Genomic DNA, 56423 nt, shown 5'->3' with positions numbered 1-56423 from the left:
CGAGGCCGGCCTCGAAGCGGTCGCCGTCCTGGGCCTTGCCGCCGGTGTCGGTGTCGGTCATGCGGACTCCTCGTCGTGATGGGCGCGGGCGTAGTCACCTGCGGCGACCTCGTCGTGCCATTGGGTGGGGCCGATGGAGATGGCGGTGTGCGTCATCAGGGTGGTCTCGCTCGCGCCGTGCCAGTGGCGCTCGCCCGGCGGCACCCAGACGGTGTCGCCGGGCAGCAGGCGCTGGGCGGGCCCGCCCTCGGCGCAGACCCAGCCCTGGCCGGCCAGTACCTGGAGGATCTGGCCGCCGGTGTGGTGGTGCCAGTGGGTTCTTGCGCCGGGGGCGAAGGTGACGACGTTGATGGTGGTGCCGTCGGTGGCAGGCAGGACGGGGTCGGCCCAGACGGTGCCGGTGAAGGTGTCGGAGCGGAGTGAGGTGGCGGCGTCCGCGGCCCGGCCTCTGACGATCTTCATGTCAGTCCTCCTGGCTGTCGTGGACGCGGACGCCGCCGGCGACGTCGCCGATGGCGTCGACGACGCGGTTGCTGATCTGGTCGGCGTAGCCGAGGTTGGCGGCCAGGCCGAAGCTGGCCAGCGGCCCGGCCGCGTTGAGGGAGGGGACGCCGAGCGCGCGCAGGTGGTCGACGTACAGGACGATGTCCTTGGTCATGAGGGCGGAGGTCAGGCCGCCCTCCAGGTAGTCGCCCTCGACGATGCGCGGGAAGCGGTTGGCGGTGGCCCAGTTGGCGCCGCTGGAGGAGTTGAGCACGTCGAGCAGGGTGTGCGGGTCGAGGCCCGCCTTGCGCCCGGCGATCATGACCTCGCTGGTGGCGGCCAGGCTGACCGCGTTGAGGAAGTTGTTGAGCAGTTTGGCGGAGTGGCCGGTGCCGGGGCCGCCCATGTGGAAGATGCGCTGGGCGAACGTCTCCAGCACCGGCGTGATCCGTTCGACGTCCTCCCGCTCGCCGCCGGCCATGATCGTGAGGGTGCCGCGTTCGGCCGCGGCGGCGCCGCCGGAGACGCCGGCGTCGACGAGACGGGCCCCTTGGGCGGCCAGCAGGCCGGCCAGGCGGCGGGTGGAGTCGGGGGCGGCGGTGCTCAGGTCGACGATGAGCTGCCCTTGCCTGGCGTGGGCGAGCAGGCCGTCGTCGCCGAGCACCACCGATTCCACGACCTTGCTATCGGGCAGCGACAGCAGGATCAGCTCGGCGTCGCGGCCCACCTCGGCCACGCTCGCGGCGGGGGTGGCGCCGGCCTTCTCGGCGGCGCCGGGGGCCGGGTCGTGGCCGAGGACGGGGTGGCCGGCGGCGGTGAGGCGGCGGGCGATGCGGCCGCCCATGTTCCCCAGGCCGACGAAGCCGATCATGAGTCGTTCTCCTTCGCGGTGATGACGCGGGCGGCCTCGTCCACGGCGGACGGGTCCCACGCGCCGGCGCCGCCGCCGGGGCGGACGGTGTTGACCCAGGCCGAGCCGCCGTCCACGGACAGCACCTCGCCGTTGATGTAGGAGGCCTCGGGGCTGAGCAGGAAGGCCACCGCGGCGGCGACCTCCTGCGGTGTCCCGGTGCGCCGCTGCGGGACGGTGGTGCCGCGCCGCCTGATGTCGTCGCCGGCGCCCGGCTTGCCCACCGCGCCGGTGAACAGCCCGGTGGGGACGAGGCCGGGGGCCACGGCGTTGACCCGCACGCCCTGCGGGCCGCCGTACATGGCGGCTCCGCGCATCACGCCGAGCACGCCGTGCTTGGACGACTCGTACGGCAGCAGGTCGTGGCTGCCGCGCAGGCTGGCGATGGAGGCGGTCAGCACGATGGCCCCGCCGCTGCCCTGCTCGGCGTACTGGCGGAAGGCGGCGCGCACGCCGAGGAAGGCCCCGCGCAGGTTGACCGCGACGACCCGGTCGAAGTCGACGACGCGGATCTCCGGCAGCCGGTCGAAGGTGCCGACGATGCCGGCGTTGAGGTGGTGCAGGTCGACCCGGCCGAAGCGGGCGACGGCGGCGGAGAGGTAGGCGTCGGTGTCGCCGGGGTCGGACACGTCGGCCTTGACGGCGAGCGCCGGTCCTGGCAGGCCGTCGGCGACGCGCTCGGCCCCTTCCAGCTCGACGTCGACCACGACGACCGACGCGCCTTCGCGCGACAGCAGCTCGGCGGTGGCCGCGCCGATGCCGGAGGCGGCCCCGGTGACGACGGCGACGGCGCCGTCGAATCTGCTGGTCATGATGTCCTTCCGGGTGCCGTCCGCCGGCCCTGGTAGACCAGGCCGAATGTCGGCAGGGTGCGGCACAGCAGGTAGTAGACGAAGTGGGTGCGGGGCCACTGGGTGACGTTCGCGCCCGAGGGCGAGTGGTAGTAGTTGTTGCAGCCGGCGTCCATGGCCGAGGCGTGCCCGGCGAGCTGGCGGTCGACCCAGCGCACGTAGCGGTCGAGGGTGCGCTCGCGGGTGTCGACCCGGGCGGCGCCGTTGCGGCGGGCCCGGCGGATGGCGCTGGCGGCGATCTCGGCCTGGCGTTCGAGCTGGGCGATGATGGAGAAGCCGCCGTTGGTGTTGGGGCCGTACATGATGAAGAAGTTGGGGAAGCCGGGGACGGTCACGCCGAGGAAGGCGCGAGGGCGGTCGCCCCAGAACTCCTGGATCTCCACGCCGCGCCGGCCGGTGACGGTGAAGCCGGACAGGAAGCGGGTGGGCTGGAAGCCGGTGCCGAGGATGAGCACGTCCACCGGGTGCTCGACGCCCTGGTCGTCGACCACGCCCTTCTCGGTGACCTTGGTGACGGCGTGCGGCACCAGGTCGACGTTGGGCCGGTTGAGCGCCGGGTAGAAGCCGCTGGCGTAGATGGGGCGCTTGCAGCCCCAGGGGTAGGAGGGGGTGACGGCGGCGCGGGTGGCCGGGTCGTGGATGGCGGTCTCGATGTAGCGCAGGCACAGCTCGCGCATCCTGCGCTGTTCGCGGCCCTTGGCGTCGTAGGCCTTGAAGCGGCGCATCGAGGTGTGGAAGAGCTTGAGCCGGTAGAGGCGGCGCCAGGCGGGCAGGCGCCGGAAGCGGGCCCGCTCGGCCGGGGTGAAGGCGCGCTCGCCCTTGGGCTCGACCCAGCCGGGCTCGCGCTGGAAGACCTCCAGCCGCTCGACGTCAGGGGCGATGGCGGGCACGATCTGCACCGCGGTGGAGCCGGTGCCGACGATGGCGACGCGTTTGCCGGTCAGCTCGACTTCGGCGTCCCAGCGGGCGGTGTGGAAGGACACGCCGCCGAACTCGTCCAGGCCGGGCCAGGACGGGTAGCGGGGCACGTTCAGCAGCCCGACGGCGCTGATCACGAAGCGGAAGCGGTGCTGCTCGCCGTCGGCGGTGGTCACCACGTACAGGGCGGCGGCCTCGTCCCAGGCGACCGAGGCGATCTTGACGCCGAACCGGAAGCGGGAGCGCAGCCCGAAGCGGTCGACCACGGCCTCGGCGTACTCCTGCAGCTCCGGCTGGGTCGCATGGGTGCGCGGCCAGTCGTAGGGCATGAAGGAGAAGCTGTAGGCGTGTGAGGGGATGTCCACCTCGCAGCCGGGGTAGCGGTTGTCCCACCAGGTGCCGCCGGGGGCGGGCGACTGTTCGAAGATGGTGAAGTCGTTGATCCCGGCCCGCTGGAGCTTGACGGCCGCGGCGATGCCGCCGAAGCCGCCACCGATGATCGCGACCTCGCTGGGCGTTCCTCCGGGCACGCGTTGTTCCCTCGCTTCCGTTCAGGCGGTCTCGGCCGGCGGCCGGACGTCGAACACGGCCAGCTGTGTGGCCAGGTGGTTGTACCAGCCGACGATCACCGTGACCTCGAACAGGCCGGGGGCGCCGAGGGCTTTGACGGCCCGTGCGTAGGCGTCGTCGTCGAGGCCGCCGGTGCGCAGCAGGAGGCGGGTGGTGTCGAGCACGACGCGTTCGTGCTCGTCGGCGAGGCCGGGGTCGGCGCCGGTGGCCAGCGCCTCGACCTCGAGCTCCGACAGTCCCGCGGCGGCGCCGGCGAGCCGGTGGGCGTACATCTCGTACGGGCTGTCGCGGTGCTGGGCGACGCTGAGGATGATGATCTCGCGGTCGCGGGCGGTCAGCGAGATCTCGAACCGTACGGCCGCGCCGAGCTGCTCGAACGCGCTGCCGATGGCGGAGTTGAGCAGCCAGGCGTTGCACGGCCCGGTCAGGGCGCCCTGCTCGTCCACGATGGGGAACGGCCGGGGCTGGGCGGCGCGCCGGCCGTTGACCAGGGCGTCGTAGATGCGCCACTGCCGGGCGTCGAGCTCGTCGGGACCTATGGGGGCGATCCTGCTCATGCGGTGGCCTCGTCCTCGGGCATCGGGTAGTCGGCGGCGTTCAGCACCCAGCCGTCCATGCGGGAGAAGTCCGCGCGCGGCGGGGAGAAGATGTCGATCAGGTGGTTGACGCCCTCCGCGATGGCCTGGCTGGTGTGCTCGGCGGGGGGCGGGATGATGGTGAGGGACGGGCTGGCGCACTTCTCGTGCTCGTCGTCGAGCCACTGGCTCAGGTCGGTGGTCCAGGCGTAGCGCAGGTGGTGGGTGTATTCGCCGTCGATGATGAGCGAGCACTGCTCGAAGTCGTCGTGGGTGTGCGGCGACATGCGCTTGGTGTCGCGCGGCCCGGTGCGCGGGTGGGTGAAGTTCACCATGAACGAGGTGCACCTGAAGATGCGGAACGGCGGGTCGGCCAGGCCCGGCACGTCGAGGTCGTAGGTGCGCAGTTGGAATCCGCCGACCGGGTCCGGCCAGTTGACCAGGGGGGCGACGCCGGGGCGGGGCTCGGTGTAGGCGTCCTCGTTGGCGGCCGGGCCGGGGGCGACGCCGGAGCGGGCGGTGAAGATGGTGACGACCCGGCCGGTGCCGGTCAGGCGTACGTCGGCGGCGCCCGGCGGGATGAAGGTCAGGGTCTGCCCGCCGATCTCGGTGGCCTCACCGTTGATTGAGACGGTGGCGGAGGTGCCGGGGTCGGGCATGAGGACGGCGCATTCGTCGGCGTGCGTGGCCGGCACGGTGAAGCCGGTCGGGGTGACGAGGTCGGTGTAGCCGATGATCAGGTGCTGGCTGCGGCCGTACCAGGTGCGGGTGTCGCCGTCGGTGGTGGCGGGCGGCAGTTCGTACCACTTGACGTGGCTCGCGGGCGTGGGCGCGCCGGCCGGCTTCCGCGCGGTCGCCGTCGGCAGTGCCGAGCGGGCGTCGGTCGGGTCGTAGGGCATTGCTGGTCCTCTCGTGGGGGCAGTGCGTACGCCAGAGGGGTGCGCGTACGTCAAAGGGGCGCGTACGTCAGAGGGGTGCGCGCCGGGGAGGGGGCGCGGCCGTCAGACGCGGGGCAGGGAGCCGGCGGCGCGGCGGAGCTCGGCGGCGGCGGAGCCGAAGATGCCCGCGTCGTTGCCGATCATGACAAAAGAGAAGCCGCGCTCGGCGGCCTGGCGGGCGGCGGCGGCGTCGCGGCAGGCGGTGCCGAGCGGGATGTTCCTGGCGCGGGCGGCCTTGAGCAGGTTCTCGCTGTGCCGCTGCAGCAGCGGGTCGTTCGCGGTGAGCCCGGTGGACATGGTCAGGTCGCCCATGCCGAGGAAGGCGGCGTTCAGTCCTGGGGTGTCGAGGATCTCCTCGGCCTGCTCCAGCGCGCTGAGGTCTTCGAGCTGCGGGATGCGCAGGGTCTCCTCGTCGCCGCGCCGGACGTAGTCGGCGGTGGCGTCGAGCCCCCAGGTGCCGGCGCGGGAGGTGGTGCCGAGGCCGCGGCCGCCGCGCGGGGGAAAGAGCATGCCGGACATCGCGCGCTGGGCGTCGGCCGGGCCGGTCACGTGCGGGACGAGGATGCCGTCGGCTCCCGCGTCGAGGACGCGTTGCAGATGGCTGCCGCCCGCGTCGGGAACGCGGACGAGGGCGTGCATCCCGAGTCCCTGGGCGACGACGATCGCGCGGTAGGTCGACTCCAGGGTCATGGGGCTGTGCTCCATGTCGGCCACCACGAAGTCGAAGCCGGCCCGGGCCAAGAGCTCGACGGTCTCCAACGCGGGGATCTTGACCCAGGTGCCGACGAGGCACGTGTCGGTGTCGCGTAGCCGTTGGAGCATACGCATGGATCCTCCTGTCCCTCATTTCGGGATGTGAGTTCTGTTAAGCGGGATGAGGCGACGGTAGGCTTTCGGGTGCTGTGCGTCAAGAGTCCGGTTCTGAACACGGACCTTTCTTGTAGTCGAAATACCCATGAAACCTTGACGGCCCCGGTAGGGCGTGTTCTACAGTCCGGCGTACCGGATGCGTGAACGCAAGCTCCGCAATGCGGGACGCGCCAGATCCGGACTACAGGCGGGAGGACCGCACGTGACCACCAACACCCCCGAGATCCCCAGCGGCGACCTTCAGGTCGTCGCTCGCGTCGTCCAGTTGCTGCGGCTGCTGGGCGAGGCGGGGACCATCGACCTGGTGTCGGCAGCGCAGGAGCTCGGAGTGGGCAAATCCACCGCGCACCGTTACCTGGCCTCGATGGAGAACCACGGCCTGCTCCAGCGCCGTGACCGCAACCGCTACGAGTTCGGGCCGCTGCTGGCCGAGCTCGGCACGATGGCGCTGTCGCGGCTGGGGGTCGTCAACGTGGCCCGCCCGATCATGGAGCAGATCAGCCTGCGCGTCCGGCACACCGTCGTCCTGACGATCTGGAACGGCCGCCAGGCGGTCGTGGCCCAGGTCCACGAGGACAGCAGCCGCACGGCCCACGTCTCGATAAGGGCCGGCAGCACCTTGAGGCGGGGAACGGCGCAGGACTGCGTTTTCCGCGCCTTCCACGACCAGTCCTTCTACCACTTCCGCAAGGAGGCGGTGGACCTCGCGCTGGAGGCCGACGGGCTGGAGGAGGTCCGCAGGACCGGCGTCGCCATCCGCTCCAGCGCCTCCGAAGGCGTGCGCGCCGTGGCGGTCCCCGTCAGGGACGCGGCCGACCGCGTCGTGGCCGCCATCGCGGTGCTCGGCGTGACCCAGCTCGTTCCCGAGGAGGACGACAGCGACGTGGTGATGACCCTGCGCGAGGGCGCACAGGCCATCAACCAGGCATTACGCGCCTCGTTCGAGCGCGCGGGAGAGTGATCGACCGCTCTCCGCACCCCGACCGGCCTTGGCCCGGCGGCGGTGATGACGGGGGTGGAACCGGGAGCCGCGACATCCCCCAGCCGTCACGGCTCTCCCCTCAAGAAAGGCAAATCACATGAGGCACAGATATCTTCGCTCCCTGCTCGCCGTCGCCACGCTGCTGACCGCCACGGCGGCCTGCGGCTCCGGCGCCGACTCGACGGCCAGCGCGTCCAAGACCCTCACCTGGGCCAGTACGGGCGGCCAGTTCCAGGAGGACGAGAAGAAGGCCCTCCAGGAGCCGTTCACGGCCAAGACGGGCACCACGTTCGCCAACGTCAGCCCCGCCGACGCCGCCCAGGTCAAGGCCATGGTCGCGGCCGGGCGGACCACGTGGGACCTGGCCAACATGAGCTGGATCTACGCCGGCGCCTACTGCGGGCAGCAGTACGAGAAGCTGGACGACCCGGCGCTGGACCGCAGCAAGTTCCCGCCCGGAACGACCCACGACTGCTTCGTGCCGACCTACCGCTACGCCAACGTCTTCAGCTACAACGCCGACATCTACAAGGGCGACCAGCCCACCAAGATCGCCGACTTCTTCGACGTCAAGCGTTTCCCCGGCAAGCGCATCGTCCAGGACTACCCCAAGTCCGGCCTGCTGGAGGCCGCCCTCGTGGCCGACGGCGTGGCGCCCGACAAGGTCTACCCCCTCGACCTGGAGCGCGCGCTGCGCAAGCTCGACACCATCAAGTCGTCCCTGGTGTTCGCGCCCAGCTACGGCGCGGTCCAGCAGATGATGGTGGACCGCCAGGGCTCGATGGTCCTCACCGTCACGGCCCGCACGATCGTCACCTCCCAGAGCGGCGCCAACCTCAAGCCGGTCTGGGACTTCACCACCACCGACATCGGCGCCCTGGTCATCCCCAAGGGCTCGCCCAACAAGGCGCTGGCGCAGAAGGCGCTGGCCTTCATCACCGAGCCGGCCCAGGCCGAGGCGTACGCCAAGCTGACCGGCACGGCGCCCGCCCGCGCAGACGTCGACATCGACAAGATCGGCTACAGCGACGTGCAGAAGACGTTCAACGCCTTCCTGCCCGACCGCGGCACCCTGCTGGAGCAGGACAAGCCGTGGTGGATCAAGAACACCGACATGGTCACCAAGCGCTGGACGAGCTGGAAGGTCAGCTAGGAAACCGTCATGCCGGCTCCAACCGCACCCCCTCAGACCGCGCAGCCCGCGGTCGCGGCCGGGCGGGCTCCTGCCCGCTCGCGCCCGGCGGTCCGCCGCCGGGCGGCCGCCCTGTTCCTGCTCCTGCCCGCGCTGGTGGCGCTCGGCGTCTTCTTCGTGGTGCCGCTGCTCGACATCTTCATGCGCAGCTTCACCGACCCCGAGCCGGGGCTGGGCAACTACGTGTCGCTGTTCACCGACGGCTACACGCTGCGCGTGCTGGGCCGCACGCTGCTGGTCGGGCTGATCGTCACCGTGGCCGGCGTGCTGCTGGCCTACCCGTACGCGTACATGATGACGCTGGCCTCGCCCACCACGCGGGCCGTCATGGTGACGGTCGTGCTGGTGCCGTTCTGGACCAGCATGCTCGCGCGCAACTTCGCGTGGATGGTGCTGATGCAGGACGGCGGGGTGGTGCAGGGCATGCTGTCCCTGGTCGGGCTGGGCGGCGTCAGGCTGCTCGGCACCACGACCGGCGTGGCCGTCTCGATGATCCAGGTGCTGCTGCCGTTCATGGTGCTGCCCATGTACAGCGTCATGCAGCAGATCGACCGCCGCCTGCTGCTGGCCGGGCAGAGCCTGGGCGCGAGCCGGCTGTCGGCCTTCCGCAAGGTGTACCTGCCGCTGTCGCTGCCGGGCGTCGTCTCCGGCGCCTCGCTCGTCTTCGTGCTGGCGCTCGGCTTCTACGTCACCCCGGCGCTGCTCGGCTCGCCGCAGGACGCGCTCATCGCCCAGGTGATCGCGGTGCGCACCAGGGAGCTGCTGGACTTCGGCGGCGCCGGCGCGCTGGGCATCTTCATCCTGGTCGTGACGCTGATCTCGCTGGGAGTCAGCCGGCGGCTGGCCGGCTCCGGCGCGGCCAGCGGCGCGGCCCACGTCATGGCGGGAGGTGGCGGCCGATGAACGCGCGCCCCTGGCTCAAGATCGTCTCCGTGCTCATCGGGCTGTTCCTGACGGTGCCGACGCTGGTCGTCATCCCCATGAGCTTCTCGGCGTCCAAGACGTTCAGGTTCCCGCCCGAAGGCTTCTCGCTGGAGTGGTACGAGCGGCTGTTCACCGCGCCCGAGTGGAGCACCTCCATCGTCAACTCCCTCCAGGTCGGGCTGCTGACGATGCTGCTGGCCACCACGCTGGGCACCGCCGCCGCGCTGGGCCTGCAGCGGCTCGGCCCGCGGACCCGCGGCATGGCCAACGGGCTGCTGCTGTCGCCGATCATCATCCCGCACATCCTCATCGCGCTGGTGATCTTCTCGGCGTTCCTGCGGCTCGGCCTCAGCGGCACCCTGACCGGCATCGCGCTGGCCCACACCGCGATGGCGCTGCCGTTCGTGGTGATCGCGGTGACGGCGCGGCTGCAGGGCATGGACCCGGCGCTGCAGAAGGCCGGCGGCAGCCTCGGCGCCGGCCCGTTCTCCGTCTTCTTGAAGATCACTCTTCCGCTGGCGTTGCCCGGCGTGCTGTCCGGCGCGGTCCTGGCGTTCATCTCCTCCTTCGACGAGGTGGTGATCGCGCTGTTCCTGCAGTCGCCGTCCGCGCTCACTCTTCCCGTCCAGATGTTCAACAGCGTGACCGTGCAGATCGACCCCACCATCTCGGCGGCGTCGAGCCTGATGGTGGTGCTGGTCAGCGTTCCCATCCTGCTGGCGCAGGTGATCGGCGCGCGCCGAGGAAAGGCAGGTAGGCAACGATGAGCGCAACGGAGAGCGGCGGCGGCCGGATCGAGCTGACGGACCTGTGCAAGAGGTACGGCTCCGGCCCCCTCGTGGTGGATCACGTCAGCATCGACATCGCCCCCGGCGAGTTCATCACCCTGCTCGGGCCGAGCGGCTCGGGCAAGACCACCACGCTCAACATGATCGCCGGCTTCACCGACATCACCTCGGGCTCCATCAAGCTGGGCGGCCGCGACATCGCGCCGCTGCCCCCGCACCGGCGCGAGTTCGGCATGGTGTTCCAGAACTACGCGCTCTTCCCGCACATGACGGTCGCCCAGAACGTCGCCTTCCCCCTGCGCGAGCGCAAGGTGGCCAAGGACGAGACGGCCCGGCGGGTGGAGGAGACGCTGCGGCTGGTGGACCTGGAGGGCATGGGCGGCCGGCGCCCCGACGAGCTGTCGGGCGGCCAGCAGCAGCGCGTCGCCCTGGCCAGGGCCGTCGTCTTCTCCCCCAGCGTGCTGCTGCTCGACGAGCCGCTCAGCGCCCTGGACCGCAAGCTGCGCCAGAGCCTGCAGCAGGAGATCAAGCGCCTGCACCAGGAGCTGAAGCTGACGTTCGTGTTCGTCACGCACGACCAGGACGAGGCCATGTCGCTGTCGGACCGCATCGCGGTCTTCAACGCCGGCCGGGTGGAACGCATCGGCACCCCGGCCGACCTCTACCGCAACCCCGGCACCCGGTTCGTGGCCCGCTTCCTCGGCGAGTCCAACCTCTTCCCCGGCCGGCTGCGGCCCGGCGGCGTGTACGAGTGGGCGGGCCACAAGTGGGCCGTGGCCGACGCCGACGGCCTGCCCGCCGGGCGCGACCTCATCGTCCGCCCCGAACGCCTGAGCCTGGCCGCCACCTCCGCCGACGTGCCGGACGGCGCCAACAGCATCCCGGCGACCGTGACCACGCTGTCCTTCCAGGGCACGCACCAGCGCGCCGAACTCGACTACGGCGACGGCACCACGGGCAGCGCCGTGCTGCCGCCCGACGCCACCAACGGCATCAGGCCCGGCGGCCGCGTGACCGCCTACTGGGACCCCGCTCACCAGGTGCTGGTCACCCCGCCGGACGAGGCGGCCCCCGAGCCCGCCGCCGAGACCCCCGAACCCCGCACTGTCAAGGAGACCGCATGACCCACGCCCCCTCGGAACTGCTCGACCCCGAGCTCGACGGCGACCGCGCCACCCCCGACGCCGAGGCCGACGCGCTGCTCGTCGGCGCCGTCGACCTGCACCAGCACCCCGGGCCGAGCCCGTTCCCCCGGCGCATGAGCCTGCTGGACGCCGCCAGGGACGCGTCCGACGCCGGGTTCGAGGTCATCGTGGCCAAGTCCCACCACCACAGCATGGTCACCGACATCCTGGCGCTCGGCCCGGCCGGCCTGGACGACCTGCCGGTGGAGGTGCGCGGCGGTATCGCGCTCAACCAGAGCGTCGGCGGCCTGAACCCGTACGCGGTCGAGCTGGCCCTGCGCATGGGCGGGCGCATCGTCTGGTTCCCCACCCTGTCCTCGGCGGCGCACATCGACCACCACCGCGACCACGACACCGGCTTCCCCACCCCGGTCGTGGAGCTGCGCCAGAACGAGGTGCTCAGCATCCTCGGCGAGGACGGCGAGGTGCTGCCCGAGGTGCACGACATCCTGTCGATCATCGCGGCCGAGCAGGCCATCCTCACCTGCGGCCACCTGGGCGTGGAGGAGACCACCAAGCTGATCGCCGCCGCGCGCGGCGCCGGCATCGAGCGCATCCTGGTCAACCACCCCTGCTTCGTCGTCGGCGCCTCCGTCGAGCAGGCCGCCGAGTGGTCCAGGCAGGGCGCCCACATCGAGCACTGCCTGGTCATGTACTTCGGCCGGCCCGAGCGCCGCCGCGAGCTCGACGAGCTGCTCGCCTTCATCAAGGCCGTCGGTCCCGAGCGGACCGTGCTGTCGTCGGACTCCGGGCAGCGCAACAACCCGCTGCCCGTCACCCTGTTCCGCCGGGGCGCGCGCGGCCTGCTGGACGCCGGGCTGCCCGAGGCCGACATCCGCCGCATGCTCGGCGCCAACGCTTCCGGGCTGGTGAACCGATGAGCGGCCCCGCGACGTACGAGGTACTGGCGATCCGCTACGCCACCCGCTCGACCTCCCGCGCCCAGACGTTCCTCAACCACCACCTGTACGGCGAGCCCGACAGCCCCATCGACATGGACTTCTACCTGTGGGTGGCGCGCAACGAGCAGCGCACGGTGATCGTCGACACCGGCTACAGCGCCGCGTCCAAGGGCCACCGCGCGCCGCGCAAGGACCTGTCGGCCCCGGTCGAGGCCCTGGCCGCCCTGGGCGTGCTGCCGGAGGACTCCCCTCAGGTGATCGTGACCCACGCCCACTACGACCACATCGGCAACCTGCACGCCTTCCCCTCCTCCGAGGTCGTCCTGGCCAGGGCGGAGTTCGAGTTCTGGACCGGCCCGTACGCCGGGCGCCGCCAGTTCTCCTACACCACCGAGCCGGAGGAGCTGGAGCACCTGCGCCAGGTGCGCGACGAGGGCCGTGCCACCCTGATCGACGGCGCCACCCAGATCGCGCCCGGCATCGAGGTGATCCCCGTCGGCGGCCACACGCCGGGACAGGTCGTCGTCCAGGTCGCGACCGAGTCCGGCCAGGCCGTGCTCGCCTCCGACGCCGTGCACTTCTACGAGGAGGTGGAACTGGACCGCCCGTTCACCTACCTCACCGACCTCACCGGCACGTACCGCGCCTACGACCTGCTGCGCGAGATGACCCAGGCGCCCGGCAGCGCCCTGGTGGCCGGGCACGACGCCGGCGTGATGACCCGCTTCCCCCTGCTGCCGGGCGCCGGTGAACAGGTGGTGCGCGTTGGCTGAGAACACCCCTCCCCCCTCTGTGCCCGGCTCCGGCCCTCGGGTCGCGGTGGTGACCGGCGGCGGCAGCGGGATCGGCGCCGCCAGCGCCCGGCGGCTGTCGGGTGACGGAGCGCACGTCGTCGTCGTGGACGCCGACGGCGACTCCGCCGACGCTGTCGCCGCCTCCCTTCCTGGCCCGGCCCTCGCGGTGCACGCCGACGTGTCCACCGAGAAGGGCGTGGACGCCTACGTCGAGGCGGCGCTGACCCGCTTCGGCCGGATCGACCTGCACCACCTCAACGCCGGCGTGCTCGGCACCCTGGCGCCGCTGCCGGACGTGGCCGCGGCCGACTTCGACTACGTGATCGCGGTCAACCTGCGCGGGGTCTTCCTCGGGCTGCGGGCCGCCTTCCGCCGCTACCGCGAGCAGAGCAGCGCCGGCGCCGTGGTCGTGACCGCCTCGATCTCCTCGCTGCGCGGGGCCGACGACCAGGTGCCGTACCAGACCTCCAAGCACGGCGTGCTCGGGCTGGTGCGCGGCGCCGCCATGTACGGCGGGCCGCGCGGCGTGCGCGTGAACGCGGTCGCCCCCGGCCTCATCCCGACCGGCCTGTTCGCCTCCTCCGACGACGCCTCGCGCGCCAAGACGATGGAGCGGCGCGGCGGCACCGTCCCCATGCGGCGGGTCGGCACGCCCGAGGAGATCGCCGGGGTGGTCGCCTTCCTGCTCGGCGACGACGCCGCGTACGTCACGGGAGAGGTCGTCTCCGCCGACGGCGGGGCGTTCATGGTCAACACGGTGACCCGCGGCGGCGGCGCAGGCGCCTGGACGCCGGGCAACTGACGAACGGGCCACCTGACGCCGGACCACTGACGCCGGCCGGTCGGCCGACGATGCGAGGAGAACACACGACATGACGCTCACCACCCGCCAGCAGGAGATCAAGGACGAGTTCGTCCGGGTGCGCGGCACCTGGGGCGAGGCGTGGGAGAGCATGCTGCGGCTCGACCCCGGATTCCTGGAGTCCTATCTGCGCCTGTCGGCGGTGCCCTGGAACAGGGACCGCCTGCCGCCCAAGGTCAAGGAGTTCGTCTACATCGCGATGGACGCCGCGGCCACCCACCTCTACGCCCCCGGCATCCGCCAGCACGTCCGCGCCGCCCTCGGCTACGGCGCGAGCGCCGAGGAGATCATGGAGGTGCTGCAGCTGACCGCCACCCTCGGCATCCACGCCTGCAACATCGGCGTGCCGCTGCTGCTGGAGGTGCTGGAAGAGGAGGGGCTGCGCGACGGCCCCGAACCGCTCGACGAGCGCCGCGAGGAGCTGAAGGCCGACTTCACCCGCCGGCGCGGCTACTGGCACAGCTTCTGGGACGGGCTGCTGGAGCTGGACCCGGACCTGTTCGAGGCCTATCTCGACTTCTCCGGCGTGCCCTGGACTACCGGCGTGCTGGAGCCGAAGGTCAAGGAGCTCATCTACATCGCCTTCGACGCCTCCGCCACGCATCTGTACGAGCCGGGGCTGAAGCTGCACATGCGCAACGCCCTCGGCCTCGGCGCCACCGCGGAGGAGATCATGGAGGTGCTGGCCATCGTCAGCGTCATCGGCATCCACACGGTGACCGAGGGCGCGCCCATCCTGGACGAGGAGCTACGCCGCGCCGACGGCCCGAACGGGGACGTACTGAACGCGGACACACTCAACAAGGATGGCCTGAACGGCGACGGGCTGAACGGCGAGAGTGGCGGCCTGATGGGCGGCGGCGGCCGGTAGCCGGGGGCGCGGCCCGGTTAATCGGAGGCGGGCTCCGGCACCCCGCCAGTACCATGAAGTGGTGATCTTCGACCTGGCCGCCGGACCCGGCGGCGGCGACGACGACCGTGCGGCGGGGCGACCCGCCTCGGCCGGCGCCGCCCGCCGCGCCGGGAGAGCCGCGCCGGGAGGCGTACCCGAGGGCATGCCGGGGGGCGTGCCGTCATGGCCGTGAGCATGCACGACGTCGCCCGCGCGGCCGGCGTCTCCCAGCGCACGGTGTCCAACGTCGTCAACGACTACGCCTATGTCCGCCCTGAGACGCGCCGGCGGGTGCTGGAGGCCATGGAGGAGCTCGGTTACGTGCCCAACGCGGCCGCCCGCAGCCTGCGGCGCTCCCGTACGGGGCTCATCGCGCTCGTCGTCCCCGACTTTCGTGCGCGCATCTTCGCCGACCTCGCCGGCCCGGTCGTGCGCGAGGCCGAGGCGCTCGGCCACCGGGTGCTGATCGAGGTGACCGACTCCGACCGCGAGCGCGAGCTGCAGGTCCTGACGGGCGGCCGCAACCAGCTCACCGACGGCGCGATCATGATGGCGCTGTCCCTGCGGCCGGAGGACGGGCGGCACCGCCGCCCCGGCTTTCCGCTCGTGCTCATGGGCGACCACGTGCTGGAAGGCGACATCCACCATGTCGCCATCCCCAACCGGGAGGCGTCCCTGGCCGTGGTCCGCCATCTGGTGAGCACGGGCCGGCGGCGGCTGATGCTGCTCGGCCACGGCCCCCACGGCAGTGAGACGGCGAGCATGCGCCTGCGCGGCTTCCTCGACGGACTGGCCGAGGCGGGGCTGCCCGCCGACGAGGCCCTGATGGTCGCGGCCGACTGGTCCCGCGCGCGCGGCCGGCAGGCGATCGAGGAGCACATCGGCTCGGGGCGCCCGCTGCCCGACGCCATCTTCGCGATGAACGACTCCCTGGCGCTCGGCGCGCTGAGGGCGCTGCGCGAGCGCGGCGTCCTCGTGCCGCAGGAGGTCGCGCTGGTGGGGTTCGACGACGTGGAGGAGGCCCGCTACTCCACGCCGTCGCTGACGTCCGTCTCCCCCGACCTGGAGGCGATGGCCGCCCACGCGGTCGCCATGCTGCACGAGCAGATCACCGGCAAGCCGAGCGGGCGCGAGCCGCACATCACGGTCGACTTCCACCTGCGGGTGCGCGAGTCGAGCCAGTGAGGCCCGCCCGGCCGGGCGGGCCCCTGGTCCGGCGGCGCCGCTACTGGCCGCCGAGGCCGGTCGTGGCGATGCCCTTGATGATCTGGCGCTGGAAGAACAGGAACACCACGATCAGCGGCAGCGCGGCCAGCACCGACTTGGCCATGTTCTCGGCGAAGACGACGCCGAAGCCGGTGGAGACCGTCTCCAGCCCGACCGGCAGCGTCATCAGGTCGGGATCGTTGGTCACGATGAACGGCCACAGGAAGTTGTTCCACGCGCCCACGAACGTGAAGATCGCCACCGCCGCGATGATCGGCCGCGACAGCGGCAGCACGATCCGCAGGAAGATGCGCAGCGACCCCGCCCCGTCCACCCGCGCGGCCTCCTCCAGCTCGCGCGGGATGCTGTCGAAGAACCGCTTGAGGATGAACACCATCACCGGCGCGACCACCTGCGGCAGGATGATCCCCCAGTAGGTGTCGACCATGTTGAAGGCGAGCATCTCGTCGAACAGCGGCACGATGAAGATCGTCCCGGGGACCATGATCGAGGCGACGGTGAGGCCCAGGAGCACCTTGCGGCCGGTGAAGTCCAGCCGCGAGAACGCGTACCCCGCCAGCGTGGAGATCACCAGCGTGATGATCGTGACCGCGGCGGCCACGAGGACGCTGTTGACCATCCAGGTGGGGATGCTGCCCAGCCGGAACAGGTTCGCGTAGATGTCCCAGGTGTAGCCGGTCTTGGGCAGGATCGTCACAGGGCTCGCGCCGGCGTCCGCCTCGGTCTTGAACGAGGTGTTCACCGCCCACAGGAACGGCGCCAGCATCAGCAGGCTGAACAGGGCCAATACCGCGAGGGCCACGGCACGCCCGGCGAAGCTGGTTCTCATGACTGGTCGGACCTCCGGGCGAACCGCAGCTGCAGCAGCGACAGAATCAGGATGATGGCGAAGAAGACGTACGAGATCGCCGAGGCGTAGCCGAGCCGGTAACCGGTGAAGCCGGTGTCGTAGACGTACATCAGGATCGAGCGGGTGGAGTTGTCGGGGCCGCCGGCCGTCATCTGGTAGATCTGGTCGAACACCTTCAGCGAGGCCAGCACCTGCAGCACGAGGATGAGCATGGTGATGTTGCGCAGCAGCGGCAGCGTGACGGAGAACAGCTGCCGCCACTTGCCCGCCCCGTCGATCGAGGCGGCCTCGTAGACCGTGGCGGGGATGTTCTGCAGCGCGGCCAGATAGAGCAGGAAGTTGAAGCCGAGCGTCCACCAGGTGGTGGCCACCGCGATGGCCGCCATGGCGAAGTCGGGGTCCTGCAGCCAGGACTGCCCCTCGATGCCGAACACGCCGAGCACCGCGTTGATCAGGCCGAGCTCGGGGTTGTAGATCCACTCCCAGAAGAGGCTGACCACGGTCGAGGCCAGCAGGTACGGCAGGAAGAACGCCATCCGCCACACCCACTGCCCCGGCAGCCCCATGTTGACCAGCAGCGCCGCCGCCAGGGCCAGCACGACAAGCGGGATCGTGGTCATCACGGTGAACAGCACGGTGTTGCCGAACGTGGTCCACACCATCGGGTCGGTGAGGGCCTCGGCGTAGTTGGCGAACCCGACCACCCGCGGCGAGGCGCCGGCGGCGAGGTCGCGGTCGGTGAAGCTCATCCACAGGCCGTACACCAGGGGCCACAGCAGGAAGAGGGCGAAGGCGACGAAGAACGGCAGCACGTACAGCAGGCCGCCCCGGCTCCTGGTCGTCTTCGCGCGGGTCGCGGCGGTCTTGCCCACGGCGCCCGGTTTGCTGAGGGTGGCCGACGTCATCGCTGCACCGCCTTGGACATGAGGACGCTGACTCTCTCGGCGAAGGCGGCGACGGCGTCCTTGACCGACGTCTGGCCGATCAGCACGTTCTGCACGATGCTGCCGAACTGGGTCATGAAGCTGGAGGCCGCCCCGGTGAAGGAGGACGGCGGGTCGTAGTGCAGGTACGTCGCGGTGACCGCGTAGTCCCTGTTCGGCCGCAGCGCCTTGAACTCCGGGCTGTTGACGACGGGCTGGTAGGCGGGGGTGTGCCCGGCGCCGCCCCAGGGCAGCGAGTTCTTCAGGATGGCGGCCACCGCCTGGTAGGCCAGCTCGCGCCGGTGCTCGTCCGGGTTGTCCTGGTGCGGCAGCACGAAGGTGTGCGAGTCGCCCCAGTTGGCGTTGACGCCGGTGCCGAACATGTTCGGGATGGGCATGGCGCCCAGCGGCACCTTGGCGTCCTGGTACTGCGGCAGCTCCCAGACGCCGGAGAAGACCAGTCCGGAGTCCCCGTTGAGGAAGGTGGAGCTGGCGGTGGCGTAGTCGGCGCTCTTGGAGGCCACGTCGCCGTCGACCAGGCTGCGCATCGCCTCGACCGACGCGCCGAACGCCTCGGCGTCGTAGACGAACTTGTCGCCGGTCAGGTCGAAGGTGGCGCCGTGCTGGGTGTAGAAGGTCCAGAACAGCCGCCACACCTGGGCGCCGTCGCCGAGGAAGCCGTAGGACAGCCCGTACGGCTTGCCGGTGACCTTCTTGAACTCCCGGCCGAGGTTCTTCATGTCCTCCAGGGTCTTGATCTCCGGCAGCTTGTCGCCGGATTCGAGCACCCCGGCCTTGCCGGCCAGCTCGGTGTTGAAGAACGCCACGAACGTGTGCGAGTCCAGGGCCAGGGCGAAGGTCTTACCGTCGACCATGGAGCTCTTCCAGGCCGGGGCGGTGAACGACTGCTCCGTGATGCCGTAGCGGGCCAGCCGGTTCAGGTCCCAGGGGTCCAGCAGGCCGCCGGGCGCGTATCCGGCCAGGCGCGACATGTGCGCGATGCCCAGGTCGGGCGCCCGGCCGCCGGCGGCGGACATGGCGAGCTTGGTGTAGTAGGGGGCACCCCAGGACAGGACGATCTGCTTGATATGCGCGTCCGGCAGTTCCGCGTCGGCTTTGTTCACGATCGCGTTCATGCGCTCGCCGTCACCGCCGGTGAGCAGATGCCAGAACGTGATCTCCTGCGAACTTCGGCTCGCGGGCCCCGTGCCGCAACCGGCCAGCAGCGCCGAGAGGCCTGCGGCTTGCAGCACCCTACGGCGGGAGAGCCGGATATTGGGCGACTTGCTCATTAGTGGTTCCTTGCAGAGGATCCGGCGGCCCGCACAGCGGTGGGTAGCCGGATGTTGGCTCCGGTTGGAGGGAGTGTGGCACACTCTGCTACGTAGCAAAAGGACTTGACTTCTCCCGAAACTTGCGAATTGTTAGGTTGTCTGATGAGCACCGTTCCCCTTGACGTGCCACGCCCGGAATATCCCCGCCCGCAGATGGTCCGCCCCGACTGGCTCACCCTCAACGGCCCCTGGCAGTTCGAGATCGACGCCTCGGACTCCGGCCTGGAGCGCGGACTGCGCGAACGCGAGCTCGCCGGCACCATCACCGTGCCCTTCGCGCCGGAGTCCGACCTGTCCGGGCTCGGGCACACCGACTTCATGGAGGCGGTGTGGTACCGCCGTACCGTGACGATCCCGGCCGCGTGGACGGGCCGCAGGACGCTGCTGCACTTCGGCGCCGTGGACCACGACGCGACGGTCTGGGTGAACGGCGTCGAGGTGGCCCGCCACCGCGGCGGCTTCTCCCCCTTCACCGCCGACCTGTCGGCCGCGGCCCGGCCCGGCGAGCAGGCCACGATCGTGGTCCGCGCCCGCGACTCCCGGCGCGGCCCGCAGGCGCGCGGCAAGCAGTCGGCCAGGTACCACAACTACGAGTGCCTCTACACCCGCACCACCGGCATCTGGCAGACGGTCTGGCTGGAGCCGGTCCCCGACGTGCACCTGCGCCGCCCGCGCATCACCCCTGACGTCGCCACCTCCTCCTTCACCGTCGTCACCCCGCTGTCCGGCAACCGCCCCGGCGACACGGTCCGCGTCACCGTCTCCGACGGCGCCGGAACCGTCGCCACCGCCATCACCCGCGCCGACGTCGACCTCGCCCCCTCACTGCGCGTCGAGCTGCCGGCCGACCGGGTACGCCTGTGGGAGCCGGGCGACGGCTTCCTCTACGACGTCACGATCGAACTGCTCGACGCCTCCGGCGCCGTCACCGACGCCGTGGACAGCTACGCCGGGCTGCGCTCGATCGCCATCGACGGCAAGCGCGTGCTCATCAACGGCCGCCCCGTCTTCCAGCGGCTCGTCCTGGACCAGGGCTACTACCCCGACGGCCTCATGACCGCCCCCACCGACGCCGCGCTGCTGCGCGACATCGAACTGTCGGTGCAAGCCGGCTTCAACGGCGCCCGCCTGCACCAGAAGGTGTTCGAAGAGCGCTTCCTCTACCACGCCGACCGGCTGGGCTACCTGGTGTGGGGCGAGTTCGGCGACTGGGGCGCCCACGACGGCCGCGAGCAGCAGCCCTCCGCCTCCTTCATCACCCAGTGGCTGGAGGTCCTCGAACGCGACGTCTCCCACCCGTCGATCATCGGCTGGTGCCCGCTCAACGAGACCCGCCAGCCCATCCACGACCACCTCACCCAGCTCGACGACGTCACCCGCGGCATGTTCCTGGCCACCAAGCTCACCGACCCCACCCGCCCGGTCATCGACGCCTCCGGCTACAGCCACCGCGTCCCCGAGACCGACATCTACGACTCCCACAACTACGAGCAGGAACCCGCCGAGTTCGCCGGCCAGCTCAGCGGCCTGGCCAAGGACGAACCGTACGTCAACGACGAATCCGGGCAGGACATCTCCGTCCCCTACCGCGGCCAGCCGTACTTCGTCAGCGAGTACGGCGGCATCTGGTGGAACCCCGAGCTCGCCGGCACCACGCAGGACGCCGCCCGGATCAGCTCCTGGGGGTACGGCCAGCGCGTGCGCAGCGAAGAGGAGTTCCACGCCCGCTTCGCCGGCCTGACCGACGCACTGCTGGACGATCCGGGCATGTTCGGCTACTGCTACACCCAGCTGACCGACGTATTCCAGGAGGAGAACGGCATCTACCGCTTCGACCGGACGACCAAGCTCGACATCGAACGGGTCCGCGCCGTCCAGCTCCGCCAGGCCGCCTCGGAACGCACCTCCGGCTGACCCCGCGACCTCCCGCCCGGCCGCTCGTCCGGCCGGGCACTCGGCCGGGCGCTCGGCCGGGCACCGAGTCTGTTGCGGGCCGGTCGCACGTTGCCAGGTTCACCGCCAGCGCCCGGCCGAGCGCGGCCCGGTCTTCCTCGTCCGCGCGTGACAGCGCTCTGGCCCCACCGTAGGCGATCAGCCCGTACAGGGGCGTCCACACCAGCGGGAACGCGCGGGCGGGCGGCTGCCAGGAGGGTTTGCTGAGCCGCCGGTACCAGGCGGAACCCGACGTGGTGGCCAGGCTGCCGGCGGCGGCGGTGGCCGCGGTGGCCAGGGCGGTGGCGAGCAGGGTGGTGGCACGTGTCTTTTTCATGGCCGATGCCCCTACCCGCGCGCCCGCACCCCAGACGGCCGTCGCCCAACCCGCGCGCCCGCATCCCGGGACGGCTGCGGCACCGCTCGTCGCGACGCTCCAGCCGACACGGCTGGTCGCGGCGTTCCGGCCCGGCACCGCTGGTCGCGGCGTTCCGGCCCGGAGCGGAGGTCCGTCGGCGCGGGCGGGAGCGGAGGCCCGTCGACCCAGCCAGGAGCAGCGGTCCGTCGACGAACGGTCGCGTCATGCGTACGAGCCGGTGACATTCGCCCTGAAACATCGCAGCCATGACCAACAGCGCGCGCGATCAACGCGCCCTTCTCCGAACACCCGCCTCCCGCCTCGCCCAGGGAGCGCGATGACCGGGCACGACAGGGACCAGGACCACGCAGGCGGAATGGACACCGATTCCGTGCGAAAGGTCGGGCGGCGGCGGCTGCTCGGATGGGGCGGGCTGGCCGCCGGTGCGGTGGCGGCCGGCGGGCCGCTGGCGGGCGTCGTGCTCGGCAGCGCCCCCGCCACCGCGGCCGAGGCATCAGCGGCAGGGGCGTCCTGGCAGGACCGGCTCCCGCCGGACACCCTCCCCGGCGGCGCCTACGACCGGTTCGTGGCGGAACTGGCCGCCCAGGACAGGTTCTCCGGCGTCGTGCTGCTGTCGTACCGGGGCCGGACGGTCCTGTCGCGCGCCCACGGCATGGCCGACAAGGAGAAGGGGATCCGCAATCACGAGAACGTCGCGTTCAACCTCTCCTCGGCGGGCGGGCCGTTCCTGCCCGTGGCCGTCCTGCAACTGGTGCAGCGGGGCCAGGTGAAACTCTCCGACACGGTGGGCACCCACCTGAACGGCCTGGCCGCCGACCTCGCCGCGCAGGTGAGCATCCACCACCTGCTCACCGGCATGTCCGGGATCGACGCGCCGGCACCGGACGTGCACCGGGTCTTCACCAGCCGGGAAGAGGTGCGCGAGTACCACCGGCAGTGGGCCGGGCAGGCGACGCTGAGGGCGGCCCCCGGCTCGAACGACGCCGCCAACGGCCACACCGCCGGCGGCGGCGCCGCCTCCGCCGTCACCGCGCAGATCGTGGAGGCCGTCACCGGCACGACGTACTGGGACTACATGCACGAGCACGTCTTCGCCCGCGCCGGCATGCGCGGCTCGGCGTACTACACCAGGACGCAGTGGCTCGCCGACGAGCGCATCGCCCACCCCTACATGCGCCAGCCGGACGGCGGCCGGGTGGACGGCGTCCGCAACCTGGACAAGGACAGCATGAGCCGGCAGGGGCCGGGCGAGAACCCGGGCCGCGCCTTCGTCGGCAACGTCTTCGCCACCGCGCCGGACCTGGCCAGGTTCGCCCACGCGCTGAGCGGCGGCACGGTGCTGGAGCCGCCCTATGCCGACCTCTACACCGGGGCCAAGCGCCCCGGCCCCGGCGACCGGCTCGGCAGCCCGTCCTTCGCCTCGTACGCCGGCCCGATCCGCATCAGCGGCGGCCAGTGGGAGTTCAACCGCGGCGGCGGCAGCGGCGGCATCTCCACGAGCTGGACCGTCTACCTGGACTCCGGCTGGACCGGCGTCGTCCTCAGCAACTACGACGAGTTGCCGGACTTCCTGGAGATCCTCCAGCGCCAGGACGAGGCCATCACCGGCCACCCGTCCAACCCGGGCGAAGGAGGAGGCGGAGGCTGACCCTCCGGGCGAGGGCCGAAGGGCAGGGCGGGAGCTGGCCCTCCGGAGGGCGGGCCGACTCGCCGGACGGAGCACCGGGCGGGAGCTGGCCTGCCGGGCGAGGGGTGAAGGATCGGGCGGGGGCTGACCCCGATGAGGGATGGCCCAGGGGTTGAGGCGTGGGGCGGAGGGCTGAGGCGTCGGGGTCAGGTGAGGCCGGCGTCGTGGGCCAGGAGGGCGATCTGGGTGCGGTTGTCCAGGGCGAGCTTGGTCAGGATGCTGGACACGTGGGCCTTCACGGTCGTGACGCCCATGGTGAGGTCGGCGGCGATGTCGGCGTTCGTCCTGCCCTGGGCGATGGCCAGGGCCACCTCGTGCTCGCGCGGCGTGAGGGCCGCCAGGGCGGCGCGGGCGCGCTCGTAGGCGCCGGCCTGGGCGACGGTGCGCTCCATCAGCCGCCGGGTGATGCGCGGCGACAGGATCGGATCGCCCGCGGCGACCCGGGTGACCGCCTCCACGATCTGCGCCGGCGAGGTGTCCTTGAGCAGGAACCCGGCGGCGCCGGCGCGGAGCGCGTGCAGCACGTTCTCGTCGGTGTCGAACGTGGTCAGCACGATCACCTCGGGCGGCCGGGCACGGGCGCGCAGCCGGCGGGTCGCGGTGATGCCGTCGACGCGGGGCATGCGCAGGTCCATCAGGACGACGTCGGGCGCGTGGGCGTCGGTGGCGGTGATGGCCTCCTGGCCGTCGGCCGCCTCGGCGACCACGCTGATGCCGCCGGAGCCGTCGAGCATCATGGACAGCCCGGCACGGACCAGGGCGTCGTCGTCGACCAGAAGCACGCGGATCACTCGGGCCATGGTAGCCGGGCCCGCAGCAGGAACTCACCCCCGGTCTCCTGGTGGTCGAGCTGTCCGCCGGCCAGCCGGACCCGTTCGGTGAGCCCGACCAGGCCGAGTCCGCTGCCGGGCACGAGCGGGGCGGCGTCCGCCGGGGGCGCCGGGTTGCGCACGTCGATCTGCAGGGTGTCGCCGGGCGCGCCGCTCAGCGTCACCTCGACCGGCTCGCCGGGGGCGTGATTGCGGGCGTTCGTCAGCCCTTCCTGGACGACCCGGTAGGCGGTCATGGACACGGCCGGCGGCAGGGCGGCGGTGTCGCCGGCCCGCTCGTCCAGTCGTACCGGCTGGCCCGCCTGGCGGGCGTCGGCGACGAGGTCGGGCAGGTCGGCCAGGCCCGGCCGGGGCGCGAGCTCGTCGGACTCGTCGTCCTGCTCGCGGAGCAGGCCGATCACCTGGCGCAGCTCCTCCAGCGCCTGGTGCACGCCCGCGCGGACCACGCCCGCGGCGGCGGCGAGCCGGTCGGGTGAGGAGTCGGGACGGTATTCCAGCGCCCCCGCGTGGGTGGCCACCAGGGACAGCCGGTGAGCCAGTACGTCGTGCATGTCCCTGGCCAGCCGCCGCCGTTCGGCCATGCGCGCCTCGGCCACCCGCCTGCCCTGCTCGGCCTCGGCGCGGCGGGCCCGTTCGCGCAAAGAGATGAGCAGGGCGCGGCGGGAGCGGGCCCACGAGCCCCAGCCGAGCAGCGCGCCGTAGGAGGCGCAGATGAGCAGCAGCCACCATGACAGCGAGATGCCGGAGTTGGGCCGCCACCACCCCTGCACGACATGAGCCGCCATGCCCGCGGCGGTCACCGCGGCCGCGACGGGAAACCGCCTGCGCAGCGACACCTGCAGCGCCCCCATGGTCGCCGCGGGGGTGGCCACCGGGGACAGCGTGGCCAGCACCGTGGCGACCAGCGCGCCGTGGACCGGCCACCACAGCTGGGCGAGTGCCGCGGCCAGGCTCACCACCGCGAGCGCCACGTCCAGCCCCCAGCTGGACCGGCCCGCCTGCCCCCACAGCGCCAGGGCGGTCAGCGCGCCCATGGCGAGGATCACGCCTGCCACGGCGAAGGGGTGCGGGCGTCGGCTCTGGCTCATCGGCCCAGGCTAACCGCCGGTACGGCGGGCCCATCACCTACCAAAGTCGGAGGCGTACCCCACCCGGGAAGGACACGGCGCGACCGTGCGCCCGATGTGCCGGGCAGGCCGGCGGGCGAGGCTTGGCGGCATGAACACCACCCCGAACTCCCAGCCGACCGCCGCCCAGTCCCCCACCCAGTCGCGCGCCCAGTCCCCCGCTCGGTCCCGCGTGAAGCGGCTGCTCACCGTGATCGGTGCCGCCGCGGCCGCTCTCGCCGTCTGGGCCCTGGCGGTCCCGGTGGCCGGAACCGACCTGAGCGCGCGGATGGGCGCCGGCCCGCAGCCGGTCGGGCCGGTGATGGTCGTGCTCGCGAGCCTGGCGGCCGGGCTGGCCGGCTGGGCGCTGCTCGCCGTGCTCGAACGCTTCACCGCCAAGGCCCGCCGGATCTGGACGATCACCGCCCTGGCCGTGCTCGCCCTGTCCCTGACCGGCCCCCTCGGCAGCGCCACCGGCACCGCCGCGACGCTGGTGCTGCTCCTGATGCACCTGGTCGTCGGCTCCGTCGTCGTCCTGGGCCTGACCCGGCGCTGAACGCCCCCCGCACGCGCCCTTCACCCACGCCACCCCCACAGGAGAGCTGACATGACAGTCCTCGCCCGAGCGACCAACGTCACCCGCCGCTACGGCGACGTGCTCGCGCTCGACCACGTCTCACTCGACATCCGGGCGGGCGAACTGGTCGGCCTGCTTGGCCCCAACGGCGCCGGCAAGTCCACTCTGATCAACCTGTTCGCCGGGTTGCGCCGGCCTACGTCGGGCACGGTCGAGCTGTTCGGCGGCTCGCCGCTGAACCCGGTCATGCGGCGCGGCATCGGCGTCACGCCCCAGGAGACCGGGCTGCCCGAGTCGCTGCGCGTCGGCGAGATCACCCGCTTCGTCTCCGCGCACTTCCCCGACCCGGTCGGGACGACGGAGCTGCTGGCCAGGTTCGGCCTGGACGACCTGGCCAGGCGGCAGGTCGGCGGGCTGTCCGGCGGGCAGCGACGGCGGCTGGCCGTGGCGCTGGCGTTCGCCGGCCGGCCGAAGCTGGTGTTCCTCGACGAGCCGACCACCGGCCTGGACGTCGAGGCGCGGCGGGCGCTGTGGGACGGCATCAGGTCCTTCCACGCGGAGGGCGGCACCGTGCTGCTCACCAGCCACTACCTGGAGGAGATCGAGGCGCTGGCCGAGCGGGTCGTGGTCGTCGGCTCCGGCCGCCTCCTGGCCGACGACACCGTCGGCGCCGTACGCGGCCTGGTCGGCACCCGCCGCGTCTCCCTCGTCGCCGGCCACCTGCCCGAGCTGCCCGGCGTGCTCGCCACGGAACGCTCGGGCGACCGGTTCGACCTGGTCGTCAACGATCCCGACCGGCTGGTCGTGGAGCTGGTACGCAGCGGGGCGCCGTTCTCCGGCCTGGAGATCAGGCCCGCCACCCTGGAGGAAGCCTTCCTCGCCCTCACCTCGAAGACACCCGCGCATGCCTGACCCGGTCCCCGGCCTCACCCCGGAGAAGAACGCGCCCGCACGCCCGGCCCCGACCTCGCAGAAGAGCGCGCCCGCTCGCCCATCCCCCATCTCGGCGGAGAGCGCGCCCCCAGCCCCAGCCCCCGCCCCGAAGGAGACCTCGATGTCCAGCCTGGTCCTCGCCCACACCCGCTACCTGCTGATCGAGCAGATCAGGGTGCCGATCGCCATCCTGGCCAGCGCGTTCTTCCCGGCCATCTCGATGCTGGCGTTCGTGGTGCCGTTCGCGGGCCAGGACCCGGTGGCCGCCACGACGGCGACGGGCTCGCTGATGTTCTTCGGCGCCATGTCGGCCGCGCTCATCGGGCTCGGCACCTCGGTCTCGCAGGAACGCGAGCTGCCCTGGAACCCGTACCTGCGCACCCTGCCCGCCGGCCCGCTCCCGCGGTTCGCCGGGCGGATCCTGTCCACGCTCGCCGTCATGCTCTTCTCGACGATCCCCGTGCTCGTGGTGGCGACGCTGTTCACGGAGGCCGCGATCACCCCGGCCCGGCTGCTGCTGGGGCTCGGCGCGCTGATCGCCGGGGTCGTGCCGTTCATGCTGATGGGGCTGTTCGTCGGCTTCAGGCTCGCTTCCAAGGCGGCCATGGCGGTGTCGCAGCTGCTGTTCTTCCCGATGGCCATCCTCGGCGGGCTGCTGCTCCCGCCCCAGGTGCTGCCGCAGTTCGTGCAGGACGTGTCCTCGTACGTGCCGACCAGGGGCGCGGCCGAGCTGATCTGGTGGGCCGTCGCCGACGCCCGGCCGAGCGCGATCTCGCTGGTCATGCTGGCCGGCTGGACCGTCGCCATGGCGGCCGCCGCCGCCTGGGCCTACCGCCGCGACGAGGGCCGCCGCTTCTCCTGACCGTCCGCCGCCTCACCGTCCGCCGCATGACCGGGCCTGTCCTCGGGCTCGTCCCCAGGCTGGGGCGCGGGCCGGGCGAGGTCGGCGAGGAGGTCGTCGAGCACGCGGTCCAGAGCCGCGTTGTTGGCCGGGGAGAACCAGGTGGTGCGCACGCGTTCGTTGCTCCCGTTCGGCGTCTCATGGTCGGCGGCCAGCTGCTGCAGCGACCGGCTCTCATCACCCAGCGCACGCCCGACGCCCTGGAACAGGCCGCGCACATAACGCGAGGCCACCTCGGCCGGAACGCCGTGACCGACGGCCCACGACGTGAGCGCGGCCAGATATCCGAAATGGGTGGTCAGCGTCCCCGTCAGGGCGGAGAACACGTTGAACGCCGCCTCGTCCCCGACCGGCAGCGTCCCGCCCAGGCGCGCGAAGAGGGCCTCCACCGCAGGATGGGCCGGGCACGTCACCGTGACGGAGTCGCGCTCACGAACGGCGGGCAACGGGATGGCCCGCACCAGCGGAGCACCGGTGCCCAGGATCCGGCGCAGCTCGTCGTCACCGACCCCGGCCATCAGGTTCACCACGATCGTGCCGTCGTCCACGCGCAGTCCCGCCAGCGCCTCGTGCCGGTCACGAGGACGCACAGCGATGATCACCAGCTCGGACCGGTCCACCACCTCCTGGTTGCCGGCACACACCCGCACGTTGTCATAACGAGCGGACAACTCGGCGGCCGTACGGGCGCCACGGGGCGACAGGAACACCTCGAGCGGCTCACCGGCCCCCTCGCACAGGCCCGTCACGATGGCCCGGCCGATCTCCCCGACCCCGATGATGCCGACACGCCGCACGCTCACTGTCTCGCTCACGCCGCCCACCCTACGCAAACGCCCGCACCCGCCATCAGGCAGCACCGCAGCTCACCGGCTCAGCCCCGCACCGCACCCGCAGCCAAAACTTAGCCCTTGCGCTAACCATCACCCATCCGCAACACTTAGCCGCATGGCACACCATTCGGCGCAGCTGGACGGCGTCTTCGTCGCCCTCGCCGACCCCACCCGCCGCGCCGTCGTCCGCCGCCTCGGCCACGGCCCCACCAGCGTCGGCGACCTCGCCCGCGAATTCCCCATGACCCTCCCCTCGTTCATGAAGCACGTACGAACCCTCGAAGCCAACGGACTCATCCACACCACGAAGTCCGGCCGGGTCCGCACCTGCGTGCTCAACCGCGAACGCCTCACCCTCCTCGGCGACTGGCTCGAAGAGCAGCGCCGCCTCTGGGAGGACCACACCGACCGCCTCGAACGATTCGTCACCGACCCACAGGAGAACACCCCGTGAACCCCGACCTCGACCTCACCGTGGAGCGCGTCATCCGCGCCCCCCGCACCACCGTCTGGAACGCCTGGACCGACCCCGCCCGCCTGGAACGGTGGTGGATCCCCGCCCCGCTGGCCTGCCGGGTCGACCGCCTCGACCCGCGACCGGGAGGCGCGTTCGTGACCCGCATGAGCGAAGGCGGCGCGGACTTCGCCCCCCACCTCGACGCCTGCTTCCTCGCCGTGGACGATCTCGAACGCATCGTCTTCACCAACGCCATCACCAGCGACTGGCGCCCCGCCCACCCGGCCCCCGTCGCCATGACCGCCACCATCACCTTCGCCGACCACCCCGACGGCACCGACTACCGCGTCCTCGTCCGCCACGGCGACCCCGAATCACGCGCCCACCACGACAAACTCGGCTTCGCCGACGGCTGGGGCACCGTCACCGCCCAACTGGCCGCACTCACCGAGGCCACCACACGATGAAGATCGCCCTGCTGCTCGGACGGCGCACCTACGAAGCCTTCGCCCGCGACCGGCCGAAGATCACCGCCTTCATCGACCAGAAACCCTCATAACCCCCGACCAGCCGGCGCCCCCGCTCACCGCGCCGCGTCCAGCACCGGCTTCACATCCACGACCGGCGTACCGTCCACCGCCTCCAGATCGGCCACCCGCACCCGCAACCCCTCGACCGCCAGCACCCGCACCCGATGCAACCCGACCGGATTCGGCCGATCGGCCGAACGCGTGCTGAACACCCCCGTCAACGGATTACGCACGTCATCACGCGGATGCACCGCGAGCACGGACCGATCGGCGAGATGCAGCCACGTCAGCACGAACACCTCGTCGCCCGCCGCCAGATCACCGATCCCCTCGGCCACCGCCGGATCGAACCGCAACCAGGCATCCGGCGCACCCTCCACCCCCTGCTTCGGAGCACCCCCCGGATCCGTCAGCGACGACTCCACGACCGCGACGGGACGAATCTCGAACGTCATGCACCACCCGTACCGGACAACGGCCCGACACGCCAGGGCCCCAAGGGCCGTCACGCCGGAGCGGGCTCCTGCGCACCGTCCCCCAACGCGCCGAAACGCCACTCACCCCGGCCGAGCAACTGCAGCTCATGCGTGTGATGCCGCTCCACCGTCGAACGATGACTCACACTCACCACGATCGTCTCCGGCAACTCCGTCCGCACCAGCCGATACAGCTCGAACTCCAACCCCTCGTCCAACGCCGACGTCGACTCGTCCATGAACACCACCTTCGGCCGCGTCAGCAGAATCCGCGCGAACGCGACCCGCTGCTGCTCCCCCGGCGACAACACCTTCGCCCAGTCCTGCACCTCGTCCAGCCGATCCACCAGATGCGGCAGCGACACCCGGTCCAGCACACCACGCAGCACCTCGTCACCGAACGCACCCTCACCACCCGGATAAGAGACCACCGCACGCAGATCGCCCAGCGGCACATACGGCAACTGCGACAGGAACATCGTCTCCTCCGGCCCGCACGGCCGCGTCAACGTACCGCTCGTGAACGGCCACAACTCCGCCAGACTCCGCAACAACGTCGTCTTCCCACTCCCCGACGGCCCCGTCACCACCAACGTGTCCCCCACCTCCAACCGCAGATCCAACGGCTTGATCAACTGCCGCCCATCAGGTGTGCGCACCTCCACATCCTTCAACGCCACCGCCCCATCGACACACGGCAACGTCGTCACCACCGGCAACGCCCGCGCCTCCTCATTCGCCACCACCAACCCGTGCAACCGGATGATCGCCGCCCGATACCCCGCGAACGCGTCGTAAGCATTACGGAAGAACGACAACCCGTTCTGAATCGCATTGAACGCCGACGCCGACTGCGTCAGATCACCCAGCCGCAACTCCCCCGCGAACAACCGCGGCGCCTGCAACACATACGGCAACGGCACGATGCTCTGACTGATCGCGTAATTCCAGCCGTTGAACCCGATCGTCCGGTTCAGATACCGCTTGTAATTCCGCACCACCGGCGCGAACAACCGCCGCAACCCCGACCGCTCGGCCACCTCACCCCGATAGAACGCCACCGCCTCCGCCGCATCCCGCAACCGCACCAGCGCATACCGGAACGCCGCGTTGGTCTTCTCGTTACGGAACGCCAGCCAGATGATCGGCCGCCCGATCCAGAACGCCACCACCGTCGCGATGACCACATACACCAGACCGATCCAGAACATCGCCCGCGGAATGTCCAAACCGAAGATCGACAACGTCCCCGACAGACTCCACAGAATCGCCGTGAACGACACCATCGACGCCACCGCCGAAATCCCCCCGAACAACAGCGTGTTGCCCGTCCCCCCATTGCTCGGCAGATTCGGCAACGGCCCGAAGCCGCCGGTCACCACATCGATGTCGGACTGGATCCGCTGATCCGGGTTGTCGATCGTGTCGTCGATGAACCGCGACCGGTAATACGCCCGGCCCTTCAGCCAATCCCCCGTCAGCCTGTCGGTCAGCCACACCCGCCACGCCAGCACGAACCGCTGCAACAGGAACAGATCCAGCAACAACCGGGCGATGTGTATCGCCGCCAGCACACAGAAGACCGCCAGCGAGGTCCAGAACCCGCCCTCACCGGACGCCCGCACCGCCGGCTCGTTCACGGCCATGCCTTGCACCGCCACCTGAAGGCTGGACAACATGTCATTGCCCTGATAACTGAACAGCACGTCCAGCCGGACACCGGCGATCACCGACAGCAGCAGGGCCGACAGCCAGAGCCAGGCCCTGACACTCCCGCGCCCGGTGAAGTAGTCGCCGGTGATGCGCCAGAACTGCCTGCCCCACTCCGTGAAGAACCCGACCAGCGCCAGGACCCCCAAGGTGCACACCGCCGCGATCACCCACGCCGTGGCGATCCACACCAGCGATGCCCAGACCTCGGAACTCCAGTCCAGCGTCGGGGTGAACAACTCCATTGGGGAAACGTATATGCACGGAGAGTGACGAGCACAGCGGAATGCTCAACTCACCGCAGGTGTCGCCCAGCCCCGGCATCACTCAGCGCACGCGGCCGGCGGGGGCTCGCGGCGCCCCCGCCGGCCGCTTTCGCGTCGCGACCGCTCTCGCGGATTGAGATGATCATCCGGTGTCGTCGACGAAATGGGTGGTCTCTTGAGGGGCGAAAAAGGGCAAACCGTAGAAATCGAGCGCCTTTACTTTGTAGATTTACGTCGTGCGACCGGGCGGCGGACGGAGCCGGTCCGGCCGCCGTCCCAGCGACTCATCAGGGAGACGGGTGTGGCCAGCCAGAGCAGAGGACGGCCGGGCTGGTTGCACGTCGGCGCGCTCGAACACCGCCTCACCCGCGCCTGGTTCCCCGGCACCTTCCCTCCGGCCGCCGTGCTGCTGGCGATCATGACGTTCAGCGCGGTGCCGCGCCCGCTGGGCACCCGCCTGGCCGCCCACCTCGACGGCGGGATCGTCGTCGGGCCCGGCGCCGTGCCGGACCTGCCCGGGTTCGAGGCGCTGCGCGGGGTGCCCCTGCCGGTCCAGCAGGGCGGCTGGGAGCGCAGCGCCGGCGTCTACGACCCGCACCGGCGCCGCATCGGCGTGGGCAGCACGCCCTCCCCCTCCGTCAGCGTGGCCGGCCACGAACTCGGGCACGCCACCGACCACCTGGACGGCATGCCGTCGCGGGGCGACACCTGGGCCAGGCTGCACGCCGTACGCGCCCGCCACCTGCCGCCGCCGTACCGCGAGGACGCCGCCGAGCTCTTCGCCGAGGCCTTCGCCTGCGTGCTCACCCGCCGGGCCCGCCGGCTGATCGGACTGTTCGGCGACGAGCACGCCGCCCAGCAGGCCTACACCTGGCTGGCCGGCCGGTACGGGATCGGCTGATGGCCCGCCACTCCCCCACGTTCACGGGCCCGCGCTATGCTGAGCGGGGAAAGGTGACGTGCGAGACGGAAGGGATTCCCCTCATGACCGCCCTCATGCTGACCGGCGGAGTTCTTCGCGTCATCGAGCCGATCACCCTGCCCGACGGCACCCGCGTCGACTGCACCCGCGACATCACGCCCGGCGCCCCCGACTACGGAGACTGGCTGCCGTTCGCCGTCCCTGAAGAGGTGGCCTGGCGCGGCGACCTCGACGACGCGGCCATCCTCGACCGCTGGCGGTCGGCGGCCAGCGCCTGAGAGGGACGCGCGGTCAGCGGCCCGGCGCCGCTCAAGCAAGCGGCCCGCTCGCCCAGCATCTCCAGCGCGCGAGCCGAACGTGAGCCGGGCTCGGCATGCAGGAGCAGCACCTCCAGCCCCTCCGTGCCGGTCACGGCGAACTTCTCGACCATCAGCTCCAGGTCGCCGGCCCGGGGGGCCGGATCGAGAACGTACCGGGACGAGCCGTGCGCACGTCGTGCCGCGCCCACAGCCGCCGGAACCGCTCGCTCTTGAGCGAGGGCTCGCCGATCAGCGCGTGCAGGCGCCCGTCCTCGGGGCCGGCGCCGACCCCGAGGACGGGCGCCGGCGCCGGCGCGCAGGTGGGCGACCACGTCGGCGGCGCGGCGCGAACCGACGCCACCGGCTGAGACCGTACGCTGGATGCTGACCTTGACGTCAGACGTGAGTGTCTGGCGGAGATCCCCTCTGGAAGGGACAGGCGATGCGGATCGGCGAGCTGGCGTCGCAGGCCGGGGTGAGTGTCCGGTCGCTGCGTTACTACGAGGAGCAGGGCCTGCTCAGCAGCACGCGCAGCGCCAGCGGGCAGCGCCGCTACACCGCCGAGGAGGTCGACCGGGTACGGCTCATCCAGCGGCTCTACGCGGCCGGGCTGTCCAGCCGGACGATCGCCGAGGTGCTGCCGTGCGTCGACTCGCCCAGTGAGAAGACCAGCGACGAGGCGTTCGAACGGCTGATGGAGGAGCGGGAGCGGATCGACCGGCACATGCGGGAGCTGGCCCAGGCTCGCCAGGCCCTCGACGTGATCATCGACATCAACCGCGCGCATCGGAAGCTGAAGGCCGGCGTCTCTCCCCTGTGATCCGCGTTCCCTCGGTCTGACGCGCCCCGGTCTATGCGCGCGGCTCGTCCAGGACGGCCTGCAGCAGCCGCCAGGAGTCCATGATGTGGTCCTGGACCAGGATGCGGGCGGCCGGGCCGTTGCGTACGGCGAGCGCCTGGCGGATCGCCTCGTGCTGGCGCAGGTTGATCTCGTAGAGCCGGTCGGCGGGCGAGCCGGGGGCCCACAGGGCCTCGCCGGAGAAGACCCGCCGCAGGCCGGCGATCAGCCGCTCGAACAGGGGAGCGCCCGCGGCTCTGATGATCGTGGTGTGGAAGTCCTCGTTGGCGGCGATCCAGGCGAACGAGGCCCGTTCCCGCTCGATCGCCGGCGCCCCGGGGTCGCGCAAGACGGCGGTCTGGCGGCCGAACTCGGCGTTGGCCGCGTCCAGCTCGGCGAGTTGCGCGTCCGTCAGGCGTCGCGCGGCCAGCTCGGCGGCGGCGCCCTCCAGCGCGGCCCTGGCGAGGAACGTCTGCGTCCATTCGTCACGGTCGAGCGCCCGCACCCGTACGCCCCTGTTGGGCGTGAACGACACCAGGCCCACCGCCGCGAGCTGCCGCAGCGCCTCCCTGATCGGGGTGCGGCTGACGCCGAAGCGGCGCGACAGCTCGTCCTGGCGCAGCACCGTGCCGGGCGCGAGGCGGCCGGCGATGATCAGCTCCTCGATGGCCTGCGCGATCTGGTCGGCCTTCGTGGTGACCGCCACATCGCCGGCTCCGCCCGACGGCGCCGTCCGCGGGCCGGGGTGGGGCTCCGGAGGCTCCCCGCCGGCGTCCGTCCGCGTCCGGTCCGCCGTCACGCGCCGCTCTCCGTTCATCGCCGTGCCTCCGATCGGGGTCGGGCTGAGGTCACGATACTGAATTCTCGGATCCCATATTTCCCGCTTTACACGACGAATGTGGACGATCTAGGCTCAATCATGCCTTTTCGGATCCGATGAGGAGGGCCGGATGCGGACTGCCGAGGTCGTGATCATCGGTGGCGGCTGCGTCGGAACCAGCGTCGCCTACCATCTGGCCGCGTCCGGGTGTACGGACGTCGTCCTGCTGGAGGCGGACGCGCTGGGCTCGGGCTCGACCGGCAAGGCCGCGGGAGGAATCCGGCTGCAGCACGCCGACGAGCTCAACTCCCTGCTCGTACGCCGCTCGCTGGCGGAGTTCCTGCGCTTCGAGGAGCTCACCGGCGTACCGATCGGCTTCAAGCAGGTGGGCTACCTGTTCGTGCTCAGCTCGACCGCCGACCTCGACGCCTTCCGCCGGGCGGTACGCGTCCAGCAGGGCCTCGGCATCCCGAGCGAGATGGTGGACGTGGCGGCGGTGCGCGAGTTCGTCCCGCAACTGGCCACGGACGACCTCGTCGGCGCCACGTTCTGCCCGAGCGAGGGGTACGCGACGCCGGAGGCGGTGGTGCAGGGCTACGCGACGGCGGCGCGGCGGCTCGGCGTCCGCATCGAGACCGGGCGCGCGGTCACCGCCATCCGCGCCGAGAACGGCAGGGTCACCGGCGTCGACACCGCCGAAGGGCCGATCGCGGCCCCCACCGTCATCTGCGCCGCCGGGGTGCACTCGGCCGGGCTCGCGAGCGGCATCGGGATCGAGCTTCCGGTACGCGGCGAGGCCCGCGCGATGCACTACACCGGCCGCGACGGCGGCGTCCCCGGCTCGGCCCCGCTCACCGTGGACTTCGCGTCGGGGTTCTACTTCCACCGCGAGGGCCCGGGGATGGTCTTCGGCGGCCGGCAGCGCGAGCTCGAAGACCTCGGCGAGCCCGCGACCAGACGGCTGCCCGTGCTGGCCGGGCTGCCGATCGAGTCGTCGTGGTGGGGCTACTACGACATGAGCCCCGACCACAACGCGATGATCGGCTCAGGCCCGGTGGACGGCTTCCACTACGCGACCGGGTTCTCCGGCCACGGCTTCCAGCAGTCGCCGGCCGTCGGCGAGCACCTCGCGCAACGGGTGCTCGGCCTGCCCGTGAGCCTGGACCTGTCGCCGTTCTCCGCCGGGCGGTTCGGCGCGGGCGCCGTACGTCCCGAGAAGTTCGTGATCTGAGCAGTGGAAGAGGAGCGTCGATGATCGCCAGAGCCTGGAAGGCGTCCGCCACCCCTGAGGGGGCACGCCGCTACGCCGAGCACGCCGACGGCGCCGCCCTCCACTTCACCGTGACGGAGGGCCGGGTCGCATGAGTGGCGGAGCGGGGCGGCTCGCGGGCCGGGTGGCGATCGTCACCGGCGCCGCGCACGGGATCGGCCGCGCCATCGCCGGCGGGTTCGCCGCCGAGGGGGCCGCCGTCGTCATCGCGGACCTCGACGGCGCCGCCGCGGAGAAGGCCGCCGCCGAGGTCGTCGCGGCGGGCGGCACGGCTGTCGGGCTCGGCGCGGACGTCGGCCGTGCCGCGGACGTGGACCGGCTCTTCGACGCCACGCTCTCCGCCCACGGCGCCCTCGACATCCTGGTCAACAACGCCGGCGACGTGACCGTTCAGCGGCACTTCCTGGACTCCGACGAGGAGTGGTGGGACCACTTCCTGGACACCAACCTCAAGAGCCAGTACCTGTGCGGCCGGCGCGCCGCCGCCGTGATGGCGCCCCGGCGGGCGGGCAGCATCATCAACATGTCCAGCGGCGGGGCCACCCGGGCGCACCGGGGCATGGTCGCGTACGACGCCTCCAAGGGGGGCGTGGAGGGACTCACCCGGTCGATGGCGCTCGACCTCGGCCCGTACGGGATCCGCGTCAACGCGCTCGTTCCCGGGCTGATCGCGACGAGGCCGGCCCACTTCGAGCCGGAGGCGCGGCGGCTGCGTGACGAGACCGTCCCGCTCGGGCGGGGCGGGGTGGCGGAGGACCTGGTCGGGCCGGCCGTCTTCCTCGCCGGGGACGAGTCCGCGTACGTCACCGGCGCGATGCTCGTGGTGGACGGCGGAGTGCTCGTGCAGCAGCGCAGCCCTCAGGTGGAGACGTTCCCCGTCGGACGTTTCCCCGGGCTGGCCTGAGCCGGACGGCCGAGGAGCGGCAGCCAGACCTCGTCCACGATCTCGGTGATCGTCTCGTCCGGCACCGGGCGCATCGTCAGCAGCAGGTCGTGGCGTAGCAGGTCGAGCGGCAGGTTCAGCACGCGGGGCGAGCGCGGCGCGTCCGGCAGCTCACCGCGTTCGACCGCGCGGGCGACGATCGTCTCGAACGCGCTCGGCAGGCCCGGCGGGAGGAGGGTGTCGCGCAGCTCGCCGAGGCTCGTTCCCGTGTCGCGGAAGTACTCCTCCAACTGCACGCTCATCAGCGTGATCATGCCCGCGCGGTCGGCGTCGGCGTTGCGCAGGAAGCCGATCGCGTCCTCGCGCAGGCTGCCGGTGTCGGGCACGTCGATCAGCCGCCAGAACTTGCTGAGCGTGGCCAGCAGCAGGTCCTGGCGCCGGGGCCAGCGCCGGTAGAGCACGGGGCGGCTGGTGCCGGCGCGGGCGGCGATGGCCTCGTAGGTGAAGCCGTGGTAGCCGTGCTCGGTCAGCACCTCCCATGCGGCGTCGAGGATCGCGTCCTCCAGCTTCGCACCGCGCCGCCGCGTCGCACCGCCGTCCCGCGACGAGCCTTCGGACGGCGGACGGGTGCGGTTGAGATTCACTTGCGTATCTTATCGCGGTGATCTACGGTGACCACCGTTAGATACAGTCGCGTACTTTATGAGAAAGCGGGACATGCTGATGGCAGCCGACAGCTCGGCGAGCGTGAGCACCATGGCGATGCGGCGGATCCTGCCGGTGGACCTGGTGGAGCGGGGGCGCTGTCCGTTCGATCCGCCGCCGGGCCTGCGCGGTCAGGGCGCGGTGCGGCCGGTGGACCTGCTCAACGGCACGCGGGCGTGGCTGGTGACGGGGTTCGACGAGGCTCGTACGGTGCTGTCGGACGCGCGGTTCAGCGCCGACAAGCTCCGTCACCACGACGCGACCTCGCCCAGGCCGCCCGCGCCCGCCGGGACGGGGACGGCGGCGCGCGAGGACGGGATGTTCGTGTTCATGGACCCGCCCGAGCACACCCGGCTGCGGCGGGCGCTGACGGGCCAGTTCACGGTGCGGCGGATGCGGCGGCTGGAGTCGCGGGTCAGGGAGATCGCGGTCGAGCACGTCGAGGCGATGCGGGCGGCGGGCCCGCAGGCCGACCTGGTGCCGGCGTTCGCGCTGCCGCTGCCGTCGCTGGTCATCTGCGAGCTGCTGGGGGTGGACTACGCCGACCGCGCGGAGTTCCAGGAGCGCACGGCGGTGGCGCTCAACGCGAGCGCGACCCCGGAGGAGCAGGGCGCGGCGCGGGCCGGGCTGTACGCGTTCATGCGCCGCCTCGTCGCGCTCAAGCGCGCCGACCCCGCCGACCCCGCCGTCGACCTGCTGTCCGGACTGGTCCACGACGCCGACCCGCCCCTCACGGACAGGCAGCTGACCGACATCGCGCTCGGCCTGCTCAACGCGGGCCACGAGACCACCGCGAACATGCTGAGCCTGAGCACGTTCGCGCTGCTTGAGCACCCGGTTCGGCTCGCGGAGCTGCGGGCCGACCCCGGCCTGATCGACGGCGCGGTGGAGGAGCTGCTGCGTTACCTGTCGATCATCCAGCTCGGCGTCAGCCGGGTCACCACCGAGCCGGTGACGCTGGGCGGGGTGGAGCTTCCGGCCGGCGCGACGGTCGTGATCGCCACGCCGGAGGTGAACAGGGACCCACGGCAGTGGTCCGATCCCGACGTGCTCGACCTGCGCCGCCCGCGTGCCGCGCACCTGGCGTTCGGGCACGGGGTGCACCAGTGCCTGGGGCAGCAGCTGGCCAGGATCGAGCTGCGGATCGGGCTGGGCGAGCTGATCACCCGCCTGCCTGGCCTGCGGCTGGCGGTGCCGGCCGAGCAGGTGCCGGTACGCGACGAGATGCTGATCTTCGGCGTGCGCTCGCTGCCGGTCACCTGGTCCTGACCGGCCCGAGCCGGCGGCGAGGTCGTGACCGGCCGGGTCGCGGGGCGTCAGCCGGTGAGCTGGGGGATGACCTTCTCGCCGAAGAGCCGGATCGCGGCGAGCACCTCGTCGGGGGGCAGGCCGCCGATGTCGATCAGCACCAGGTGCGCGTCGAGCCCGAGCAGCTTCTGCTGGGCGTTGAGCCGGTCGGCCACCTCGCTGGGTTCGCCGCAGATCGCCGCGCCCTCCATCAGCGCGTCGACGTCGATCGCCCGGCCGTCGCCGCGCCACGGGCTGGCGAACGACGCGTACGCCTGGAGATAGGGCCGCCAGCGTTCGCGCGCCCCGCTCTTGGCGACGAACACGTGACTGGGCAGGGCCACCCGGCCGGGGGCGTGCCGCCGGTAGCCGGCCACGACGTCCACGTACACACCGGGGTCGCGCAGGGTGCTGGGCAGCATGAGCGGCAGCCCCAGCTCGGCGGCGAGGTCGGCGGACGCCGCCGAGCCGCTGCCGACCCACAGCGTGGGATGCGGGCGCTGGACCGGGCGCGGCGTGGTGGTCACGCCCTCCAGCGGGCTGCGGAACGTGCCGCGCCAGGTGACGTTCTCCTCCCGCAGCAGCCGCAGCAGCAGGCGCAGGTATTCGTGCAGGCGCGGCCGCAGGTCGGAGGGGGCGATGCCGAAGGCGACGTCGGTCTCCTTCGACACGCCGCGGGCCACGATGAGCTCGGCCCGCCCGCCGGACAGCACGTCGAGGGTGGCGAGCTCTTCCGCGACGCGTACGGGATCGCGGTGGGCCAGCAGGGTGACGCCGGTGGACAGGCGCAGGGTGGTGGTGCGGGCCGCGATCGTGGCGAGCAGGAGTTCGGGCGCGGAGACGATGTAACGGGTGAAGTGGTGCTCGCCGATGGCCACGCCGGTGAATCCGGACTCCTCCGCCACGACGGCCTGGTCGACCATGGCGCGGACGCGCTCGGGCTCGGAGGGCGCGCGACCGGTGCGTGGATCCGGCAGGTGATCCCCGAGGATCAGCAGGTAGACCTCCACAAGGCGTGACTCTACCCACGGGCGGCTTCGGCGCGGCTTCGTCGGCACTCAGGTGAGCATCCGCACTGAGGCGAGCCTCCGCGCCGAGGGAGCCACTGAGATGAGATCGGCTCATGTTCGGTCTTGATGCGGCGTCCCGGGCGGTGGATGCTGGCGGCAACCCCGGTACCGCAGGCTGGGAGGTCGTCCCGTGCTCCTCCACCTCACCCGAAGGGCGGCCGCGGCCGTCCTCGTGCTGTCCAGCGTCCTGATCGCGCCGCCCACCGCACACGCAGCCGTCCCGACGAACGCCGCTCCCACGAGCGCTCCCGTGAGCGGGTTCGTGGACGGTCACAGTCATCTCTTCTCGTACGAGGCCTTCGGCGGCAGGCTCTTGTGCGGCAAGCCGTTCGACCCCGGCGGCATCGAGGCGGCCCTGACCGACTGCCCCGACCACTACCCCAACGGCGAGCTGGCCTGGTTCGAGAACTTCACCCGCACCGGCTCCCCCACCGGCACCCACGACCCGACCGGCTGGCCTACGTTCCGCGACTGGCCGGCGCACGACTCGCTGACCCACCAGCAGACGTACTACACGTGGGTCGAGCGGGCCTGGCGGGGCGGGCTGCGGGTGCTGGTCAACCATCTGGTGGCCAACCGACAGCTGTGCGCCATCTATCCGCTGCGCAGGTACGGCTGCGACGAGATGTCCGCCATCAGGCGGCAGGCCCAGCGCGCCCGCGAGCTGCAGGACCACATCGACGCCGAAGCCGGCGGGCCCGGTCTGGGCTGGTTCCGCATCGTGGCCGATCCGGCCGAGGCCCGGCGGGTGATCGGGGCGGGCAAGCTCGCCGTCGTGCTCGGGGTCGAGACCTCGGAGCCGTTCGGCTGCCGGCAGGTCCTCGGGATCCCCGCGTGCACGCGGGCCCAGATCGACCGCGGGCTCGACGAGCTGCACGCGCTCGGCGTGCGCAGCATGTTCGTCTGCCACAAGTACGACAACGCGCTGTGCGGCGTCCGGTTCGACTCCGGCACCCAGGGCGCCGTCGTCAACGTCGGCAACCTGCTCGCCACCGGCTCGTTCTGGCAGGCCCGCACCTGCACCGGACCCGAGCACGACAACACCATCGACCCGGCCGGCGTGCTCCCGTCGCAGATCGCGCGGCTGCTGCCCCCTGGCGTCTCCCTGCCGCTCTATCCCCCGGCGCCGCACTGCAACACCCGGGGGCTGACCGCGCTGGGCGAGTACACGGTGCGGGGCATGATGCGGCGCGGCATGCTCGTCGAGGTCGACCACATGAGCGTCAAGGCCGCCGACCGCACGCTCGACCTGCTGGAGGCGGCGGGCTATCCGGGCGTGGTCTCCTCCCACAGCTGGTCGGACCCGGCGTTCCTGGCGCGCATCTACGCGCTGGGCGGCATGGTCACGCAGTACGGCCACGACGCCGAGCACTTCGTCGCGGAGTGGCGGCGCACGGCGCCGCTGCGGCAGCAGTACCAGGTGCCGGGGTACGGCTACGGCCTGGACGCCAACGGCCTGGGCCGGCTGCCCGCGCCGCGTCCTGGCAACGCCGCGAACCCGGTGACGTACCCGTTCACCTCCCACGACGGCTCCCAGATCATGGACCGGTTGCGGACCGGGCAGCGCACCTGGGACGTCAACGTGGACGGCGTGGCCAACTACGGCCTGGTCCCGGACTGGATCGAGGACATGCGCCTGCTGGCCGGCCCTGACCTGGTGCGGGACCTGGCGGCGGGCGCCGAGTCGTACCTGCGCACGTGGGAGGGGGCCGCCGGCGCTGACGCGCTTACGTGACCGCCGGCGCCCCTGACCGCCCCTGACCGGTTCAGCTGAAAGCCGCCGGTCAGGGGCGGTCAGGACGCCCGTGTCGCGGGATTTGCTTGAGTAAGCCATTGTTCGCTCATGCCAGCGAAGACGCCCCCGCGTGAGCCCGGCCGGACCTTCACGGCGGTCGGGCGCCGGGCGCAGATCGTGGCCGCCGCGATCGAGACGATCGCCGAGCTGGGGTACACCCGTACCTCGTTCGCCCAGATCGCCAAGCGCGCGGGCCTGTCCAGCACGGGCCTGATCTCGTACCACTTCGCGAGCAAGGCCGAGCTGTTCGAGCAGGCTGTGCTGCAGATCTACGGCGAGATCACCGCGTTCATGACCCAGCGGATGGAAGGGCACACGACGGCCTCGGCCGCCCTGCGCGCCTACATCGAGGGAAACGTCGAGTTCTCCGCGACGCACCCGGTGCAGATGAAGGCGTTGCTCGACATCTTCGTCAACGGCGGCATCGACTACGACGAGTCGAAGGAGCGCACCGCCGTGTCGCCCCTGGAGCAGATCCTGCGCTGGGGGCAGGAGTCGGGCGAGTTCCGCGGCTTCGACGTCCGGGTGATGGCGACGAGCGTGCAGCGTTCGGTCGAGGGGCCGAACTTCCTGCTCGCCGGCGACGCGACGCTCGATCTGCGGGCCTACGCCCGGGAGCTGGTGACTTTGTTCGAGCGGGCCACCCGCGCGGACACCTGACCGGGCGGTCAACCCCTACGCCCAGCTCTTCGGCGTCCGCGACCGGCTCGCCGGTCGTGCGCCTGTCCTCCGGGCGCGTCCGCGGCCTCGACCAGGGCGCGGTCCGTACGTTCTCCGGCATCCGTTACGCGCAGCCGCCGGTCGGCCGCCTGCGCTGGGCACCGCCCAAGGCCCCCGAGCCGTGGCCCGGCGTGGCCGACGCCACCAAGCCCGGCGCCGCCTGCCCCCAGGCGCAGCTCCCCGGCGTGCCCCCGACCAGTGAGGACTGCCTGTCCCTCAACGTCACCATGCCGCGTGACACCGGCGGCAGGCGGCTGCCCGTGATGGTGTGGCTCCACGGCGGCGGGTTCACCACCGGAGCCGGCAGCCAATACGACGCCAAGCGCCTGGCCACGCAGGGCGACGTCATCGTGGTGACGGTGAACTACCGGCTCGGCGTGTTCGGCTACTTCGGGCACGAGGAGCTGGCGGGCTCGGGCACGTTCGCCATGGCCGACCAGATCGCCGCGCTGCGCTGGACGCGGCGCAACGCCGCCGCGCTGCGGAAGGGAACGTTCCACCGGGTGCCGGTGATCTCCGGCGGCACCCGCGACGAGATGCGTTCCTTCATCGGCGGCGCGATCATGGCCGGCCAGAAGTTCACCCCCGAGCGCTACCCTGAGCTGCTGCGCGAGGCGTTCGGCGAGAAGGCGGCGGCGATGGCGGCCCGTTATCCGCTCTCCGCGTACGCCTCGCCGGCGCTGGCGTGGGCGGCCGTGATCACCGACGGGGCCTGGGCCTGCCCCACGCTGGAGGGCGACCGGCTGCTCGCCCGCCGCGCCGACGTCTACGCCTACGAGTTCGGCGACCCCGACGCGCCGAACGTCAACGGCATCGAGGTCCCCGGCTTCCCCCTGGGCGCGACCCACGCCACGGATCTGCCGTCCCTGTTCGACCTGGGCGGCGTGTACGCCCTCCCGACGCCGGCGCAGCAGCGGCTCGGCGCGCGCATGGTCGGCTACTGGACCGCGTTCGCCAGGACCGGCGACCCCAACGTGAAGGATGCGCCGCGCTGGTCCCGCTTCACCGGGCAGGGGCCCGTGCTGAGCCTGGTGCCGGACGCCGTCAAGCCCGTCGGTTACACCGCCGATCACCAGTGCGCCTTCTGGAGGTCGATCGCCTGACCTCGCGCGGCCGCCGCCCTCCCCTGGCCCGGCCTCGGCGGCGGCCGCCGGTAGGATTTCGAGGTCATGATCGAGAAAGGCGTCGCGGTGGGGCCGGGTGAGTGCCGGGTGAGCGGCTCCGGCGGCCGATCGACGGCAGGAGCGGCGTGCCACGAAGAATCTCTCTGATCGCCACCGCCCTCATGCTGGCGGCCACGCTGCTGACCGCCCCGGCGGCGTATGTGGCGCGGGCGTTCGTGACCGGGCCTGACGTCACGGACGAGGTCGGCGGGCGCGGCATCACCTGGCGGCCATGCGAGGGAGAGCCGGACGTCGAGTGCGGCACGTTGGCCGTGCCGATCGACTGGTCCAGGCCGAACGGGCCCGTCGTCAGGCTGGCGCTCGCCCGGCGCAGGGCCGGCGACCCCGCCGCCCGGATCGGAGCCCTGCTGGCCAATCCGGGCGGGCCGGGCAACTCCGGCGTGGACGACGTCCTGCGCAACCCCTCCGGCTTCAGCGAGGAGGTCAGGCGGCGGTTCGACATCGTCGGCCACGACCCCCGGGGTGTCGCCCGCAGCGGCTCGGTGACCTGCCCGGCCTCGGTCTACAACGAGATGCCCGACCCGGTCGTGACGAGCGAGGCCGCCTTCCGCGCGTGGGTCGCGTACGGCAAGAGGCTGCACGCCGGCTGCCGCGAGCTCACCGGCCCCCTGTACGACCACCTCGACGCGGCCGACGTGGCGCGCGACATGGACGCCATCCGCTCTGCGCTCGGCGAGGAGCGGCTGACCTCGTACGGCGTCTCCTACGGCACGCTCGCCCAGCAGCTGTACGCCGAGCTGTTCCCCGGCCGGGTCAGGGCCATGGTGCTGGACGGCAACATGGACCACAGCCTGACCGTCGAGGAGTTCCAGGTGAGCGAGGCGGCCGCGGTCCAGGACAGCTTCGAGGAGTTCGTCGCCTGGTGCGCGCGGGACGCCGGCTGCGTCCTGCGCGGTCGGGACGTACGGGCGCTGTGGCGGGGGCTGCTGGAGCGGGCGGGGCGCGGCGAGCTGACCTGGCCGGGCCTGTTCGGCCGCGCGGTGAGCGCCCACGACCTGCTCTGGCTGGGCGTGGTGCTCAACGAGGCGCCCGCCTGGCGGCGGCTGGCCGCGGTGCTGCGCGCCCTGGCCGGTGGTCCTGTGCCGGGCGACATGCCGGATCCTCCCGGCAACGGGCCCGCGTACGGCGAGTTCGCCGAGCTCCCGACCGCGATCCTCTGCGAGGACTTCGACCTGTCGCTGCGGGATTACGCCGAGTACGCCGGGGTGATGCGCGCCGCGAACGCGGTGGCTCCCGACATGCGCTACAACCCGATGCCGATGGGTGACATGCCGATCTGCCAGGGCCGCCGGCCCGGCAACCCGCGGCATCCGCTGCGGTACACGGGTGACGCGCCACTGCTGGTCGCCACCTCCCTGCACGACCCCGAGACGCCGTACGGGTGGTCGGCGAACGTGGCCCGCCAGCTCGGCGGCAAGGCCACGCTGCTCACGTACGAGGGCTGGGGCCACGGCATCTACAGCATGACGACCTGCACCACAGCCGCCATGGACGCGTACCTCATCTCGCTGACCGTGCCCGCGCCGGACGCCCGTTGCCCGGCCGAAGAACCCCAGGGCTAGGCCGGGCACCGGGCTAGCAGCCCCCGGAGGCGCGGTCGATGAAGTGCTGCCAGGACGGCTCGGGCAGGCGGTCATCGGTTGGCCGCAGGCTCGACAGCAGCAGGGCCAGGTAGCGGCGCGGGTCGCGCTGGTCGGGATCGCCCGGATGGGCGGTGGCCAGCGCCATGATGACGATGGCCGCCAGGTCCCGTACCGACACGTCGTCCCGCACCTGGCCCGCCTCCTGGGCGCGGGCCAGCACGGCGCTGAGCGGCCCCATGAACCGCTCCACGATGTCGACGGGGAACACGCCCGACTGCTTGACCGCCTTCAGCAGCCCCTGATGGGCGACCAGGGTGTCGACCGCCCCCGCCAGCGCCCCGGCCAGCGCGGCCCCGGCGTCGGGGGCGTCGCCGGCGGTCAGGGCCAGGGGCTCGACCTCCTCGGCGAAGTACGTCTGGAAGGCCGCTCTGATCACGCCGTCGCGGTCGCCGAAGCGCCGGTAGACGGTGGCGCTGCCGATTCCCGCCCGCCGGGCGATCTCGTCGAGGGGGGCCTCCGGGCCGCGTTCGCGGAAGATCTCGATCGCGGCCCGGACGATCCTGTCGGCGTTGCGTACCGCGTCGGCCCGCTGCCGCTGTTCCTGCACACTCACCAGGCGACTTCGAAGGAGGTCAGACCGTAGACGACGTTGAACGCGCGGAACTCGGGCGAGGTGCCGGTCTCGCGCAGCTCGGGGAAGCGCTCGAACAGCGCCGGGAAGGCGATGCGCATCTCCATCCTGGCCAGCGGCGCGCCCAGGCAGTGGTGCACGCCGTGGCCGAAGGCGACGTGGCCGAGGTCGCCGCGGGTGATGTCGAGGCGGTCGGGCTCGGAGATGAACGCCGGGTCGCGGTTGGCCGCCGGCAGCGCGCACATCACCAGCTCGCCGGCCGGGATGCGGACGCCGGACAGCTCGACGTCGGTCATGGTGACCTTGCCCGTGCCGGAGTGCACGATGCTGAGCCAGCGCAGCAGCTCCTCCACCGTGGCGCCGATCCGCTCGGGGTCCTTCCTGAGCAGGTCGAGCTGGTCGGGGTGACGCAGCAGGGCCAGGGTGCCGAGCCCGAGCATGTTGGAGGTGGTCTCGTGGCCGGCCAGCAGCAGCAGGGCGGCGATGCCCACCAGCTCCTCGTCGGCCAGGTCGTCGCCGTGCTCGCGTACGAGCATGCCGAGCATGTCGTCGCCCGGCTCGGCCTTGGCGCGGGCGACGAGCTCGGTCATGTAGGCGCGCTGTTCCAGGTTGGCCGCCGTCCGCTCCTCGACCGGGAGCGAGATGTCCAGCACCTTGCCGGTACGCCGCTGGAACCCGTCGCGGTCCGCGTACGGGACGCCGAGCAGCTCGCAGATGACCAGCGAGGGGATCGGCAGGGCGAAGGCGGTGACCAGATCGGCCGGGGAGCCCGCGCGCTCCATCGCGTCGAGGTGCTCCTTGACGATCTCGTGGATGCGCGGCTCCAGGCGGCGCATCCGGCGCATGGTGAACTCCGGCGTCAGGAAGCGGCGCAGCCGGGTGTGCTCGGGCGGGTCGAAGGCCAGCAGGTTGCCCGCCCGCAGCCGCCGGAGCTGCTCCTCGCTGTATTGCGCGGCGGAGCCCAGCCGGAACGCCATGTTCTGGGCGTTGCTGAAGCGCGCGGCGTCACCGAGCACCTCGCGGACGTCGGCGTAGCGGCTGACGAGCCAGGCGTCGACGCCGAACGGGGTGGGCATGCGCCGCACGCCCTCCTCGTCGCGCACCGCCGACAGCTCGGGGTCGGGATCGAACACGTCGCGCCGCATGTGCAGGGGCAACGTCAGAGGTTCGCTCATGTCATCTCCCGTGCGGAACCGGCCCCGGACGGACTTCGTCGACCGCCTCCCGTAAGACCGCGTCCCCTCAAAACGAGAGTAACCCATCGTTTCGCCGGCCGCGCGATCTTCTCGCGCGGCAGCGTCGGTCGGTCGGTTCGTCGGATGTTGTCAGCGGCCGAGGGTGCCCAGCCAGCCTTCGATCGCCTCCGTCATGGACGGGGCCATCTCCTCCAGCATGGTGAAGTGGTCGCCCTTGACCTCCTTGGCGCACTGGGCGGCCGGCCACGACGACCGCCACCGTTCGGGAGCGGGCTGTGACAGCGGCGTGTCCGGGGTGATGAACAGGATCGGCGCCGCCACCTCCTCCAACGTCGTCTCACGGAAGAGCCGGTAGTAGCGGCCCATGGCGGACAGCCGGGCGTCCGAGAACGGGCCGAACTTCTCCTCCCGGTCGAACATGCCCCGCATCATGTCCTCGCCCAGATCGTCGATGAGGGCGTCGTCCGGCAGGAAGGTGTCCAGCAGCACGAGCCCCGTCGGCGGGAGGCCGCGCCGCTCCAGGAGAGTGGCCACCTTGTGCGCGAAGTTGCCGCCGGCGCAGTAGCCGAGCAGCGCGTACGGGCCGCCGGGCGGGACGTTCGCGGCCACGATCTCGGCCCACAGGGAGACGGCGGCCTCGACGTCGGCCGGCAGGCCCTCGTTCTCGGCGTAGCCGTGCACCGGCAGCGCGTACAGGTCCCTGATGCCGCGGAAGGCGGCGCCGAGCCGGGCGAACTGGGCCGCGCCGCCGAGCGCCATGGGGGTGCTCATGCAGAACAGCGGCATCCCGCCGGGGCCCTCGGCCAGCTTGAGCGCGGCCGGGAGCGCGGGCAGCTCGGCGGGCGAGCCGAACGAGTCGCGCAGGCCGGCGGCGGCTTCGAGCAGCACCAGGCTCTCGTGGACGCGATGGTCGCGCATCGCCCGGCGCAGCAGCGTGCTGAGCCCGCCCTGCTCCCCCGTCCGCCCGAGCCGGCCGGACAGGTGGGCGGCCAGCGCGGACGGGCTGGGGTGGTCGAAGACGACGGCGGTCGGCAGGCGCACTCCGATCGCCTTGCTCAGGGCGTTGCGCAGCTCCACGGAGGTGAGCGAGTCGAAGCCGGCCTCCAGGAAGTTCTGGCCGGCGTCGAGCGCCTCGGGGCCGGCGTGGCCCAGGATCCTGGCCGCGTGGGTCCTGACGAGGTCGCGCAGCTTGGGCAGGCGCTCCTCCTCGGGCAGCGCGGCGAGCCCGGACTCGCCGTCCCCGCCGTCGTCGCCCTCGGCCTCCGCGGCGAGGATCTCCCGCACCTCGGGCAGCGCGCGCAGCAGCGGGCGGGGCCTGGCCAGCGTGTACGCGGGGGCGAATTTGGCCCAGTCGATGTCGGCCACCACCAGGTGCGTCTCGTCGTGGCCCAGGGCGCTTTCGAGCACGGCCGTGGCCCGGCCCGGGTCCATGGCGCGCAGGCCGAGGCGGCGCAGCCACTCGCCGATCTCGCCGTCCGCCATCCCGCCGCCGTCCCAGGCGCCCCAGGCGATCGACAGCGCGTGGCCGCCCCTGGCGCGGCGGGCGTCGGCGAGCGCGTCCAGCACGGCGTTGGCCGCCGCGTACGCCGCCTGCCCGGCCTGGCCCCAGACGGCCGCGCCCGAGGAGAACAGCACGAACCGTTCGAGCGCGTCACCGGGGAACAGGGCGTCGAGGTTGGCCGCGCCCGCGACCTTGGCGTCGGCCACGGCGGCGAGCTCGCGGGGGGTGAGGTCAGCGAGCGCGGCACTGTCGTGCACGACTCCGGCGGCGTGGAACACCGCGGTGGGCGCGAGACCGTCGAGCGCGGCGGCCAGGGCGGGGCGGTCGGCCACGTCGCAGGCTGCGATCGTGACACGGGCACCCAGGTCGACCAGCTCGGCCTCCAGCTCAGCGGCCCCGGGAGCCGCCGGGCCCCGGCGACCAAGGAGCACGATGTGCCCAGCACCACTTTCGGCCAAGCGGCGCGCCACGTGAGCGCCGACCCCACCGGTGCCACCAGTGACGACGACCGTGCCGTGGGGCCGCCAGACATCCCCGGCCGGGCCAGCGTCGTAGGAGCGCCGTGCCTCACCTACCGAGCCTGCGCCGTGAGAGCGACTGGCGCCGCCCGTCGAGCCTGCGCCGTGCAGACGCCCGGCGTCGCTCGCCGGACCTGCGTCGCGGGAGCGAACTGCGTCGCCCGCGTGAGCCGTGGTGCCGGCACGGATCAGACGCCTGCCATACGCCTTGCCGTCCCTGACCGCGAGCTGGTCCTCGTCGCCGGTGAGAGCGGTGACCAGGGCGTCGATGTCGGCGGCGGTGGGGGCGGCGGGCAGGTCGATCAGGCCGCCCCAGGTGGCGGGGTGGTCGAGGGCCAGCACGGTGCCGAGCCCCCAGACGGCGGCCTGGTACGGCGCCGTCACCTCGCCGGGGCGTTCGGTGGCGACGGCACCACCGGTGACGGCCCAGAGCGGGGCGGTGACACCGGCGCCGGCGAGCTCCTGGGCGACGGCGAGCGTGGCGACGGTGCCACGGGCGAGCACGGGATGCCCGGGGTCGGGCCGGTCGTCCATGGCGACCAGCGACAGCACCCCGTCAAAGACACCGTCGCGCACCGCGTCCCGGAGGGCGGCTGGGACGGACTCGGCGGTCGCGTCCGGGAGGGTGACCCTGGCGGTTTCGGCACGCGCGTGCAAGGTGGGCTCGGCAGGGGCCTCCGCGACGGTTATGGTGGCGCCGCGTTCCCCCATGATCGCAGCCAGCCTGGCACCGAGGCCCGATGCCTCGCCGGAGGGGGTGATGACGAGCCAGTGCCCGGTGAGCGGGGTGGGTGGCCGGTCCTGGAGCAGGCGCCAGGACGTGCGGTAACGCCACGACCCGAGCACGTCCGCCTCACGACGACGGCGGCGCCAGTCGGTGAGGGCGGGCAGCACCTTGCCGACGATCTCCGGCTCCAGCGCCACCTCGAGATCGCCACGCTCGGCGGCGGCCCAGAACTCCGCATCCCCCGGCCCCTCGGCCGCCGCCTGCGGTTTGGCGGGGGTGAGCCAGTAGCGGGTGTGCTGAAAGGCATAAGTCGGCAGCTCGACCAGCCGGCCCACGGCTCGCCCAACAGCGGACTCGCTGGTCGAGCCGCTGGTGGACCCGTTGGCGGGAACGGCGGTGGCACCAAGGGCGGAAGCGGTGGGTGGGAGGGTTAGGGGGACGCCGTTGGTGTGGAGGGTGGCGGCGGAGGTGAGGGCTCGGGTGGGGCCGCCTTCGTCTCTGCGGAGGGTGCCGGTGACCACGGCGGTGTCCTGGCCCAGTTCGTGCAAGGTCTCCTGGATGCTGCCGGTGAGCACCGGGTGGGGGCTGGACTCGATGAAGACGCCGTAGCCCTGGCCGGCCAGGGTCGTGACGGCTTCGTGGAAGCGGACGGTGTGACGCAGGTTTTCGTACCAGTAGGCGGCGTCCAGGCCGGTGCCGTCGCACCACTCTCCCGTGACGGTCGAGAACATCGGCAGCGTGGTGACGCGCGGGCGGATGGGGGCGAGTTCGCGGAGCAGCCGGTCGCGGAGTTCCTCCACCTGGGCCGAGTGGGAGGCGTAGTCGACGGGCACGTGCCTGGCCCTGACGCCCTCGGCGGTGAGGTCGGCGACGAGCTGGTCCAGCGCCTCGGGCGGGCCGGAGACCACGGCCGAGCGGGCGCCGTTCACGACGGCGAGCGAGAGGCCGCCGAGTCTGGGCGCCAGTTCCTCTGCAGGTAGGGCTACCGAGACCATGCCGCCGCGTCCGGCGAGCACGTCGCGGATCGCCTTGCTGCGCAGGGCCGCCACGCGGGCGCCGTCCTCCAGGGACAGGGCGCCGGCGACGACAGCGGCGGCGATCTCGCCCTGCGAGTGGCCGACGACCGCGTCGGGGCGCACGCCGTACGAGCGCCACAGACCGGCCAGTGCCACCATGACCGCCCACAGCGCGGGCTGCACGATGTCGACCCGGCGCAGCGCCTCCTCGTCGCCCAGTACGTCCTCGACCTTGCCCCACTCCACGTACGGCTCCAGCGCCCGCGAGCAGGCCTTGAACCGTTCGGCGAAGGCCGGCGACCGGTCGAGCAGTTCGGCGGCCATGCCCGTCCATTGGGATCCCTGGCCGGGGAAGACGAGCGCGATCTTGCCGCGAGCGTCGGCGGTGCCGCGTACACCCGCCTCTCCGCCCTCGGCGAGCGTCCGCAGGCCGCCGAGGAGGTCGGTGGTGGGGCTGGGCGGTTCAGGGGCGATGAGGACGGCGCGGTGGCGGTACGGGGTCCTGGTCGCCAGGGTGTGGGCGACGTCGGCCGGAGAGAGCTCCGGGTGCCGATCGAGATGGTCGGCCAGCCGCCCGGCCTGGTCGCGCAGCGCCTGTTCGGTCTTGCCTGACAACATCCACACGACAGGCCCCGCCATGAGCCCCTCGGCCTGCTCGGCTGCGAACCCGCCGAGGCGCCCGTCGGAGCGCCGGTCCGCGGCCTCGCCGGCGGGCCCGTTCGCCACCACGGCTGCGGGCGCGGGGTCGGGGTGTTCGAGGATGAGGTGGGCGTTGGTGCCGCTGACGCCGAAGGAGGAGACGCCCGCCCGGCGCGGCCGGTCCAGGTCGGGCCAGGGCCGGGCCTCGGTGAGCAGGCGTACGTGCCCCGCCGACCAGTCCACGTGCGACGACGGCGCGCTGACGTGCAGCGTGGGCGGCAGCACCCCGGCGCGCAGCGCGAGGACGGTCTTGATGATCCCGGCGATGCCGGCCGCCGCCTGGGTGTGACCGATGTTGGACTTGATCGAGCCGAGCCAGAGCGGCCGGTCCTCGGGCCGGTCCTGCCCGTACGTGGCCAGCACCGCGTGCGCCTCGATCGGGTCGCCCAGGGTCGTGCCGGTCCCGTGCGCCTCGACCAGGTCGACGTCGGCGGTGCCGAGCCCGGCGTTGGTCAGGGCGCGGCGGATGACCCGCTGCTGGGACACGCCGCTGGGCGCCGACAGGCCGTTGCTGGCGCCGTCCTGGTTGACCGCCGTGCCGCTGACCAGCGCCAGCACGGGGTGGCCGTGCCGGCGGGCGTCGGAGAGGCGTTCCAGCAGCACCAGGCCGGCGCCTTCGCCCCAGCCGGTGCCGTCGGCGTCGTCGGAGAACGCCCGGCACAGGCCGTCGGCCGACAGCCCGCGCTGGCGGCTGAACTCGACGAACACGTCCGGTGTGGACATCACGGTCACGCCGCCGGCCAGCGCCATCGTGCTCTCGCCGCGGCGCAGCGACTCGCAGGCCAGGTGGACGGCCACCAGTGAGGAGGAGCAGGCGGTGTCGATGGTGATGGCCGGGCCTTTGAGCCCGAACACGTACGAGATCCGGCCGGAGATGACCGACGTGGCGTTGCCGGTGAGCAGGTGGCCTTCGGCCTCGGCGCCGGCGGCGGTGCCGTACCCGCTGTCGAAGGCGCCGACGAACACGCCGACCTGGCCGCCCTTGAGCGCGGCCACGTCGAGCCCGGCGCGTTCGAACGTCTCGTGCGCCACCTCCAGGAGCATGCGCTGCTGCGGGTCGGCGGCCAGCGCCTCGCGCGGCGAGATGCCGAAGAAGCCGGCGTCGAAGTCGCCCGCGCCGTGCACGAAGCCGCCTTCCCTGGTGTAGCTGGTGCCGGGGGCGCGGCCGTCCGGGTCGTACAGGGCGTCGAGGTCCCAGCCGCGGTCCTCGGGGAAGGCGCCGATGGCGTGCCTGCCCTCCGCGACGAGCCGCCACAACCCCTCAGGGTCCTGTACGCCGCCGGGGAAGCGGCAGCTCATCGCCACGATCGCGATGGGCTCGCGGCTTTCCTGCTCGATCTCGCGCAGCCGCTGCCTGGCGCCCTGGAGGTCGGCGGTGACCCGCCTGAGGTAGTCGAGGAGCCGCTGTTCATCCGCCACGTCGTCTCACCTTCCGAGAGGTTCAGAGCCCTTTGTCGATCAGCGCGAGCAACTCGTCGGCGCTGGCGGTCTCGATGCCGGCGCCGGTTCCCGCGGCGGCGGGCCGTTCCCCGCGCCAGCGCGTGAGCAGGCCGTCGAGCCGGTCCGTGACGATGGACCTGGTCTCCGCGTCGGCGTCGAGCCCGGCCAGCAGGACGGCGATCCGGTCCAGCTCGCGTAGCACCTGCTCGCCCTTGGGCGCGGCGGGCGCCAGCTCGCCCAGCAGGTGTTCGGCCAGGGCGGCGGGGGTCGCGTGGTCGAAGACGAGCGTGGACGGCAGTTGCCTGCCGGTGGCCGCGCTGAGCCCGTTGCGCAGTTCGACGGCGGTGAGCGAGTCGACGCCGAGGTGCTCGAACGTCTGGTCCGCCGCCACCTCTTCGGCCGAGCCGTGCCCGAGCACCACCGCGACCTGGCCGAGCACCAGGTCGAGGACGAGCGCACGGCGTTCCTCCTCGCCCAGCGCGGCCAGCCGGTCCGCGAGGCCGGCCTGGTCGCGGCGGACGGCGGCGGCCCTGCGGGTGCGACTGCCGGGCGGCAACGCGCGCAGCAGCGGCGGCAGCGCGTCGCCGCGCGCGGCCAGCGCCTTGACGTCGAACGCGGCCGGCACGAGTACGGGCTCCGGCCGGGCCAGCGCGGCGTCGAGCAGGGCGAGCCCGTCCTGGACCGGCAGCGGTACGAGCCCTTCGCGGGCCATCATGGCCAGCTCGTTCTCGTCGAGCCCGTCGAGCATGCCGCCCGCCCACGGCCCCCAGGCCAGGGAGCGCACGGGGTGCCCGGCGGCGTGGTGTCGGCGGGCGAACGCGTCGAGGTAGGCGTTGGCGGCGGCGTAGTTGCCCTGGCCGGTGCTGCCCGCCGTGCCGGCCAGGGACGAGAAGAGGACGAAGGCGCGCAGGTCGTGGCCTCGGGTGAGCTCGTACAGGTGCCGCGCGGCCGTGGCCTTCGGACGCAGGACGCGGTCGAGGCGTTCGGGGGTGAGCGCGGCGATCACGCCGTCGTCGAGTACGCCCGCGCAGTGCACGACGGCGGTGAGTTCGCGGCCGTCGATGAGGTCGGCCAGCGCCTCGCGGTCGCCGGCGTCGGCGGCGGCGATCTCGGCGTCGGTGCCCAGCTCCGACAGCTCGGCGAGCAGCTTCTGCGCGCCCGGCGCGTCGGGGCCTGAGCGGCTGGTGAGCAGCAGCCGCCGTACGCCGTGCGTGCCGGCCAGGTGCCTGGCCACGGCGCCGCCGAGCCCGCCGGTGCCGCCGGTGATGAGGACGGTGCCGTCGGGGTCGAGCGGGGCGGGGACGGTGAGGACGACCTTGCCGATGTGCCTGGCCTGCTGCATGTGCCGGAAGGCGTCCTTGGCCTGCCGGACGTCCCAGCAGGTGCGCGGGTGGTGGCGGAGGTGTTCGTCGGCGAACAGCTCCAGGAGGTGACGGAGCATCTCGCCGATCCTGGCCGGCCCGGCCTCGCCCAGGTCGAAGGCGGTGTAGCCGGGGGTGCTTGGGCGGAGGTCGGTTTTGCCCATTTCGATGAAGCGGCCGTCGGGTTTGAGGAGGTTGAGTGAGGCGTCGGTGAAGTCTCCGGCCAGGGAGTTGAGGACGACATCCATGGGTGGGAAGCGGTCGGCGAAGTCGAGGGTGCGGGAGCTGGCGAGGTGGTCTTCGTCGAGGCCGGTGGCCTGCCATTTGGCGGGGCCGGCGGTGCCGTAGACCTCCGCGCCGAGGTGGCGGGCGATCTGCACGGCCGCCATGCCGACGCCGCCTGCCGCCGCGTGGATCAGCACCTTCTCCCCTGGTTGGAGGCCGGCCAGGTCCACCAGGCCGTAGTACGCGGTCAGGAACGCCACCGGCACCGCCGCCGCCTCCGCGAACGACCACCCCTCGGGGATGGACGCGAGCTGACGGTGGTCGGTGATCGCCAGCGGGCCGAACGCGCCGCCGTCGAACATGCCCATCACCCACTCGCCCACGGCCACGCCGGTCACGCCTGGGCCGACCTCGGTGACGACGCCGGCGCCTTCCAGGCCCATGGGGCCGGCCTCCCCCGGGTACATGCCGAGGGCGTTGAGCACGTCGCGGAAGTTGACTCCCGCCGCGCGGACGGCGATCCGTACCTGGCCGTCCGTCAGCGGCGCGATCGCTTCGGGGGCGGGTACGGCGGTGAGGCGGTCGAGGCTGCCCTTGTCCTCGCTGTCCATCCGCCACGCGTCGGCCGGAACGGTGAGTGCGGCGGGCACACGGGCGAGCCGGGCCGCCTGTGCCTTGCCTTCGCGGATGCGGATCTGGTGCTCTCCTGCGGCGAACGCGGACAGCAGCGGTTCGGCGTCGAGGTGTTCGCCGGGTTCGTCACCGGGTTCGGAGTGCTCGGCCACGAGGAACAGGCCGGGATGCTCGGCCTGGGCTGATTTGACCAGGCCCCACACGGCGGCGATGTCCGGATCGGCGCTGTCGCCGGTGATGATGGCCAGCTGGGCTCCTTGCGGGCGGTCCGCGGCGATCCAGGTCTGGAGCAGGGCGAGCGTCCGTGGCAGGTCGCCGTCCACCCGTACGAGGAGCGTCTCGTTCTCGGCCGGATCGGACGGAATGCCGTCGCCGGCGGCGATCCAGCGGTGCCCGCCGCCGGGCTGGGCGGGGAGCACGGGGACCCATTCGAGGTGGTAGAGGGAGGTCGGACGCCTGGTGAGCTGGTCGGCCGACACCTCGCGCAGGGCCAGCGAGCCGATCGACACCACGGGGTTGCCCGCCTCGTCGGCCGCCTCGATGCTGACGGCGTGGGGGCCGGGGGTGAGGTGGACGAGGAGTTTGGTGGCGCCGGTGGCGTGCAGGGTGACGTCGGTCCAGGCGAACGGCAGCTCGACGGCGTCGGTGCTCGGGTTGGCGAGGTCGATGCCGTGCAGGGCGGCGTCCAGGAGTGCCGGGTGGATGCCGAACCCTTCCCCGTCCTGGTCAGGCAGGTCCACTTCGGCGTAGACACTGCCATCAGAGGCTGACCACGCTTTCGTCACGCCCCGGAATGCCGGTCCGTAGGCGACGCCTTGTTCGGCCAGACGGTCGTAGAAGCCGTCCAGATCGATGGGGGACGCCTCGGGCGGTGGCCAGGATCCGATCGAGGTTGGCGGTGCGGCTTCTGCGGTCAGGATTCCTGTCGCGTGGCGAGTCCAGACGTCGTCGCCGGTGCGGGAGTGGATGGCCAAGGGACGGCTGCCGTCCTCGCCGGGTGCCGCCACCGACACGTGCAGAGCCGTGCCCTCGTGCGTGACAGGAAGTGGCGCGTGCAGGGTCAGCTCCCGCAAAGCCGGGCTGCCTGCTTGGACGCCGGCGTGCAGGGCCAGGTCGACGAACGCGGTCCCGGGCAGCAGCGCCGTGCCCATGATGGCGTGATCGGCCAACCAGGGATGGGTCTTCAGCGACACCTGGCCGGTGAGCAGGAGTTCGTTCCGGTCTGGAACGGGGACCAGCGCTCCCGCCAGCGCGTGGCCGCCGACCACCTGGCCCAGACTCGCGACCTCGCCTGTGCCGGTGGGTTCCGGGGTCAGCCAGTAGCGGCGATGCTGGAACGGATATGTCGGCAGATCGACCCGTCTGGGCCGCAGCGGAGCGTAGAAGGCTTCCCAGTCCACGTCCGTGCCCCGAGCGAACGCCCGACCGACCGCCGCCACCAACGCCCGTGCCTGGGAATCGTCACGGCGGCCCGAAGTCGGAATATATGCGACCTTGTCACCGGTGATCTGCGG

51 protein-coding genes and 3 pseudogenes (1 of these 54 running past the window's edge) are annotated in these 56423 nt (G+C 72.2%); 28 read left to right on the top strand and 26 right to left on the bottom strand.

The features are described from left to right. From pcaC to AB0C28_RS45725, 8 genes are all read right to left on the bottom strand, one after another. Window positions 1–61 carry the start of a 4-carboxymuconolactone decarboxylase gene (gene pcaC / locus AB0C28_RS45760; protein WP_358082245.1) on the bottom strand. The gene continues 365 nt to the left of window position 1, outside the view, so the window shows 61 of its 426 coding nt (coding positions 1–61); its start codon is at window positions 59–61; its stop codon lies beyond the left edge, outside the window. After that, window positions 58–462 (bottom strand): cupin domain-containing protein, encoded by a 405-nt coding sequence (locus AB0C28_RS45755; RefSeq protein ID WP_358082242.1) that lies wholly within the window; start codon window positions 460–462, stop codon window positions 58–60. Before AB0C28_RS45755 ends, pcaC begins: the two co-directional genes overlap by 4 nt. A gap of 1 nt (window position 463) precedes the next feature. Beyond that, a complete protein-coding gene (locus tag AB0C28_RS45750; protein WP_358082239.1) occupies window positions 464–1354 on the bottom strand; it encodes an NAD(P)-dependent oxidoreductase in 891 nt (296 codons plus the stop codon). Beyond that, window positions 1351–2205, bottom strand: a complete 855-nt coding sequence (locus AB0C28_RS45745) for a glucose 1-dehydrogenase (RefSeq protein ID WP_357856521.1) — start codon at window positions 2203–2205, stop codon at window positions 1351–1353. Before AB0C28_RS45745 ends, AB0C28_RS45750 begins: the two co-directional genes overlap by 4 nt. Then, a complete protein-coding gene (locus tag AB0C28_RS45740; RefSeq protein ID WP_358082236.1) occupies window positions 2202–3692 on the bottom strand; it encodes an NAD(P)/FAD-dependent oxidoreductase in 1491 nt (496 codons plus the stop codon). The genes AB0C28_RS45745 and AB0C28_RS45740 overlap by 4 nt, the downstream gene beginning before the upstream one ends. 21 nt (window positions 3693–3713) lie before the next feature. Further along, complete coding sequence (locus tag AB0C28_RS45735) at window positions 3714–4289, bottom strand: carboxymuconolactone decarboxylase family protein (protein WP_357856516.1); 576 nt, start codon at window positions 4287–4289, stop codon at window positions 3714–3716. Next, window positions 4286–5206, bottom strand: coding sequence for a hypothetical protein (locus AB0C28_RS45730; RefSeq protein ID WP_358082234.1), 921 nt, complete (start codon window positions 5204–5206; stop codon window positions 4286–4288). Before AB0C28_RS45730 ends, AB0C28_RS45735 begins: the two co-directional genes overlap by 4 nt. Before the next feature lie 102 nt (window positions 5207–5308). Next, on the bottom strand, window positions 5309–6073 hold the full coding sequence (locus AB0C28_RS45725) for an aldolase/citrate lyase family protein (RefSeq protein WP_358082231.1): 765 nt from the start codon (window positions 6071–6073) through the stop codon (window positions 5309–5311). 244 nt (window positions 6074–6317) lie between these two features. Here AB0C28_RS45725 and AB0C28_RS45720 point away from each other — a divergent pair, with 244 nt between their 5' ends. The 11 genes from AB0C28_RS45720 (at window position 6318) to AB0C28_RS45670 (ending at window position 15820) form a co-directional block, all read left to right on the top strand. Further along, window positions 6318–7076 (top strand): IclR family transcriptional regulator, encoded by a 759-nt coding sequence (locus tag AB0C28_RS45720; RefSeq protein ID WP_357856507.1) that lies wholly within the window; start codon window positions 6318–6320, stop codon window positions 7074–7076. A gap of 118 nt (window positions 7077–7194) precedes the next feature. Continuing rightward, the gene (locus tag AB0C28_RS45715; protein ID WP_357856504.1) at window positions 7195–8250 is read left to right on the top strand and encodes an extracellular solute-binding protein; all 1056 of its coding nucleotides are present in this window, start codon (window positions 7195–7197) and stop codon (window positions 8248–8250) included. Window positions 8251–8259: 9 nt separating this feature from the next. Continuing rightward, a complete protein-coding gene (locus tag AB0C28_RS45710) occupies window positions 8260–9192 on the top strand; it encodes an ABC transporter permease (RefSeq protein WP_357856501.1) in 933 nt (310 codons plus the stop codon). After that, the gene (locus AB0C28_RS45705; RefSeq protein WP_357856498.1) at window positions 9189–9980 is read left to right on the top strand and encodes an ABC transporter permease; all 792 of its coding nucleotides are present in this window, start codon (window positions 9189–9191) and stop codon (window positions 9978–9980) included. The genes AB0C28_RS45710 and AB0C28_RS45705 overlap by 4 nt, the downstream gene beginning before the upstream one ends. Then, a complete protein-coding gene (locus AB0C28_RS45700) occupies window positions 9977–11125 on the top strand; it encodes an ABC transporter ATP-binding protein (RefSeq protein ID WP_357856495.1) in 1149 nt (382 codons plus the stop codon). Before AB0C28_RS45705 ends, AB0C28_RS45700 begins: the two co-directional genes overlap by 4 nt. Continuing rightward, window positions 11122–12066, top strand: a complete 945-nt coding sequence (locus AB0C28_RS45695; protein ID WP_357856492.1) for a DUF6282 family protein — start codon at window positions 11122–11124, stop codon at window positions 12064–12066. The genes AB0C28_RS45700 and AB0C28_RS45695 overlap by 4 nt, the downstream gene beginning before the upstream one ends. Beyond that, the gene (locus AB0C28_RS45690; RefSeq protein WP_357856489.1) at window positions 12063–12860 is read left to right on the top strand and encodes an N-acyl homoserine lactonase family protein; all 798 of its coding nucleotides are present in this window, start codon (window positions 12063–12065) and stop codon (window positions 12858–12860) included. Before AB0C28_RS45695 ends, AB0C28_RS45690 begins: the two co-directional genes overlap by 4 nt. Beyond that, on the top strand, window positions 12853–13683 hold the full coding sequence (locus AB0C28_RS45685) for an SDR family NAD(P)-dependent oxidoreductase (protein WP_358082228.1): 831 nt from the start codon (window positions 12853–12855) through the stop codon (window positions 13681–13683). Before AB0C28_RS45690 ends, AB0C28_RS45685 begins: the two co-directional genes overlap by 8 nt. A gap of 70 nt (window positions 13684–13753) precedes the next feature. Then, window positions 13754–14614, top strand: coding sequence for a carboxymuconolactone decarboxylase family protein (locus AB0C28_RS45680; protein WP_358082225.1), 861 nt, complete (start codon window positions 13754–13756; stop codon window positions 14612–14614). A 61-nt stretch (window positions 14615–14675) separates the two neighbouring features. Beyond that, window positions 14676–14828: a hypothetical protein gene (locus tag AB0C28_RS45675; protein ID WP_357856480.1), complete on the top strand. Its 153-nt coding sequence runs from the start codon at window positions 14676–14678 to the stop codon at window positions 14826–14828. Window positions 14829–14830: 2 nt separating this feature from the next. Beyond that, a complete protein-coding gene (locus AB0C28_RS45670) occupies window positions 14831–15820 on the top strand; it encodes a LacI family DNA-binding transcriptional regulator (protein ID WP_358082369.1) in 990 nt (329 codons plus the stop codon). 40 nt (window positions 15821–15860) lie between these two features. Here AB0C28_RS45670 and AB0C28_RS45665 read toward each other — a convergent pair whose 3' ends face one another. Genes AB0C28_RS45665 through AB0C28_RS45655 form a run of 3 tightly spaced genes read right to left on the bottom strand, consistent with a single transcriptional unit; the run spans window position 15861 to window position 18927 of the window. Then, window positions 15861–16691, bottom strand: coding sequence for a carbohydrate ABC transporter permease (locus AB0C28_RS45665; protein WP_357856477.1), 831 nt, complete (start codon window positions 16689–16691; stop codon window positions 15861–15863). Beyond that, window positions 16688–17617: a sugar ABC transporter permease gene (locus AB0C28_RS45660; protein WP_357856474.1), complete on the bottom strand. Its 930-nt coding sequence runs from the start codon at window positions 17615–17617 to the stop codon at window positions 16688–16690. The genes AB0C28_RS45665 and AB0C28_RS45660 overlap by 4 nt, the downstream gene beginning before the upstream one ends. Next, entirely contained in the window at window positions 17614–18927 is a 1314-nt protein-coding gene (locus AB0C28_RS45655; protein WP_358082222.1) for an extracellular solute-binding protein, read from the bottom strand. Before AB0C28_RS45655 ends, AB0C28_RS45660 begins: the two co-directional genes overlap by 4 nt. A 144-nt stretch (window positions 18928–19071) precedes the next feature. Here AB0C28_RS45655 and AB0C28_RS45650 point away from each other — a divergent pair, with 144 nt between their 5' ends. After that, window positions 19072–20883, top strand: coding sequence for a sugar-binding domain-containing protein (locus tag AB0C28_RS45650; RefSeq protein WP_358082219.1), 1812 nt, complete (start codon window positions 19072–19074; stop codon window positions 20881–20883). Between the two features lie 124 nt (window positions 20884–21007). On the opposite strand, the pseudogene AB0C28_RS45645 reads toward AB0C28_RS45650, so the two are convergent. After that, a pseudogene (locus AB0C28_RS45645) lies at window positions 21008–21238 on the bottom strand (TspO/MBR family protein); the annotation flags it as partial. Window positions 21239–21596: 358 nt separating this feature from the next. Between AB0C28_RS45645 and AB0C28_RS45640 the strand changes: the two are divergent. Further along, window positions 21597–22928 carry a serine hydrolase domain-containing protein gene (locus AB0C28_RS45640; protein WP_358082216.1) on the top strand — a complete coding sequence of 444 codons (1332 nt, stop codon included), beginning with the start codon at window positions 21597–21599 and terminating at the stop codon, window positions 22926–22928. Between the two features lie 185 nt (window positions 22929–23113). Here the strand turns inward: AB0C28_RS45640 and AB0C28_RS45635 are convergent, their stop codons facing one another. Together AB0C28_RS45635 and AB0C28_RS45630 are read right to left on the bottom strand one after the other, a co-directional pair. Then, a complete protein-coding gene (locus tag AB0C28_RS45635; RefSeq protein ID WP_346114238.1) occupies window positions 23114–23767 on the bottom strand; it encodes a response regulator transcription factor in 654 nt (217 codons plus the stop codon). Continuing rightward, window positions 23755–24885, bottom strand: a complete 1131-nt coding sequence (locus AB0C28_RS45630) for a histidine kinase (RefSeq protein WP_358082212.1) — start codon at window positions 24883–24885, stop codon at window positions 23755–23757. The genes AB0C28_RS45635 and AB0C28_RS45630 overlap by 13 nt, the downstream gene beginning before the upstream one ends. A 130-nt stretch (window positions 24886–25015) precedes the next feature. Here AB0C28_RS45630 and AB0C28_RS45625 point away from each other — a divergent pair, with 130 nt between their 5' ends. From AB0C28_RS45625 to AB0C28_RS45615, 3 genes are all read left to right on the top strand, one after another. Continuing rightward, window positions 25016–25459, top strand: coding sequence for a DUF6069 family protein (locus AB0C28_RS45625; protein WP_358082209.1), 444 nt, complete (start codon window positions 25016–25018; stop codon window positions 25457–25459). A 51-nt stretch (window positions 25460–25510) separates the two neighbouring features. Next, complete coding sequence (locus AB0C28_RS45620) at window positions 25511–26392, top strand: ABC transporter ATP-binding protein (protein WP_358082206.1); 882 nt, start codon at window positions 25511–25513, stop codon at window positions 26390–26392. A 142-nt stretch (window positions 26393–26534) separates the two neighbouring features. After that, entirely contained in the window at window positions 26535–27275 is a 741-nt protein-coding gene (locus tag AB0C28_RS45615; protein ID WP_357856452.1) for an ABC transporter permease, read from the top strand. Here AB0C28_RS45615 and AB0C28_RS45610 read toward each other — a convergent pair. Continuing rightward, window positions 27242–28129, bottom strand: a complete 888-nt coding sequence (locus tag AB0C28_RS45610; RefSeq protein ID WP_358082203.1) for an NAD(P)-binding domain-containing protein — start codon at window positions 28127–28129, stop codon at window positions 27242–27244. The two genes, AB0C28_RS45615 and AB0C28_RS45610, sit on opposite strands and share 34 nt — an antisense overlap. A 133-nt stretch (window positions 28130–28262) precedes the next feature. Between AB0C28_RS45610 and AB0C28_RS45605 the strand changes: the two genes are divergently transcribed. Next, window positions 28263–28601: a metalloregulator ArsR/SmtB family transcription factor gene (locus AB0C28_RS45605; protein ID WP_357856447.1), complete on the top strand. Its 339-nt coding sequence runs from the start codon at window positions 28263–28265 to the stop codon at window positions 28599–28601. Then, a complete protein-coding gene (locus AB0C28_RS45600; RefSeq protein WP_357856444.1) occupies window positions 28598–29071 on the top strand; it encodes an SRPBCC domain-containing protein in 474 nt (157 codons plus the stop codon). Before AB0C28_RS45605 ends, AB0C28_RS45600 begins: the two co-directional genes overlap by 4 nt. A gap of 116 nt (window positions 29072–29187) precedes the next feature. Here AB0C28_RS45600 and tsaA read toward each other — a convergent pair whose 3' ends face one another. Together tsaA and AB0C28_RS45590 are read right to left on the bottom strand one after the other, a co-directional pair. Continuing rightward, complete coding sequence (gene tsaA / locus AB0C28_RS45595) at window positions 29188–29589, bottom strand: tRNA (N6-threonylcarbamoyladenosine(37)-N6)-methyltransferase TrmO (protein WP_357856441.1); 402 nt, start codon at window positions 29587–29589, stop codon at window positions 29188–29190. Between the two features lie 50 nt (window positions 29590–29639). Further along, window positions 29640–31565, bottom strand: a complete 1926-nt coding sequence (locus AB0C28_RS45590; protein WP_357856438.1) for an ABC transporter ATP-binding protein/permease — start codon at window positions 31563–31565, stop codon at window positions 29640–29642. A 322-nt stretch (window positions 31566–31887) separates the two neighbouring features. Here AB0C28_RS45590 and AB0C28_RS45585 point away from each other — a divergent pair, with 322 nt between their 5' ends. Together AB0C28_RS45585 and AB0C28_RS45580 are read left to right on the top strand one after the other, a co-directional pair. Next, window positions 31888–32487 carry a hypothetical protein gene (locus AB0C28_RS45585; protein WP_357856435.1) on the top strand — a complete coding sequence of 200 codons (600 nt, stop codon included), beginning with the start codon at window positions 31888–31890 and terminating at the stop codon, window positions 32485–32487. A gap of 83 nt (window positions 32488–32570) precedes the next feature. Next, a complete protein-coding gene (locus AB0C28_RS45580) occupies window positions 32571–32786 on the top strand; it encodes a hypothetical protein (RefSeq protein WP_346114556.1) in 216 nt (71 codons plus the stop codon). Window positions 32787–32899: 113 nt separating this feature from the next. Here the strand turns inward: AB0C28_RS45580 and AB0C28_RS45575 are convergent. Both AB0C28_RS45575 and AB0C28_RS45570 read right to left on the bottom strand, forming a co-directional pair. Further along, a pseudogene (locus AB0C28_RS45575) lies at window positions 32900–33127 on the bottom strand (hypothetical protein); the annotation flags it as partial. Beyond that, a pseudogene (locus tag AB0C28_RS45570) lies at window positions 33019–33246 on the bottom strand (hypothetical protein); the annotation flags it as partial. The pseudogenes AB0C28_RS45575 and AB0C28_RS45570, both read right to left, overlap by 109 nt. 3 nt (window positions 33247–33249) lie before the next feature. Between AB0C28_RS45570 and AB0C28_RS45565 the strand changes: the two are divergent. Then, complete coding sequence (locus tag AB0C28_RS45565; protein ID WP_357856432.1) at window positions 33250–33627, top strand: MerR family transcriptional regulator; 378 nt, start codon at window positions 33250–33252, stop codon at window positions 33625–33627. A gap of 31 nt (window positions 33628–33658) precedes the next feature. On the opposite strand, the gene AB0C28_RS45560 is transcribed toward AB0C28_RS45565, so the two are convergent. Then, the gene (locus AB0C28_RS45560; RefSeq protein WP_358082200.1) at window positions 33659–34444 is read right to left on the bottom strand and encodes a GntR family transcriptional regulator; all 786 of its coding nucleotides are present in this window, start codon (window positions 34442–34444) and stop codon (window positions 33659–33661) included. Between the two features lie 151 nt (window positions 34445–34595). Here AB0C28_RS45560 and AB0C28_RS45555 point away from each other — a divergent pair, with 151 nt between their 5' ends. Next, the gene (locus AB0C28_RS45555; RefSeq protein ID WP_357856426.1) at window positions 34596–35696 is read left to right on the top strand and encodes an FAD-binding oxidoreductase; all 1101 of its coding nucleotides are present in this window, start codon (window positions 34596–34598) and stop codon (window positions 35694–35696) included. Between the two features lie 130 nt (window positions 35697–35826). Next, window positions 35827–36639: a glucose 1-dehydrogenase gene (locus tag AB0C28_RS45550; RefSeq protein ID WP_358082197.1), complete on the top strand. Its 813-nt coding sequence runs from the start codon at window positions 35827–35829 to the stop codon at window positions 36637–36639. Here the strand turns inward: AB0C28_RS45550 and AB0C28_RS45545 are convergent. After that, window positions 36594–37262 carry a TetR/AcrR family transcriptional regulator gene (locus AB0C28_RS45545; protein ID WP_358082194.1) on the bottom strand — a complete coding sequence of 223 codons (669 nt, stop codon included), beginning with the start codon at window positions 37260–37262 and terminating at the stop codon, window positions 36594–36596. The genes AB0C28_RS45550 and AB0C28_RS45545 overlap by 46 nt on opposite strands. A 58-nt stretch (window positions 37263–37320) precedes the next feature. Here AB0C28_RS45545 and AB0C28_RS45540 point away from each other — a divergent pair, with 58 nt between their 5' ends. Continuing rightward, window positions 37321–38592, top strand: coding sequence for a cytochrome P450 (locus AB0C28_RS45540; protein WP_358082192.1), 1272 nt, complete (start codon window positions 37321–37323; stop codon window positions 38590–38592). A 47-nt stretch (window positions 38593–38639) separates the two neighbouring features. Here the strand turns inward: AB0C28_RS45540 and AB0C28_RS45535 are convergent, their stop codons facing one another. Beyond that, the gene (locus AB0C28_RS45535; RefSeq protein ID WP_358082189.1) at window positions 38640–39620 is read right to left on the bottom strand and encodes an LLM class flavin-dependent oxidoreductase; all 981 of its coding nucleotides are present in this window, start codon (window positions 39618–39620) and stop codon (window positions 38640–38642) included. A gap of 190 nt (window positions 39621–39810) precedes the next feature. Between AB0C28_RS45535 and AB0C28_RS45530 the strand changes: the two genes are divergently transcribed. The 4 genes from AB0C28_RS45530 to AB0C28_RS45515 all read left to right on the top strand — a co-directional run bounded on the left by AB0C28_RS45530 (window position 39811) and on the right by AB0C28_RS45515 (window position 44941). After that, entirely contained in the window at window positions 39811–41415 is a 1605-nt protein-coding gene (locus tag AB0C28_RS45530) for a Coagulation factor 5/8 type domain-containing protein (protein WP_357856411.1), read from the top strand. Window positions 41416–41523: 108 nt separating this feature from the next. After that, window positions 41524–42135: a TetR family transcriptional regulator gene (locus tag AB0C28_RS45525; RefSeq protein WP_358082187.1), complete on the top strand. Its 612-nt coding sequence runs from the start codon at window positions 41524–41526 to the stop codon at window positions 42133–42135. 56 nt (window positions 42136–42191) lie between these two features. Continuing rightward, complete coding sequence (locus AB0C28_RS45520; RefSeq protein ID WP_358082185.1) at window positions 42192–43298, top strand: carboxylesterase family protein; 1107 nt, start codon at window positions 42192–42194, stop codon at window positions 43296–43298. Between the two features lie 146 nt (window positions 43299–43444). Further along, window positions 43445–44941, top strand: a complete 1497-nt coding sequence (locus tag AB0C28_RS45515) for an alpha/beta fold hydrolase (protein ID WP_358082183.1) — start codon at window positions 43445–43447, stop codon at window positions 44939–44941. Between the two features lie 13 nt (window positions 44942–44954). Here AB0C28_RS45515 and AB0C28_RS45510 read toward each other — a convergent pair whose 3' ends face one another. From AB0C28_RS45510 to AB0C28_RS45495, 4 genes are all read right to left on the bottom strand, one after another. After that, window positions 44955–45575: a helix-turn-helix domain-containing protein gene (locus AB0C28_RS45510; RefSeq protein WP_358082180.1), complete on the bottom strand. Its 621-nt coding sequence runs from the start codon at window positions 45573–45575 to the stop codon at window positions 44955–44957. Next, window positions 45572–46768 carry a cytochrome P450 gene (locus tag AB0C28_RS45505; protein ID WP_357856400.1) on the bottom strand — a complete coding sequence of 399 codons (1197 nt, stop codon included), beginning with the start codon at window positions 46766–46768 and terminating at the stop codon, window positions 45572–45574. The genes AB0C28_RS45510 and AB0C28_RS45505 overlap by 4 nt, the downstream gene beginning before the upstream one ends. A gap of 150 nt (window positions 46769–46918) precedes the next feature. Beyond that, a complete protein-coding gene (locus AB0C28_RS45500) occupies window positions 46919–52669 on the bottom strand; it encodes a type I polyketide synthase (RefSeq protein WP_358082177.1) in 5751 nt (1916 codons plus the stop codon). 22 nt (window positions 52670–52691) lie between these two features. Continuing rightward, a complete protein-coding gene (locus tag AB0C28_RS45495) occupies window positions 52692–56309 on the bottom strand; it encodes an SDR family NAD(P)-dependent oxidoreductase (RefSeq protein WP_358082174.1) in 3618 nt (1205 codons plus the stop codon). Window positions 56310–56423: the final 114 nt, after the last annotated feature.

Source organism: Nonomuraea sp. NPDC048892, from assembly GCF_040649735.1.
Classification (GTDB): Bacteria; Actinomycetota; Actinomycetes; order Streptosporangiales; family Streptosporangiaceae; genus Nonomuraea; species Nonomuraea maheshkhaliensis.
The sequence above is the reverse complement of the archived record's forward strand: the minus strand, read 5'-3'. Positions and strand labels throughout refer to the sequence as shown.

Coding starts and splice junctions, on each gene's coding strand:
- AB0C28_RS45755 (WP_358082242.1), bottom strand. CDS start 462: ATGAAGATCGTCAGAGGCCGGGCCGCGGACGCCGCCACCTCACTCCGC.
- AB0C28_RS45750 (WP_358082239.1), bottom strand. CDS start 1,354: ATGATCGGCTTCGTCGGCCTGGGGAACATGGGCGGCCGCATCGCCCGC.
- AB0C28_RS45745 (WP_357856521.1), bottom strand. CDS start 2,205: ATGACCAGCAGATTCGACGGCGCCGTCGCCGTCGTCACCGGGGCCGCC.
- AB0C28_RS45735 (WP_357856516.1), bottom strand. CDS start 4,289: ATGAGCAGGATCGCCCCCATAGGTCCCGACGAGCTCGACGCCCGGCAG.
- AB0C28_RS45730 (WP_358082234.1), bottom strand. CDS start 5,206: ATGCCCTACGACCCGACCGACGCCCGCTCGGCACTGCCGACGGCGACC.
- AB0C28_RS45725 (WP_358082231.1), bottom strand. CDS start 6,073: ATGCGTATGCTCCAACGGCTACGCGACACCGACACGTGCCTCGTCGGC.
- AB0C28_RS45715 (WP_357856504.1), top strand. CDS start 7,195: ATGAGGCACAGATATCTTCGCTCCCTGCTCGCCGTCGCCACGCTGCTG.
- AB0C28_RS45710 (WP_357856501.1), top strand. CDS start 8,260: ATGCCGGCTCCAACCGCACCCCCTCAGACCGCGCAGCCCGCGGTCGCG.
- AB0C28_RS45705 (WP_357856498.1), top strand. CDS start 9,189: ATGAACGCGCGCCCCTGGCTCAAGATCGTCTCCGTGCTCATCGGGCTG.
- AB0C28_RS45700 (WP_357856495.1), top strand. CDS start 9,977: ATGAGCGCAACGGAGAGCGGCGGCGGCCGGATCGAGCTGACGGACCTG.
- AB0C28_RS45695 (WP_357856492.1), top strand. CDS start 11,122: ATGACCCACGCCCCCTCGGAACTGCTCGACCCCGAGCTCGACGGCGAC.
- AB0C28_RS45690 (WP_357856489.1), top strand. CDS start 12,063: ATGAGCGGCCCCGCGACGTACGAGGTACTGGCGATCCGCTACGCCACC.
- AB0C28_RS45680 (WP_358082225.1), top strand. CDS start 13,754: ATGACGCTCACCACCCGCCAGCAGGAGATCAAGGACGAGTTCGTCCGG.
- AB0C28_RS45670 (WP_358082369.1), top strand. CDS start 14,831: ATGCACGACGTCGCCCGCGCGGCCGGCGTCTCCCAGCGCACGGTGTCC.
- AB0C28_RS45665 (WP_357856477.1), bottom strand. CDS start 16,691: ATGAGAACCAGCTTCGCCGGGCGTGCCGTGGCCCTCGCGGTATTGGCC.
- AB0C28_RS45660 (WP_357856474.1), bottom strand. CDS start 17,617: ATGACGTCGGCCACCCTCAGCAAACCGGGCGCCGTGGGCAAGACCGCC.
- AB0C28_RS45655 (WP_358082222.1), bottom strand. CDS start 18,927: ATGAGCAAGTCGCCCAATATCCGGCTCTCCCGCCGTAGGGTGCTGCAA.
- AB0C28_RS45650 (WP_358082219.1), top strand. CDS start 19,072: ATGAGCACCGTTCCCCTTGACGTGCCACGCCCGGAATATCCCCGCCCG.
- AB0C28_RS45640 (WP_358082216.1), top strand. CDS start 21,597: ATGACCGGGCACGACAGGGACCAGGACCACGCAGGCGGAATGGACACC.
- AB0C28_RS45635 (WP_346114238.1), bottom strand. CDS start 23,767: ATGGCCCGAGTGATCCGCGTGCTTCTGGTCGACGACGACGCCCTGGTC.
- AB0C28_RS45630 (WP_358082212.1), bottom strand. CDS start 24,885: ATGAGCCAGAGCCGACGCCCGCACCCCTTCGCCGTGGCAGGCGTGATC.
- AB0C28_RS45625 (WP_358082209.1), top strand. CDS start 25,016: ATGAACACCACCCCGAACTCCCAGCCGACCGCCGCCCAGTCCCCCACC.
- AB0C28_RS45620 (WP_358082206.1), top strand. CDS start 25,511: ATGACAGTCCTCGCCCGAGCGACCAACGTCACCCGCCGCTACGGCGAC.
- AB0C28_RS45615 (WP_357856452.1), top strand. CDS start 26,535: ATGTCCAGCCTGGTCCTCGCCCACACCCGCTACCTGCTGATCGAGCAG.
- AB0C28_RS45605 (WP_357856447.1), top strand. CDS start 28,263: ATGGCACACCATTCGGCGCAGCTGGACGGCGTCTTCGTCGCCCTCGCC.
- tsaA (WP_357856441.1), bottom strand. CDS start 29,589: ATGACGTTCGAGATTCGTCCCGTCGCGGTCGTGGAGTCGTCGCTGACG.
- AB0C28_RS45590 (WP_357856438.1), bottom strand. CDS start 31,565: ATGGAGTTGTTCACCCCGACGCTGGACTGGAGTTCCGAGGTCTGGGCA.
- AB0C28_RS45580 (WP_346114556.1), top strand. CDS start 32,571: ATGACCGCCCTCATGCTGACCGGCGGAGTTCTTCGCGTCATCGAGCCG.
- AB0C28_RS45565 (WP_357856432.1), top strand. CDS start 33,250: ATGCGGATCGGCGAGCTGGCGTCGCAGGCCGGGGTGAGTGTCCGGTCG.
- AB0C28_RS45555 (WP_357856426.1), top strand. CDS start 34,596: ATGCGGACTGCCGAGGTCGTGATCATCGGTGGCGGCTGCGTCGGAACC.
- AB0C28_RS45550 (WP_358082197.1), top strand. CDS start 35,827: ATGAGTGGCGGAGCGGGGCGGCTCGCGGGCCGGGTGGCGATCGTCACC.
- AB0C28_RS45540 (WP_358082192.1), top strand. CDS start 37,321: ATGAGAAAGCGGGACATGCTGATGGCAGCCGACAGCTCGGCGAGCGTG.
- AB0C28_RS45525 (WP_358082187.1), top strand. CDS start 41,524: ATGCCAGCGAAGACGCCCCCGCGTGAGCCCGGCCGGACCTTCACGGCG.
- AB0C28_RS45505 (WP_357856400.1), bottom strand. CDS start 46,768: ATGAGCGAACCTCTGACGTTGCCCCTGCACATGCGGCGCGACGTGTTC.